At 70.8% G+C, this 56394-nt stretch carries 51 protein-coding genes and 1 tRNA gene (2 of these 52 only partly in view); 24 read left to right on the top strand and 28 right to left on the bottom strand.

The genetic code is table 11. The annotated features are described in order from the left end of the window. Nucleotides 1-384: the start of an MFS transporter gene (locus OG259_RS01050; RefSeq protein WP_328940423.1), read on the bottom strand. Its footprint begins 906 nt before the window's first position; only the first 384 of its 1290 coding nucleotides appear in the window; the start codon lies at nucleotides 382-384; the stop codon falls past the left edge of the window. A 154-nt stretch (nucleotides 385-538) separates the two neighbouring features. Between OG259_RS01050 and OG259_RS01045 the strand changes: the two genes are divergently transcribed. The 7 genes from OG259_RS01045 to OG259_RS01015 all read left to right on the top strand — a co-directional run bounded on the left by OG259_RS01045 (nucleotide 539) and on the right by OG259_RS01015 (nucleotide 7884). Then, nucleotides 539-1612, top strand: coding sequence for an ABC transporter substrate-binding protein (locus OG259_RS01045; protein ID WP_328940422.1), 1074 nt, complete (start codon nucleotides 539-541; stop codon nucleotides 1610-1612). Between the two features lie 172 nt (nucleotides 1613-1784). Next, a complete protein-coding gene (locus tag OG259_RS01040) occupies nucleotides 1785-2759 on the top strand; it encodes a FecCD family ABC transporter permease (RefSeq protein ID WP_328940421.1) in 975 nt (324 codons plus the stop codon). Beyond that, nucleotides 2756-3553: an ABC transporter ATP-binding protein gene (locus tag OG259_RS01035; RefSeq protein WP_328940420.1), complete on the top strand. Its 798-nt coding sequence runs from the start codon at nucleotides 2756-2758 to the stop codon at nucleotides 3551-3553. Before OG259_RS01040 ends, OG259_RS01035 begins: the two co-directional genes overlap by 4 nt. Before the next feature lie 126 nt (nucleotides 3554-3679). Continuing rightward, nucleotides 3680-4483 carry a Rossmann-like domain-containing protein gene (locus OG259_RS01030; protein WP_328946956.1) on the top strand — a complete coding sequence of 268 codons (804 nt, stop codon included), beginning with the start codon at nucleotides 3680-3682 and terminating at the stop codon, nucleotides 4481-4483. Next, nucleotides 4480-5592 (top strand): GHMP family kinase ATP-binding protein, encoded by a 1113-nt coding sequence (locus OG259_RS01025; RefSeq protein ID WP_328940419.1) that lies wholly within the window; start codon nucleotides 4480-4482, stop codon nucleotides 5590-5592. Before OG259_RS01030 ends, OG259_RS01025 begins: the two co-directional genes overlap by 4 nt. Continuing rightward, a complete protein-coding gene (locus OG259_RS01020) occupies nucleotides 5513-6529 on the top strand; it encodes a pyridoxal-phosphate dependent enzyme (protein WP_328940418.1) in 1017 nt (338 codons plus the stop codon). The genes OG259_RS01025 and OG259_RS01020 overlap by 80 nt, the downstream gene beginning before the upstream one ends. A 131-nt stretch (nucleotides 6530-6660) precedes the next feature. Continuing rightward, on the top strand, nucleotides 6661-7884 hold the full coding sequence (locus OG259_RS01015) for a sensor histidine kinase (RefSeq protein ID WP_328940417.1): 1224 nt from the start codon (nucleotides 6661-6663) through the stop codon (nucleotides 7882-7884). 105 nt (nucleotides 7885-7989) lie between these two features. On the opposite strand, the gene OG259_RS01010 is transcribed toward OG259_RS01015, so the two are convergent. From OG259_RS01010 to OG259_RS00985, 6 genes are all read right to left on the bottom strand, one after another. Then, nucleotides 7990-8682 carry a D-Ala-D-Ala carboxypeptidase family metallohydrolase gene (locus tag OG259_RS01010; RefSeq protein WP_328940416.1) on the bottom strand — a complete coding sequence of 231 codons (693 nt, stop codon included), beginning with the start codon at nucleotides 8680-8682 and terminating at the stop codon, nucleotides 7990-7992. A 314-nt stretch (nucleotides 8683-8996) separates the two neighbouring features. Beyond that, a complete protein-coding gene (locus OG259_RS01005) occupies nucleotides 8997-10076 on the bottom strand; it encodes a C40 family peptidase (protein ID WP_328940415.1) in 1080 nt (359 codons plus the stop codon). A 16-nt stretch (nucleotides 10077-10092) separates the two neighbouring features. Further along, nucleotides 10093-10575 (bottom strand): poly-gamma-glutamate biosynthesis protein PgsC/CapC, encoded by a 483-nt coding sequence (locus OG259_RS01000; RefSeq protein ID WP_328940414.1) that lies wholly within the window; start codon nucleotides 10573-10575, stop codon nucleotides 10093-10095. A gap of 75 nt (nucleotides 10576-10650) precedes the next feature. Continuing rightward, a complete protein-coding gene (gene pgsB / locus OG259_RS00995) occupies nucleotides 10651-12156 on the bottom strand; it encodes a poly-gamma-glutamate synthase PgsB (RefSeq protein WP_328940413.1) in 1506 nt (501 codons plus the stop codon). Nucleotides 12157-12163: 7 nt separating this feature from the next. Continuing rightward, nucleotides 12164-14419 carry a HAMP domain-containing protein gene (locus OG259_RS00990; RefSeq protein ID WP_328946955.1) on the bottom strand — a complete coding sequence of 752 codons (2256 nt, stop codon included), beginning with the start codon at nucleotides 14417-14419 and terminating at the stop codon, nucleotides 12164-12166. A 206-nt stretch (nucleotides 14420-14625) separates the two neighbouring features. Then, entirely contained in the window at nucleotides 14626-15804 is a 1179-nt protein-coding gene (locus OG259_RS00985) for a CapA family protein (protein ID WP_328940412.1), read from the bottom strand. A gap of 17 nt (nucleotides 15805-15821) precedes the next feature. Between OG259_RS00985 and OG259_RS00980 the strand changes: the two genes are divergently transcribed. From OG259_RS00980 to OG259_RS00960, 5 genes are all read left to right on the top strand, one after another. Then, the gene (locus OG259_RS00980) at nucleotides 15822-16814 is read left to right on the top strand and encodes a hypothetical protein (protein ID WP_328940411.1); all 993 of its coding nucleotides are present in this window, start codon (nucleotides 15822-15824) and stop codon (nucleotides 16812-16814) included. Nucleotides 16815-17083: 269 nt separating this feature from the next. Next, nucleotides 17084-17159 (top strand) — tRNA-Trp (locus tag OG259_RS00975). A 119-nt stretch (nucleotides 17160-17278) separates the two neighbouring features. Next, entirely contained in the window at nucleotides 17279-17668 is a 390-nt protein-coding gene (locus OG259_RS00970) for a hypothetical protein (RefSeq protein WP_328940410.1), read from the top strand. A gap of 39 nt (nucleotides 17669-17707) precedes the next feature. Continuing rightward, a complete protein-coding gene (ligA, locus tag OG259_RS00965; RefSeq protein ID WP_328940409.1) occupies nucleotides 17708-19786 on the top strand; it encodes an NAD-dependent DNA ligase LigA in 2079 nt (692 codons plus the stop codon). 103 nt (nucleotides 19787-19889) lie between these two features. After that, nucleotides 19890-20489: a TIGR03086 family metal-binding protein gene (locus tag OG259_RS00960; protein WP_328940408.1), complete on the top strand. Its 600-nt coding sequence runs from the start codon at nucleotides 19890-19892 to the stop codon at nucleotides 20487-20489. 100 nt (nucleotides 20490-20589) lie between these two features. On the opposite strand, the gene OG259_RS00955 is transcribed toward OG259_RS00960, so the two are convergent. From OG259_RS00955 to OG259_RS00945, 3 genes are all read right to left on the bottom strand, one after another. Next, nucleotides 20590-21144, bottom strand: coding sequence for an SUKH-4 family immunity protein (locus OG259_RS00955; RefSeq protein ID WP_328940407.1), 555 nt, complete (start codon nucleotides 21142-21144; stop codon nucleotides 20590-20592). A 327-nt stretch (nucleotides 21145-21471) separates the two neighbouring features. Then, nucleotides 21472-21726 (bottom strand): RICIN domain-containing protein, encoded by a 255-nt coding sequence (locus OG259_RS00950; protein ID WP_328940406.1) that lies wholly within the window; start codon nucleotides 21724-21726, stop codon nucleotides 21472-21474. 392 nt (nucleotides 21727-22118) lie between these two features. Continuing rightward, nucleotides 22119-22637 carry a hypothetical protein gene (locus tag OG259_RS00945; protein ID WP_328940405.1) on the bottom strand — a complete coding sequence of 173 codons (519 nt, stop codon included), beginning with the start codon at nucleotides 22635-22637 and terminating at the stop codon, nucleotides 22119-22121. Between the two features lie 195 nt (nucleotides 22638-22832). On the opposite strand from OG259_RS00945, the gene OG259_RS00940 reads away from it, so the two are divergent. The 3 genes from OG259_RS00940 to OG259_RS00930 all read left to right on the top strand — a co-directional run bounded on the left by OG259_RS00940 (nucleotide 22833) and on the right by OG259_RS00930 (nucleotide 26542). After that, complete coding sequence (locus OG259_RS00940) at nucleotides 22833-23369, top strand: hypothetical protein (protein ID WP_328940404.1); 537 nt, start codon at nucleotides 22833-22835, stop codon at nucleotides 23367-23369. A 147-nt stretch (nucleotides 23370-23516) separates the two neighbouring features. Continuing rightward, entirely contained in the window at nucleotides 23517-24767 is a 1251-nt protein-coding gene (locus OG259_RS00935) for an MFS transporter (protein ID WP_328940403.1), read from the top strand. A gap of 959 nt (nucleotides 24768-25726) precedes the next feature. Continuing rightward, nucleotides 25727-26542: an alpha/beta fold hydrolase gene (locus OG259_RS00930; RefSeq protein ID WP_328940402.1), complete on the top strand. Its 816-nt coding sequence runs from the start codon at nucleotides 25727-25729 to the stop codon at nucleotides 26540-26542. Between the two features lie 131 nt (nucleotides 26543-26673). Here OG259_RS00930 and OG259_RS00925 read toward each other — a convergent pair whose 3' ends face one another. The 3 genes from OG259_RS00925 to OG259_RS00915 all read right to left on the bottom strand — a co-directional run bounded on the left by OG259_RS00925 (nucleotide 26674) and on the right by OG259_RS00915 (nucleotide 31378). Beyond that, on the bottom strand, nucleotides 26674-29220 hold the full coding sequence (locus OG259_RS00925) for a DEAD/DEAH box helicase (RefSeq protein ID WP_328940401.1): 2547 nt from the start codon (nucleotides 29218-29220) through the stop codon (nucleotides 26674-26676). Between the two features lie 171 nt (nucleotides 29221-29391). After that, a complete protein-coding gene (locus tag OG259_RS00920; RefSeq protein WP_328940400.1) occupies nucleotides 29392-30420 on the bottom strand; it encodes a tellurite resistance/C4-dicarboxylate transporter family protein in 1029 nt (342 codons plus the stop codon). Between the two features lie 193 nt (nucleotides 30421-30613). Continuing rightward, complete coding sequence (locus tag OG259_RS00915; RefSeq protein WP_328940399.1) at nucleotides 30614-31378, bottom strand: hypothetical protein; 765 nt, start codon at nucleotides 31376-31378, stop codon at nucleotides 30614-30616. A 547-nt stretch (nucleotides 31379-31925) separates the two neighbouring features. On the opposite strand from OG259_RS00915, the gene OG259_RS00910 reads away from it, so the two are divergent. Continuing rightward, the gene (locus OG259_RS00910) at nucleotides 31926-33383 is read left to right on the top strand and encodes a tetratricopeptide repeat protein (RefSeq protein ID WP_328940398.1); all 1458 of its coding nucleotides are present in this window, start codon (nucleotides 31926-31928) and stop codon (nucleotides 33381-33383) included. Nucleotides 33384-33473: 90 nt separating this feature from the next. On the opposite strand, the gene OG259_RS00905 is transcribed toward OG259_RS00910, so the two are convergent. Further along, entirely contained in the window at nucleotides 33474-34601 is a 1128-nt protein-coding gene (locus OG259_RS00905) for an NADH:flavin oxidoreductase (RefSeq protein ID WP_328940397.1), read from the bottom strand. Nucleotides 34602-34719: 118 nt separating this feature from the next. On the opposite strand from OG259_RS00905, the gene OG259_RS00900 reads away from it, so the two are divergent. Next, the gene (locus OG259_RS00900) at nucleotides 34720-35154 is read left to right on the top strand and encodes a MarR family winged helix-turn-helix transcriptional regulator (protein ID WP_328940396.1); all 435 of its coding nucleotides are present in this window, start codon (nucleotides 34720-34722) and stop codon (nucleotides 35152-35154) included. Between the two features lie 21 nt (nucleotides 35155-35175). Here OG259_RS00900 and OG259_RS00895 read toward each other — a convergent pair whose 3' ends face one another. Further along, on the bottom strand, nucleotides 35176-35616 hold the full coding sequence (locus tag OG259_RS00895) for a VOC family protein (protein WP_328940395.1): 441 nt from the start codon (nucleotides 35614-35616) through the stop codon (nucleotides 35176-35178). Nucleotides 35617-35977: 361 nt separating this feature from the next. Continuing rightward, nucleotides 35978-36235 carry a WhiB family transcriptional regulator gene (locus OG259_RS00890; RefSeq protein WP_328940394.1) on the bottom strand — a complete coding sequence of 86 codons (258 nt, stop codon included), beginning with the start codon at nucleotides 36233-36235 and terminating at the stop codon, nucleotides 35978-35980. Nucleotides 36236-36756: 521 nt separating this feature from the next. Here OG259_RS00890 and OG259_RS00885 point away from each other — a divergent pair. Next, nucleotides 36757-37101 (top strand): hypothetical protein, encoded by a 345-nt coding sequence (locus OG259_RS00885; protein WP_328940393.1) that lies wholly within the window; start codon nucleotides 36757-36759, stop codon nucleotides 37099-37101. A gap of 796 nt (nucleotides 37102-37897) precedes the next feature. Here OG259_RS00885 and OG259_RS00880 read toward each other — a convergent pair. Both OG259_RS00880 and OG259_RS00875 read right to left on the bottom strand, forming a co-directional pair. After that, nucleotides 37898-38044 (bottom strand): hypothetical protein, encoded by a 147-nt coding sequence (locus tag OG259_RS00880; protein WP_328940392.1) that lies wholly within the window; start codon nucleotides 38042-38044, stop codon nucleotides 37898-37900. 48 nt (nucleotides 38045-38092) lie between these two features. Further along, nucleotides 38093-38452 (bottom strand): PRC-barrel domain containing protein, encoded by a 360-nt coding sequence (locus OG259_RS00875; protein ID WP_328940391.1) that lies wholly within the window; start codon nucleotides 38450-38452, stop codon nucleotides 38093-38095. A gap of 330 nt (nucleotides 38453-38782) precedes the next feature. On the opposite strand from OG259_RS00875, the gene OG259_RS00870 reads away from it, so the two are divergent. Beyond that, entirely contained in the window at nucleotides 38783-39067 is a 285-nt protein-coding gene (locus OG259_RS00870; RefSeq protein WP_328940390.1) for a hypothetical protein, read from the top strand. Between the two features lie 296 nt (nucleotides 39068-39363). On the opposite strand, the gene OG259_RS00865 is transcribed toward OG259_RS00870, so the two are convergent. Then, a complete protein-coding gene (locus OG259_RS00865; protein ID WP_328940389.1) occupies nucleotides 39364-40050 on the bottom strand; it encodes a hypothetical protein in 687 nt (228 codons plus the stop codon). A 463-nt stretch (nucleotides 40051-40513) separates the two neighbouring features. Here OG259_RS00865 and OG259_RS00860 point away from each other — a divergent pair, with 463 nt between their 5' ends. Both OG259_RS00860 and OG259_RS00855 read left to right on the top strand, forming a co-directional pair. Continuing rightward, nucleotides 40514-40930 carry a hypothetical protein gene (locus tag OG259_RS00860; RefSeq protein WP_328940388.1) on the top strand — a complete coding sequence of 139 codons (417 nt, stop codon included), beginning with the start codon at nucleotides 40514-40516 and terminating at the stop codon, nucleotides 40928-40930. Between the two features lie 119 nt (nucleotides 40931-41049). After that, nucleotides 41050-43956: a helix-turn-helix transcriptional regulator gene (locus OG259_RS00855; RefSeq protein WP_328946954.1), complete on the top strand. Its 2907-nt coding sequence runs from the start codon at nucleotides 41050-41052 to the stop codon at nucleotides 43954-43956. A gap of 77 nt (nucleotides 43957-44033) precedes the next feature. Here OG259_RS00855 and OG259_RS00850 read toward each other — a convergent pair whose 3' ends face one another. The 4 genes from OG259_RS00850 to OG259_RS00835 all read right to left on the bottom strand — a co-directional run bounded on the left by OG259_RS00850 (nucleotide 44034) and on the right by OG259_RS00835 (nucleotide 47774). After that, complete coding sequence (locus tag OG259_RS00850; protein WP_328940387.1) at nucleotides 44034-44840, bottom strand: polysaccharide deacetylase family protein; 807 nt, start codon at nucleotides 44838-44840, stop codon at nucleotides 44034-44036. Between the two features lie 114 nt (nucleotides 44841-44954). Further along, entirely contained in the window at nucleotides 44955-45788 is an 834-nt protein-coding gene (locus tag OG259_RS00845; protein WP_328940386.1) for a pyridoxamine 5'-phosphate oxidase family protein, read from the bottom strand. After that, nucleotides 45785-47119, bottom strand: a complete 1335-nt coding sequence (locus OG259_RS00840) for a globin domain-containing protein (protein WP_328940385.1) — start codon at nucleotides 47117-47119, stop codon at nucleotides 45785-45787. Before OG259_RS00840 ends, OG259_RS00845 begins: the two co-directional genes overlap by 4 nt. 208 nt (nucleotides 47120-47327) lie before the next feature. Further along, the gene (locus OG259_RS00835; protein ID WP_328940384.1) at nucleotides 47328-47774 is read right to left on the bottom strand and encodes a hypothetical protein; all 447 of its coding nucleotides are present in this window, start codon (nucleotides 47772-47774) and stop codon (nucleotides 47328-47330) included. A gap of 1116 nt (nucleotides 47775-48890) precedes the next feature. On the opposite strand from OG259_RS00835, the gene OG259_RS00830 reads away from it, so the two are divergent. Continuing rightward, nucleotides 48891-49724, top strand: a complete 834-nt coding sequence (locus OG259_RS00830) for an extracellular solute-binding protein (protein ID WP_328940383.1) — start codon at nucleotides 48891-48893, stop codon at nucleotides 49722-49724. A 237-nt stretch (nucleotides 49725-49961) separates the two neighbouring features. On the opposite strand, the gene OG259_RS00825 is transcribed toward OG259_RS00830, so the two are convergent. Continuing rightward, complete coding sequence (locus OG259_RS00825) at nucleotides 49962-50534, bottom strand: GNAT family N-acetyltransferase (protein WP_328940382.1); 573 nt, start codon at nucleotides 50532-50534, stop codon at nucleotides 49962-49964. Nucleotides 50535-51081: 547 nt separating this feature from the next. Between OG259_RS00825 and OG259_RS00820 the strand changes: the two genes are divergently transcribed. Then, nucleotides 51082-51783 (top strand): restriction endonuclease, encoded by a 702-nt coding sequence (locus OG259_RS00820; protein ID WP_328940381.1) that lies wholly within the window; start codon nucleotides 51082-51084, stop codon nucleotides 51781-51783. A gap of 61 nt (nucleotides 51784-51844) precedes the next feature. Here OG259_RS00820 and OG259_RS00815 read toward each other — a convergent pair whose 3' ends face one another. Together OG259_RS00815 and OG259_RS00810 are read right to left on the bottom strand one after the other, a co-directional pair. Then, nucleotides 51845-53074 (bottom strand): FUSC family protein, encoded by a 1230-nt coding sequence (locus OG259_RS00815; RefSeq protein WP_328940380.1) that lies wholly within the window; start codon nucleotides 53072-53074, stop codon nucleotides 51845-51847. Between the two features lie 272 nt (nucleotides 53075-53346). After that, nucleotides 53347-53715 (bottom strand): hypothetical protein, encoded by a 369-nt coding sequence (locus OG259_RS00810; RefSeq protein ID WP_328940379.1) that lies wholly within the window; start codon nucleotides 53713-53715, stop codon nucleotides 53347-53349. A gap of 87 nt (nucleotides 53716-53802) precedes the next feature. Between OG259_RS00810 and OG259_RS00805 the strand changes: the two genes are divergently transcribed. Continuing rightward, nucleotides 53803-54459, top strand: coding sequence for a M15 family metallopeptidase (locus OG259_RS00805; RefSeq protein ID WP_328940378.1), 657 nt, complete (start codon nucleotides 53803-53805; stop codon nucleotides 54457-54459). Between the two features lie 145 nt (nucleotides 54460-54604). Here the strand turns inward: OG259_RS00805 and OG259_RS00800 are convergent, their stop codons facing one another. Continuing rightward, the gene (locus tag OG259_RS00800) at nucleotides 54605-55846 is read right to left on the bottom strand and encodes a cytochrome P450 family protein (protein ID WP_328940377.1); all 1242 of its coding nucleotides are present in this window, start codon (nucleotides 55844-55846) and stop codon (nucleotides 54605-54607) included. Continuing rightward, nucleotides 55843-56394: the 3' portion of a cytochrome P450 gene (locus tag OG259_RS00795; RefSeq protein WP_328940376.1), read on the bottom strand. The gene runs 678 nt beyond the window's last position; the window shows 552 of its 1230 coding nt (coding positions 679-1230); its start codon lies beyond the right edge, outside the window — the gene reads right to left on this strand; it ends in the stop codon at nucleotides 55843-55845. Before OG259_RS00795 ends, OG259_RS00800 begins: the two co-directional genes overlap by 4 nt.

The following is a 56394-nucleotide window of genomic DNA, read 5'->3' as shown; positions in this document are numbered from 1 at the left end:
CTGCCCGGCCCCGGCCAGGGCCGCGGCGAACGTCATCAGCGCCAGCGAGCGGCCGAGTCCGGCGGCGAGCAGGGGCGCGGCGGCCCCGGCCGCGAGGGCGGACCAGAGGACGACCGCCCGACGGGAGTGCCGGTCGGCCAGCACGCCGCCGACGGCGACGGCGGCGAGGAAGCCGACCGTGCGGGCGGCGAGCACGAGGCCGAGTCCGGCGGCGCCGAGGTCGCGGTGCAGTACGGCGAGCCCGAGGACGAAGGGGAGGGCCCAGGTCGCGAGGCCGGAGGCGGTGGTGCCCGCCCACAGGCGCAGGAAGGCGGGGTCCCGGAGGACCGAACGCGGGGGCGGGGCAGGGGTCTTGGCGGCTGTCGGTATGGGTGTGTCGGCCACGGTGCGCGTGCTCCTCGGTGGTGGGGGAGCGGTTCGGTGAACCGACCCCGAGGTCGTTAATGAAAATGATTGCCATTACAGTACCCTTCGAACGCGGCACTCCTGCCCGGTGCACGACCACACCCATGCCCGCCCTTCCCAGACCGGAGAACCCATGCGCCACCCCGCCCGCCTCGGCATCGCCCTGACCCTCGCCCTCGCCACCGCGGGCTGCTCCACCGCAGCCGGTGGCGGACCCGAAGCGGACACCAAGCCCGCGACAAGCTCCGCCTCCAAGCCCGCCGCCGGTGCCGCGGGCGTGCCCGGCGCCGCGAAGCCGGCCTCCGTCACCAGCTGCGGCCGCCAGGTGTCACTCGCCGGGCCGCCGCGGCGGGCCGTCGCCCTGGACCAGAGCTCGACCGAGACCCTTCTCGAACTCGGCCTCCAGGACCGGATGGCGGGCACGGCCAACCTCAAGACGAAGATCCCCGCTCCGTACGAGGCCGCGTACGCGAAGATCCCGGTCATCGCCCCGAAGATCGCCACCGGCGAGCAACTGCGCGCCGCGACGCCCGACTTCGTCGTCGCCGGCTCCACGGACCTCTACACCGAGGACCGTGCCGGCACCCGCGAGGAGCTGGACGCCGTCAAGGTCCCCACCTTCGTCAGCGCCGTGGACTGCCCCGAACACAACCCGCCCGGCACGACCCCGTTCGAGCTGCTCTTCTCCGACTACGAGAACCTGGGCAAGCTCTTCGGCGCCGAGGAACGAGCCGGAAGACTCACGGCGAACCAGCGAGCCGCAGTCGCCCGGGCGGGGGAGAGCGCCTCCAAGGCGCCCCAGGGGGCGGACCGGCCCACCGTCGTCTACCTCTACTCCGTCTTCAACGGCATGCCGTACGTGGCGGGGAAGACCGGCCTGCCCAGCGAGATGAGCCGGATCGTGGGCGCGAAGAACGCCTTCGACGACGTCGACGAGGACTGGCCGGAGGTCTCCTGGGAGGAAGTCGCCCGCCGTGACCCGGACTTCATCGTGATCGGCGACCTGTCCGAGCGCGGCCGCCCCGGCGACAGCGCCGAAGAGAAGCGGGCCACGATGACCGAACACCCGGTGATCTCCCGGCTGGCCGCGGTCCGCGACAACAAGATCCTCGAAGTGCCGGGCATCGAACTCGACCCCTCGGTGCGCTCCGTACACGCCCTCGGACTGCTCGCCCAGGGCATGAAGGACCTCGGCCATGTCCGCTGACCCGTCCGTCCCGACAGGCTCGGCAGATCTCCTGCTTCCCGCGGCTCGCGCAGACGGACCGAAGGCGTCCCCCGCCATCCCCCAGCACCGGCAGCCCGGCACGCCGAGCCGTTCCCATCAGCACCCTCACTCCCACAAGCACCAGCGCCCCCTCCTCCTCCTGCTCCTCTCCATGGCAGCCCTCACGGTCTCGATCGCGGCAGCCGTCCGCACCGGCACCGCCGACATCGGCTGGACCGACCTCGTCCGCGCCTTCGGCAGCCACCTCGGCCTGGCCGTCGAGCCGCTGCCCCCACTGGTGGACTCGCTCATCTGGGACCTGCGGTTGCCGCGCGTGCTGATGGCCGCACTCGTCGGCGCCTCGCTCGCCGTGTGCGGCACGGTGCTCCAGGCCGTCACCCGCAACGCGCTCGCCGACCCCTACCTGCTCGGCGTCTCCTCGGGGGCGTCGACCGGAGCCGTCACCGTCGTCGTCCTCGGGATCGGCGCGAGCACACTCGGCGTCACCGGCGGCGCGCTCGCCGGTGCGCTGCTCGCCTTCGGCCTGCTCGTCGTCCTGTTGCGGCGCACGGGCCTCGACTCCGTCCGTATCGTGCTCACCGGAGTCGTCGTCGGTCAGCTCCTCACCGCGCTGACCTCATTGATCCTGATGGCCTCGGCGGACGCGGACACCACACGGGCCGTCACCCACTGGCTGCTGGGTTCGATGGCACCGGCCCGCTGGAGCACCGTCGTGGTCTGCGCGATCGTCACGCCGCTGGGCCTGGCCGCCGCGTGGCTGTGCTCGAACGCCCTCGACGGTCTCGCCTTCGGCGCCGACACCGCAGCCTCCCTCGGCATCGGCGTACGACACACGAGGATGCTCCTGCTGGTGGTGACGGCCGCACTCACCGCGGTCGCGGTCGCCACCGTCGGCGCCATCGGCTTCGTCGGACTGATCGTCCCCCACGGGGTGCGGTTCCTCGTCGGACCGCTGCACCGGGTGCTGTTGCCGTACGCGGCGCTCGCGGGCGCGGTGTTCCTCGTGTGGACGGATGCCCTCGCCCGGGTCGCGTTCGCACCCCGCGAGGTTCCCGTCGGCGTGATCACCGCCCTGCTCGGCGTACCGCTCTTCCTCCTCGTCCTGCGCAGGAGGGGTGAACTGTGAGGATCACCGCCGAGAACCTGAGCTGGTCGGTGGCGGGCACCCCGGTCGTACGAGGGGTCAGCGCCACCATCGCCCCCGGCGAGACGGTCGGCCTGCTCGGCCCCAACGGCTCGGGCAAGTCCTCCCTGCTGCGCTGCCTCGCCGGCCTCCGAGCCCCCGACACGGGCGCGGTCCGTTACGACGGCGCGTCCGTACGGGACTGGAGCGCCCGCCGCCTCGCCCGCCACGTCGCCTTCGTCGCCCAGGACTCGGGCGCCGACAGCGACCTCCGGGTCGCCGACGTCGTAGGCCTGGGGCGCACCCCGTTCCGGGACCGCTGGCGCGGATCCGGCGCCACCGACCGCGCGGTGATCGCCGCCGCCCTGGAGGTCGTCGGCCTCACCGCACTCGCCGACCGCCCCTGGAAGGCGCTGTCGGGCGGCGAACGGCAGCGCGCGCACATCGCCCGCGCGCTCGCCCAGCAGCCGTACGCCCTGCTGCTCGACGAACCGACCAACCACCTCGACGTCAAACACCAGCTGGAACTGATGGAGCTGCTCACCGGCACCGACCGGACCGTCCTGGTCGCCCTGCACGACCTGTCGCTCGCGGCCCGGTACTGCGACCGGCTGCTGCTCCTGCATCACGGCCGCCTGATCGCCTCCGGCACCCCGGGGGCCGTCCTGACGGCCGACCGGCTCGCAGAGGTCTTCGAGGTCGACGCCGAACTGACCACCGACGCCCTTGGACACCCGACCGTCGCCTGTCGCCGCCCTCTCGGCACGCCACTCCCGGCGCCCGAACCCACCCACTGAAAGGACACGACCTTGATCACGCCTGCGATCACCCCCTCCGGCGCCACACCCCTCCCCACAGGCCCCGTTGCCCCCACCGCTGCCCCCACCGTCTCGCTCTCCCTCTCCCTCTCCGTCGACAAGCTCATGGCGGCGGCCCTGGCCGGCGAACACGGCCCGCTCCCCTCCGACCTCATCGCGACGAGCGTGTTCTGGATCCACCACGGAACCCGCCTGGCCGGCGGCGACACCACCTACCTCAACCAGTACGTCCTGGTCCGCCTCGGCGGCTCCTTCGGCGGCTGCGCGTTCGAGGCCGGCGAGCTGGCCCCGGAGGTCTGCCGCGACTACTCCGGGCAGCCGCTCGACGTCCTGCTGCGCGAGGCGCCGCGCCCCCTGCGGATCGCCGCCCTGGACGCGTACCTCGCCCACGCCCGCCCCCACCGGGTGGCCGCCGAGGAGGGCGACGCCGAGCCCGCCACCCTCCCGAGCGGGACGCCGGAGACCCGCGCGAGGGCCCGCGACGCGGCCATCGCCGGGCTGCTCGACGTCGAAGACGGCGCGACCGTGGGACTCATCGGCGTGGTCAACCCGCTGGTCGCGGCGATCCGCGAGCGCGGCGGCGAACCCCTGCCCTGCGACTTCAACCTCAGGCAGACCCAGTGGGGCGATCCCGTCACCGACGACATGCACGACGTCCTCGACCGCGCCGACGCCGTCGTCGCCACGGGAATGACCCTGAGCAACGGCTCGTTCGACACGATCCTGGAGCGCTGCCGCCACCGTGGCATCCCGCTGATCGTGTACGCGCAGAGCGGCAGCGCCGTCGCCCGTGCCTTCCTCGGCTCGGGTGTGACCGCCCTGTCGGCGGAGCCGTTCCCCTTCTCCCAGTTCAGCGCCGAGGAGACGGTCCTGTACCGCTACCGCACGGCGGCCGGCGCCGCCGCATGACCCGCGACACCCACCCGACCCCACCCGCGGCCGAGGCCGACGCCGACGCCGCACGTACCGGCGCACGCGCACGCTTCGGCACGGACGCAGGAGCCGACGTCCTCCCCACCGGCACCGGACACGCCGCCTGCCACCACGGCGAACTCCTCCAGGGCGTCTTCCTGGACGCCGACGGACGCCGGTGCGCAGGCCTGGTCACCCTCCCCATGGCCGGCCCCGGCAGCCGGGCCGAGTTCGTCCGCCGCCCCGGCACACCGCCGGAGACGCTCACCGTCGTCCCCGCCGACCGCGGGAAAGCCGCTCGGGCCGCCGCCTTCGCGGTGGCGGAGTGCGCACGACGGGCCGGACTGCCGCCCAGCGGCGGTCAGTTGAGGCTCACCGCCGACGTGCCGGTGGGTCTGGGCATGGGCAGCTCCACGAGTGACGTGATCGCGACCGTCCGGGCGGTCGCCGACTCGTACGGACTCCGCCTCGCCCCCGACACCGTCGCCCGGCTCGCCGTCCGGGCGGAACGGGCCAGCGATCCGCTGATGCTCGACGCCCGCCCGGTCCTCTTCGCCCAGCGGGAGGGCAGGATCCTGGAGGTCCTGGGGCAGGTCCTCCCGCCCCTGGTCGTCGTGGGCTGCGTACTCGGCGGGGGAGCGCCCGTCGACACCCTGGCCCTGCCCGTACGGGAGGCCACGGACGCCGACATCCAGGAGTACGAACGACTGCGCACCCTGCTGCGCCGTGCGATGGCCACCGGCGACGCACGGCTGGTGGGCCACGTGGCCACGGCGAGTGCGCGACGCGGCCAAGAAGTCCTGAAACACCCGGAGTTCCAGGCGCTGATCGCGATCGCCCGCCGCTCCGGAGCGGCGGGCGTGCAGATCGCGCACAGCGGCGCCGTGGCAGGCGTCCTCTTCGACCCGGCCGCACCGGGGCACCTGCCGTCTCGCGTACGCGGCTGCCGGCACGCCCTGAACACCCACGGCATCCCCACCACTCGCACGTTCACGACCTTCGCCCACGCCTCCAAGGAGTTCCCCGATGGACGAGCACATCGCCGACGCGATCGGCCGGCCCGACCTGATACGCCTCGACGACCGGCTCGTCTGCCTGCGCTTTGAGACGATGAAGGTGGTCTCCGCGCTGGCCGCGGTACGCCACCTCCTCGACACCGGAGCCGTACGGCGCGGGGACACCCTCCTCGACAGCTCCAGCGGCATCTACGCGTACGCCCTGGCCCTGGCCTGCCACCGGCACGGCATGCACTGCCACGTCGTCGGCTCGACGACCGTCGACAAGACCCTGCGCACCCAGCTCTCCGTGCTGGGGGCCACGCTCGAACAGATGGAACCCTGCGACGACCTCAAACTCGACCAGAAGCGACGCGTGGAGCGGATCCACGAGATCCTCACCGCGCACCCCGAGTACCACTGGATGCGGCAGTACCACGACGACATCCACTACCTCGGCTACCGCGCGATCGCCGACCGCATCGGGGAGGAGACCGGCACGGACCGGCTCACCCTCGTCGGCGGAGTCGGCTCGGGGGCCTCCACCGGCGCGCTCACCCGCTACCTGCGCGCGGCGGGCGACGGACCGGCCGACGTCGAACTCGTCGGCGTCCAGCCCTACGGAAGCCTCACGTTCGGAGCCGAGCACACCTCGGACCCCGAGATCATCATCGCCGGGATCGGGAGCTCCATCCCCTTCGGTAACGTCAGCCACGAGCTGTACGACACCCTGCACTGGATCTCCTTCGACGCCGCCCTGTCCGGCGCCGTCGACCTCCTCCGCCGCCACGCGGTCTTCGCGGGTCTGTCCACCGGCGCGGCCTACCTCGCCGCCCGCCACGAACACGACCGCGCTCCCGAACGGACCGTCCTCTTCATCGCCCCCGACACCGGCCACCGCTACGTCGACACCGTCTACAGCCGCCACCGCGAAGCCACGCCCGTCACCCACCTCACCCCCCGGGACATCGTCGACCGGACCGATCTGGCCCTTCCCTGGTCCCGGATGCCCTGGAACCGAACCACGGCCCCGTCACTCGCCTCGTAACACCCCCACACCCCCAACGCCCCAACGCGCTGACACCCCCAAACCCCGGGCCCAGGAGCCGGCTCCGTACGCCACTATGGGATGTTTGCTGTGTTCACCCCCATAGATGCGGAAAATACGGAAAGCAGGGAATGGTGCGGAACGGTGGCAGCTACGGCGAAGACACCACGGAACAGGGCGACGGCTGGCTCCGGATCCTGCTGTACGTGGCGTTTCTCCTGCTTCTGGGCTCCGCCCTCACCCGCTTCCTGATCCGGCACACGGGCGAGAACCTCGCACCCTGGGTCATCTCCCTCTCGGCCGCCCTGGCGGTCCTCTACGTCGTCGAACCGTTCCTGGGCCCTCGCCCGTCGAGGCGCAGATACGTGTGGCTCGGGGCGGTCGTCGCCGTCTGGTTCGCCTTGGTCTGGCTGGCGCCGAGCTTCGGCTGGTGTGCGGTCCCGCTCTTCTTCATCGGCCTGCGCACCCTGCGCCCACCGGCCGCGATCGTGCTCATCGCGCTGGTGACCGCGGCCTCGGTGACCGCACACCTGCGGCTGGCCGGACGCCTGGACGTGGACGTGTTCCTCGCACCGCCGGCGATCGCCGCGATCGCCGTCGCGGTCTTCGTCCAGATGGATCGCCAGGCGCGGCGCCAGCGCGAGCTGATCGACGACCTGATCCGTACCCGCCGCGAACTCGCCGCGACCGAGCGCCGCGAGGGCACTCTCGCCGAGCGTCAGCGCCTGTCCATGGAGATCCACGACAGCCTGGCCCAGGGGCTGTCGAGCCAGCAGATGCTGCTCCAGGCCGCAGACCGGGTCTGGGGCACCGACCCTGCCACCGCCCGCACCCACGTACACACCGCCACCGCGATCGCCGAGCACAACCTCGCCGAGGCCCGCCGCTTCGTCCACGACCTGGCCCCGGCCGACCTCGCCGACGGCAACGGCCTCGACCAGGCCCTGCAGAAACTCGCGGAGCGCGAGACCTCCCACCGCCTCACCGTCCGCTGCCACATCGACGGCACCCCCGCCGAGCCCCTGCCCGAACGAGTCCAGTCCGCGCTGCTCCGCATCGCCCAGGGCGCCCTCGCGAACGTCCGCGAACACTCCGGGGCGACCACCGCGGCGCTCACCCTGACATACCTCGACGACCAGATCGTCCTGGACGTCGCCGACGACGGACACGGCTTCGACCCCGCCCTCGACCCAGCCGACGCGCGGCACGGCGAAGAGGCGGGCACACGCGGCCACGGCCTCCCCGCCATCCTGACCCGCACCCGCCAACTCGGCGGCACCCTCACCATCGAATCCCTCCCGGGCGAGGGCACGGTCCTCTCCGCCGCGGTCCCCGTCCACCCCGCGACAACCTGACCCGGAACGCCCCGCCCCGCACCTGCTTCACGCGAAACGCGGATGCCGGCCCGGGCCGCCCGACGCGTCGGGATGCCCACGGGGCGCCCTCGGGTGTCGGCGTCGTCAGATGCCGCAGCTGGACGCGGACCAGAAGCGGCTGCCCCGGTGGTCGAGGTGGGTGTGGTCGCCGTGTCCGGGGTAGCCCGGGCCGAGGATCCCGTTGAAGCCGTGGTTACGGGCCTGCTGGGCCAGCAGACACAGCGAGTGGGGTCCGGAGCCGAGGTCGGCCGCGTCGCCGTAGAGGTGGCGGCTCGACGCGGCGCCGCCGACGGCGTCGTTGCAGGCATGGCTGCGGAAGCCGCTGGTGACGCGGATGCTCTGGTCGCCGAGGGCGTGCCGCAGGGCCTCCAGCTTCCACATCGTGCGCAGGGCGTTGGACTTGGCGGTGGCCGCGCTCACCGCCCCTCCGGCCCAGGTGGAGTTGCAGTCGTTGAGCTCGGCGTAGGAGAAGTGGACGGGGGTGCAGTCGTCGTCCTGGAGCGCGTAGATCTTGCTGAACGTCGCGGGGCCCGCGACACCGTCGGCGGCCAGCCCGTAGGCGGCCTGGAAGCGCTTGACGGCGGCCGCCGTTCCGGGGCCGTAGGCACCGTCGATCACGAGCACCCCGCCGTAGCCGGGATACCCGGCGACGCGAATCTGCAGCGCCGTGACATCGGCGCCGGAGGCGCCCTCGGAGAGGGTGCGCGACCAGGTGTAGCAGCCGTCGGCCTGGGCGGTGCCGGCGGTGGCGATCACCCCGCCCAGGGAGGCGGTCATGATCATGACAAATGAAAGGAGTAGGCGCAGCGGCAGGGAACGCAGGGGGCGTCGGGACATCGATCCTCCATGGCCTCACGGATCCGAGGTGACCCAGGGGTGAGAGTCCCCCCGAGACTGACGGCCCGGTCGACGCGCGTCAACCACGCCGGAGCGGGCGACATTTGTCGGGCCAATGGCGCCCGGATGAACGAGAGGACCCCCCGGGTCTCCGCGCTGACCCCGTCCGGTCCGTGGGCCTCGCCACTGGGTGAGCGAGGCCCACGGACCGGGAGGCGGAGAAGGTGGACCACACCACCTTCGATCCCCGCGCGTCAGAGGCGCTTCGCGCTGCGCAGGGTCTTGGCGTAGTAGCCGTTCCCGTCGAGCCGGGAGACTCCGCCGACGTCGCCGATCGTCGGACCGTTGACCTCCTCGCGGCTGGAGATGAAGATCAGGTGTCCTTCGGTGTCGTGGCCGAGAACCATGCCGACGTGGTCGAGTCGCTGTCCGGTACGGGTGTCGAGCTTGAAGAAGACGAGATCCCCCGGCTGCAGCTGGTCGATGGCGGAGGGGCGGTCCCCTTCCGAGACGCCGGCGAGCGGCAGGACGTCCACACCCTGGTCGGAGCGCGCCATGCCGTTCGCGGTGCGGGGCAGGCCGTCCCCGGCGGTGTCGGAGGACATCAGCGGGTAGCGCGCGCGGTAGCCGAGCACCATGCGGATGTAGCCCGAACAGTCCAGGGACCGGGCGCGCATGGCCTCCGGCGAGCCGACGGCGCCGTTCCGGAACGAGTACGGGATCCCGAGGTAGTCGTAGAAATCGGACTGTTCGAGACGCAGATCCCCGCCCTCGGCCCCCGAGGTGTTCAGCGGCCCGAAGTTCGCGTCACCCGCGTAGACGACGCCCTTCTCGTCCTTCTGCTGCGGCGCGCCCGCCACGTACTGGTTGGCGAAGGCGAAGATGTCGTCCTCCTCGCTGCCCGCGTACTCCGCGTACCAGTCCTTGAACCACTTCCGCTTCTCCGCGCCCTTGGCCCAGGGTTCGGGCATGAGTCGGACCCAGTCCGTCGTCGAGACCTTGGACGCCGTGGAGGCGGGCTCGGCGAAGGTCCGCGCCGGGCCCGTCAGCTTGGCCGTGCGGGCCCCGTCGGTCAGGACCGCCTTGACCTGGCCGTCGGCACCCCGCAGCACGCTCCGGGCGGGGTTCGCGAGCCGCGTCCACCGCTCCTCGCCCGTCTTCTCGGACGTGCCGGCCTGCCCCCGGACTCCGGTGAGCACCCCGACGTTGCGCACCTCGGTGACGCCTCGCTCCTCCTGCTTGCGCAGTTCGAGGGTGAGGTATCCCGAGGTGGCGACGAGCCCGAGGACCACGAGGCCCGTGAGGAGCGGGCGGGTCTTCTTCTTCCCTGCCATGGTTGGTTCTCGATTCTCAGGCGGCGGGCATGACGCCGAGCAGCAGGCCGGCGGCGATGACGATGTAGGCCATCAGGGAGACGGAGGCCGTCGCCAGAAGCGTGGGCCCCTTGGGCTGGCGGACCAGCTGGTACGCGATGAGGCCGGGGACGATGAACCCGAGGGTCTGGTTGCCGTACAGCAGCGGGAACTCGAGCGAGAGCACGATCATCACCGTGGCCTGCAGCAGGACGCCCAGGAGGACCACCGCGGCGAACAGCCTCTTGCCGTAAAGGATCACGAGCCGCTGCATGACCTTCGTACCCGCGTACGTCAGGGCGGTGACGCCGACGACCATGGCCGCACGCTGCAGGTCCTCGATGAGGGTGAGCGCGAGCCAGCCCGGCGTGATCATTCCGCCGGGGGAGAGGTTGGTGGTGAGGTAGCACAGAAGGGAGAAGAGCAGACCTATGGCGATGCCCAGGGCGGCCATCTCGGGGGTCAGGGCGGCGGTGGTCAACAGGGGGCTCCGGGCGCGGGTACGGGTTCGGGCGGGACGGTCGGCAGGGCCGGCGGCGGTCGGCGGCCGTCGGGGTCAGGAGCGCGGGTGTGGTTGTCCGCCCTCGTCGGAGGGCTGATGGAACCAGCCGAAGGCCTCCTCGGCCGCCATCCCGCTGCGCCCGTCCACGATCCGCACCATGGGGACCTCCTGGGTCCGGGCGGCCTGGTAGGCCTCCTCGTAGGCCCGGGGATACGAGACATAGGGGTCGATCCAGGACGGCTGTGCGGGCACCACAGGCACCGTGCGAGCACCGGCCGTGGGATTGCCGATGCCCGTGTGACCGCCGACGTCCACCTGACCGCCGACGTCCACGTGAGCAGGGGCGTCCGGGTGAGCGCGGTCGTCCGTGGGATCGCTGTCGTCCGCCGGAAGCCCCGCGAGGTACTCCAGCAGCTCCTCGCCCTGGCCGTGGATGTTGCCGATGGCGACGAGCGAAGCGCCGTCGGACATCCGGCCGAGCATCGCGGGCATGAACTCCTCGGCCGGGCGCCGCTCGCCACCCAGATCGACCGCCCGGTCACGCCAGGAGGCCGGAATGGCGTCGACGGCGCTCTTGGCGGGGTGCCCGATGACGAACACGTTGTCCGGGCGCAGGGCGGGGATGATCTCGCCCATCTGGCCGTTGCGTTCGACACGGTCGGGCCGGCAGTTGATCACGACGTTCACCGGACGGCTGATGGCGCCGAGGTCGAGCAGCTGGTTGACGTTCATCAGCGTCGACTCCGGGTCGTTCGCAGCGAAGACGTTCGCGAAGGCGAGCCGCTTGCCCTCGGGCGTCACGTAACGCTCGACGGACAGGACACCGGGGTCCGGAGGGGCGTCGTACATCCCCTGGAGAGCGACCTGCCGGTCGATGCCGAGGAGCTCCGCGACGGCCAGCGCGATCGCGACGTTCTCCTTGAAGGTGAACCAGCTGAAGCCGCGCAGCTCGGCGTCGGTGACCGACTCGGGGTCGGCGTACACCAGACGGCAGTCGCGGGCGTCCGCCTCCTCCTGCAGGATGTGGAAGCGCTCCTTCTCCGCGGTCACGCAGATGCCGTGCTCCGGCATCGAGCGGCACAGGGAGCGGGCCACGTCGTCCAGGGTGGGGCCCATCTCGGCGAGATGGTCCTCGCGCACGTTGCACAGCACGCCGATGGTCGAGCGGATCAGCTTGCTCTGGTTCACCTCCTGCAGGGCCGGCATGACGGCCATGCACTCGATGACGAGGGCGTGGGGCCGGTACGAGGCGGCCCGGCGCACGATGCCGATCTGCTCCACCACATTGGCGATGCCGAATTTGCGGTAGACCGGCTCCTCGGTCGCGTCCGGGTGGATGAACCGCGCGGCCGTCCCCGTCGTCTTCGCGACGGTGACGAGACCACCGCCGCGCAGGGCTCCCGCGCACAGCCGGGTGATGGAGGACTTGCCGCGGATGCCGTTGACGAGCACCCGGGTCGGGATGGTGTGCAGGGCGGCGTAGTGCCTGCGTTGTTCCACGATGCCCGCGATCAGCAGGAACACCCCGCCGGTCAGCAGGACGAAGTAGAGGTAGAGCACGGCCTTGTCACCTTCCGCCGTCGCCGGACCGGGGCGCCGAGCTCCGGCGCGCGTCGCTGGGCCGGTGGGCCTGATGTCTGTGGGCCTGCGCCTGCTGGCGCAGCAGTTCGAGACTGCGGACGACGGCTCCCACCTCGTCCTGGTACCGCGGGTACAGCACGGTCTTCAGGTCGCCGTCCGCGAGCCGCTCCGCCCCGGCTGCCAGCGCCCGCAGCGGCCGGACGATCACGAGGTAGACCCATCCGAGGCAGAGGATGATCGCGGCCAGCCCGAGCATTCCGGCGAGGACGCTGCGGTCCTCGCGCTCGTACGGGGCGATCTGGAAGCGCTCGGCGTCCTGGCTGCTGACGACGGTCCAGCCGATGTCGGCCGTGACGCCGCCACCGGAGAACGGGGCTGCCGCGGCGACGGTGACGCCGTTCCCTTCACGGATGAGCAGGGCGTTCTCGACGGGGCCCGCTCCGACCCGGACACCGGCCGCCCGGACGAGATCGGTCAGCTCGGTCGGCAGTGCCTCGAAGGCCAGGAATCCGCCGCCGGCGGCGATGGTCAGGCCGTCGGAGTCCACCACCCGGACCTCGCCGAGACCGGGCCTGGCGAGCAGCGAATTGAGGAACTCCACCCGGATCTCGCCGACCAGGGTGCGGCCCTTGTGCCCCGGTACGGGAGCCCCGGCCTGGATGACCGGCTCCTTGCCGCCCTTCCCGGACACGCGTACCAGCGGCAGCTCCTCGCCCTGACTCCAGGCATGCGGGTCCGAGCCCGCACGGGCACCCACCGAGCCGTCCACGTCCACGACGTACAGGGCCCGATAGCGGGAGTGCTTGGCGAGGGTGTCCTCCAGCAGGCGGGTGGCGTCCTCGCTGTCGTCCGCCGCGATCAGACGGGAGGTGGAGACGAGGTCGGCCTGCGCCTCGTTGAGGGCCCGGCGGAGCCGGTCGGCGATCAGATCCGTACGGTCGCGCTGGTCGTTGACCATGGTCGTCGGCACGCTGACCGACTCGTCCGTACGGTTGAGCAGCAGCCCGACGGGCACGCACCACACGAGCAGCAGCGCGGCCGTCAGCGCGAGCGGCCCGCGTCCGCCGATCCGGATCCGCCTGCGCGGGGTGGCGTCCGGCCCGTCGTCGTCATCGTTCAGCCGACGGCGCAGACGCTCCAGAGCGGCGCCGATGCGGGCGGCCTCCCCCCAGCGGGGAACCGTGACCGGCCGGGTCAGATCGCCGCGTGCGAGCCGGCGGGACTCGAGGAACAGCCGCAGGAGGGGTCGCTGCACGGTCGCCCACAGCACGCCCGCCGCGAGGAGCCCGAGCAGGACGAGGATGCCGGCCGCCACGAGGCCGTACAGCTCACGCCCCTGCTCGCCGGTCTGCTGCTGGACGACGGGCAGCAGTGCCACGACCGTCAGCCCGAGTCCGGCGGCCACGCTCTCCTTCTCCTCGGGATCGGAGGAGGCGAGCGACGCGTAGCCGGCGGTGGCCACCCGGCCGTTGTACGCGCCGCCGACGAGGGTGCCGCTGACGCCGGGGTAGCCGCGCGAGCCCGGCTCCTTGGCACGGACGGGATGCTGCTCGGTCCGTTCGGCCGCCTGGTCGGACAGCCGGCTCATCTGCTTGTGGAGGAAGGAGAGCTCCTGGCGTTCCTGGTCGGAGTTGAGCGCCTCGGCGCGCTCGAAGCCGGCCGTGCCGAGGATCTCGCCGCCCCGTGCCACGACCGCCATGGTCCGGAACGGGCCGAGGTTGATCGCGGGCACGGAGAGGCTGCTGGACGCGATCAGAAGCTGCTGCGGCCGGTCCTTCCAGTCGAGTACGGCCATCGTCATCAGACGAACGTCACCGGTCTCCAGCCGCACCATGCGGGGCGTCAGAGCCTTGTCGCCGGTGAGGACGTCCTTGTCCAGCCAGGCGAGGGGAATCGTCTCTCCCCGGGTGGCGAGCACCTCCGCGCTCTCCAGGTCCAGCACGGTGGTGCCGGTCCACTTCTGGTACGTCCGGCCCAGGTCCGAGAGGATGCGCTCGGGCTCGACCGGGCTGCCCGCGCTCAGTGCCGTGGCGGTGCGCTGCAGGTCCGTGACCCGCTCGTCGATCGAGGCGCGCAGGGCGATGGCGCCGTCCTCCGCGAAGTACTGCTGGGAGGACAGCACCGCCTTGGGCGCGACCGTCTCCTTGCCGGGGCCGAGCACCCTGGCCGTCAGACCCGCCAGAGCGAGGACCAGGACGCACAGGAGCGCGATCGGCGGACGGATGCCGCCGAGGAGCGGCATGTCCGCGCGCCTGCGGATCCGCCGCCGCCCTCCCCGTACGGAGTACGCGGCACTGCTCGATGTCACGACTGCTCTTTCCTGAAGTCCTGCGGCCGCGGCACACGAAGGGGCGGTGCCGAGGCGGGCACCGGGACGCCGGTGCCGAGAATGATCGGGGAGATCGCCGGGCGGTTCGCCCGGCGGCGGTACGCGGTCGGGGCCGGCGCTCAGTCCTCCGGGGAGAGCTCGGCCAGACCGTCGCCTCCCGGAGCCCCCCGGTTGAACAGGAAGCCACGCGTACGTTCGGCGGCGAGGCGGTAGCGGGCGAGCCTGTCGGCGGACAGATCACCCGGATCGGCGAGCACCCGCCCGACATCGACGAGCCGGTGGTCCTCGACGGCGCCCCGGGGGAGCTCCTCCCCGGGCTCCGCCTCGGGTGGGATGTCCACCAGAGTGGTGCGGTAACGGGCGGCGACGTCCCACCCGGAGGCGGTCTCCCGGAACTCGAACCAGCCGATCGCGCCCTCTTCGGTCAGCCCCGTGGGCGTCGAGTGCCGGGCCACCTGGTTGCCCAGGCTGTAGGCCACCCAGGTGCCGTTCAGCTTCTGGATCGGCTGCACCACGTGCGCGTGGTGCCCGATCACGAGATCGATCCCGGTTTCCTTCGTGATGCGATCGGCGAGCTGCAGCTGGGGGACGCTCGGCTCGTTGTAGTGCTCCAGGCCCCAGTGGAGCGAGAGGATGACGACCTCGGCGCCCTGCTTCCGGGCCCGGGCCTCGGCCTTCTTGATCTCGTCCGTGCCGATCCGGTTGAAGGCCCAGCGCTCCTTCTGGGGCGTGGGATTGAGGAACGACTCCCACGAGTACGCGAGGTGCGCCACCTTGACGCCCTTGACGTCGCGGATGTTGATCTTCTCTGCTTCCTCGGGCGTACGCGCCGAGCCGGCATGGCCGAGCCCCACCCGGTCCATGGTGTCCAGGGTGCGGGTGACGGCCTTCAGACCGTGGTCGTAGGTGTGGTTCGACGCGGTCGAGCAGGTGTCGTACCCGACGTCCTTGAGCGTCGTCAGGATCTGCGGCGGCACCAGGAACTCCGGGTACCCCTCGAAGGGCCCCCGTGGTGTGCCGACGGGCGTCTCCATGTGACAGATGGCCAGGTCCGCCTTGCTGATCACCGGCCGCACGCCGGACATCAGCGGGTCGAAGTCCAGCCCGGCCTCCCCCTTGCCCGACCTCTTCGCGTCCTTGGCGGCCTGCTGCACCAGCTCGGGGTGGATGAGAACATCTCCCGCGGCGGCGACGGTGAAAACGCGACCGCCCGGCCTGCTCTGCGACTCATCGGGGGACGCCGCGCAGCCGGCGGTGAGAACGGCGAATACCGCCACCCCTGCCAGTGCACGACCCATGCGGAGAGAATCACAGAATGTCACCGGCCGATTTTCACACGACTCACAAGATCGACTATTCCTGGGGCGTCACGAGATCATCACTTTCTCTCCGCATTCTCGCTTCTTTTGGTATCGCGACGATGTTGATCGCCTGCCAGGCGACACCGAGTAGCGAATCGGAAGCAGAACGTCCGAATCGGCGCGAACTCGTGAACATCGAAGACCGGATCCTCGACTACGCCGAGCGGGCGAAAGCTCGCATGCCGTACACGCCCCCCGATGAAGCCCACCGCGAACACCTCGTTCAAGGTGTGGGTCACCTCCTGGACGGCGATACGCGAAAGGCCGAAGAGCTCCTCCGTGACGTCGGCCTGAAGGTGACCGGTCTCACGGATGCGACGACCGGTCGACGCTACGACGAGGTGGCTGCCCGAAATGTCAGGGGAGTCGAGGCGGGATGGGGGAGGCTGTACGTGAACGCCGACACCGGCGTCCGCTGGAGCGTGCAAGTGCCGCACCCGGTGGCCGACAGTGACACCGAAACCCTGGCGGCGCGGCTTCTGGAGGACACGCCGGGCGGCGCACTGGTTCTGGCCGGCGCGCACCGCACGGCCGGCCGCGGAGACGGGGCGGACGTCGCGCACCGCACCGACAGTGCTTTTCACGCGATCGTCGCGGAACTCCAGAAAAGGGGCATTCCGGGCGCGCAGTTGCACGGCTTCGCCCGAGCCGCCGACCGCCCGTACGACGCCGTCATCTCCACGGGCGCCACTCGGACGGCACCCGCCGAGGCGACGGCGCTGGCCGATCGCATGCAGGGCGACGGCCTCAGGGTCTGCAGGGGATGGTCCGACCGCTGCCCCCTGGAAGGAACGACGAACGTCCAAGGGAAATCAGCGAAACGCCACGACGCGACATTCCTCCACGTCGAACTCGCCCCACGAACGCGCGGCAATGGCAGCCAGGCGGAAAAGGCGAGGACCGCCCTCTCGGGCCTCCTGGCGACGTGGTCCGAAGCGGGACAGTAGCGATCTCACGCCCTCACGCCCTCATGACTTTCAAGCTCCGAGGGAACGCGAATGAATTCTGATTCCCCATCAGTCGCAAGCTCGTCATCATGGCGCGAGAAACCCGTGAACAGAGGATCGCTACGAGGCTGCGAACGGCGGGAGTGTCGGTCCATCGGTCCATGGGTCCATCGGTCGGTCTGTCGGTCCGTCAGGCCGACGGCGACGTCGTGAACGCCGAAAACCGGTGGCGAGCCCGGCGCGACGGATGTGAAGCTGACGCCAGTTGAAGGGGTGTAGCTCAGAGGCCAGAGCGCCGGTCTCCAAAACCGGATGCCGCAGGTTCGACTCCTGCCACCCCTGCCACCGAGTCGGCAGTTCCCTCACCGCCGACCGACCCACTGGACGCGAGGGGCGTTCCGGGACGTGAGGACCCCGTGCGGAGGTCTGCCGTCCTCGGGGGATACGGGGAAGAGGACAGCCCGATGACGGGACGTGAGATCGCGGCTAGCGAACTGCTGGCCGCGGACGAGATCACACTCCTGCGGCGAGCGCTGCTGGAGTGGGGCGGTCCGGCCAGGTGCAGTGATCCCATGGCCGTCGCCATGGGATTCGCGGACAGCCGGGACCTGCTCGACCAGTGCGGGCGGCTGAGGAGTGCGCTCCACGACGACGAACCGCTGGCTCCGGTGGACTGGGCCCGGACTCTCCTGGCGGTGGAGATCGTGTTCGTCAGCGATCTCGCGGGTTCCGGCGTCGAGTGGCAGACGACCACAGGACGCTCCGACGAGTCGACGATCCGCTCCCTGCGGTCGATCCAGCGCAAGCTGTCCAGAACCGTGAGCGCCTACTACGGCAGATGCCCGCGGGCGTGACCAACGGCCATTGTCAGACCCGCGCGAGAGGATCACCTCATGACGATTCTTCCCGCCGAAGAGGCGCTGTCCGGCCTGCCCACCCCGTCCGACCTGTCCGGCCGTGCCGAGTACGAGGCCGCGCTCCAGCGCCTCCGCGAGGCCTCGCAGTCCTACTACGGGGACGGCGACAGCACCATGGACGACACCTCGTACGACCGACTTCGGCAAGCCGTCCTGGCCTGGGAGGAGGAGAACCCGGACGAGGTCTCCCCGGACACTCCCACCGGCCTGGTCGCCGACGGCGCCGCCCCCGTCGGCGACATAGCGCACACCACCCAACTGCTGAGTCTGGACAACGTCTTCGACGTCGAGGGCCTGATCGCCTGGGGCGCCTCCGTCGAGCGTCGTCTGGGCCGTGCCCCGGCCGGCGGCTTCACCGTCGAGCCGAAGATCGACGGCGCCGCCGTGGCCGCGCGCTACCGCGAGGGCCGCCTGGTGGAGGTCATCACCCGCGGCGACGGCAGGCACGGCGAGGACGTCAGCCATGTGATCGGCCAGATCGACGGCCTGCCGGAGCAGCTCGCCCAACCGGTCACCGTGGAGGTCCGCGGCGAGGTCGCCTTCACCCAGGAGCAGTTCGAGACGGCGAACGAGGTCCGCACCGCCCACGGCGCGCAGGTCTTCGTCAATCCCCGCAACGGCACGGCGGGCACGCTGAGGGCGAAGGGCCGCCCCTACCGGCTCCGGATGACGTTCTGGGCGTACGGCGTCGTCGAGCTGGACGACGTGCCGTTCCTGCCCGAAGGAGCGACCCACGCCGAGGCACTGGCCGCGGTGGCCGGCGCCGGAGTGCAGACGACCGCTGCCTCCCCGGCGGGCCTGCTCGTCGTCTCCGACCTGGCCGAAGCTCAGACACAGGTCGACGCGATCGCCGCGATGCGCGCGGAACTGCCCGTGGGAATCGACGGCCTGGTCGTCAAGCTGAACGAGGCCGCCGAGCAGGAGGCGGCCGGATACGGCTCCCGGTTCCCGCACTGGGCCATCGCGGTCAAGTTGCCCGCGGTCGAGCGGCAGACGGTGCTTCAGGACGTCGTGTGGGAGGTCGGCCGCACCGGGGTCCTGGCTCCCACAGCCATCCTCGCGGCGGTCGAGATCGACGGGTCCACGGTCACCAGGGCCACCCTGCACAACCCCGCGGACATCCGCCGTCGCGACCTCCACCTCGGCGACACCGTCACGGTGTACAAGGCCGGCGACATCATCCCCCGAGTCCAGGCGGCCGTCGTCCAGCTCCGCCCGGCGGGAGCGAAGCCGGTGCCGCTGCCCGAGATGTGCCCGCGCTGCGGTGGCGAGATCAACACGACCCAGGAGCGGTGGCGTTGCGCACAGGGCACGGCGTGCGCGCTCCCGGCACTGATCGAGTACGCCGCCGGGCGCGAGATGCTCGACATAGACGGCCTCGGCAAGACGTACGTGGCGGCTCTGGTCACGTCCGGCGATGTCCGCGATGTCGCCGACCTTTTCACCCTGAACATCGAGCAGCTCACCGCCGCCTCCGGCAGCTCCAAGCGCGCTGCGAAGCTCGCCGAGCAGATCGCGGCCGCCAAGGACCGCCCCCTCAACCGTGTCTTCTGCGCGCTGGGAGTGCTCGGCACGGGGCGCAGCATGTCGCGTCGCATCGCCCGGCACTTCGGCACGATGGAAGCGATCCGACAGGCGGACGCGTCCGACATGCAGGACGTGGAGGGGATCGGCCCGGAGAAGGCCCCGGTCATCGTCGAACAGGTCGCCGCGCTGGCCCCCGTCATCGACAAGCTGATGGCGGCGGGTGTCAACATGAGCGAGCCCGAGGACCCGTCGGCGGCCCAGGGCGGACCGCTGGAGGGCAAGGTCGTCGTGGTCACCGGCAAGATGACCGGGCCACTGGACGGCTTCGGCCGGTCCGAGATGAACGCGCTGATCGAGAAGGCCGGCGGGCGGGCGGGCAGCAGCGTCAGTGCCAAGACGTCCATACTCGTCGCGGCGCCGTCCGCGAACGGCAAGCCGAGCTCGAAGGCGGTCAAGGCCGCCGAACTCGGCGTCGAGGTCCTCACCCCGGAATCCTTCGCGGAGCGGGTGGCCGACCACCTGACCTGACGCCCCGCCACGCCGGGAATCCGTACCACCACCGATCCGACCGATGAGTTTGTGCTCCGTGCCCGGTCTACCTTTCAGAGCCACCACCCCCAAGGAGCGGCAGATGACTGATCGGACGACCCTCGACCTCGGACCACAGGCCGGCATCGTGGCCCGCGTCGCGGCGGGTGTCCCCGACGCGCGGCTCGCCGACCGCACGCCGTGCCCCGACTACACGGTCGGCGACCTGCTCGGCCACCTCACCGGCCTCGCCGTCGCCTTCCGTGACGCCGCACGCAAGGATCTGGGCCCGACGACGGACACGGCCCCCGACTCGGCGGCACCGTCCCTCCCCGCCGACTGGCGCCAGGTGCTGCCCCAGGTGCTCGACGACCTGGCCGAGGCCTGGAGGGAACCGGGCGCGTGGACGGGCATGACCCGCGCGGGTGGCGTGGACCTTCCCGGCGAGATCGCGGGTGTGGTCGCCCTCGACGAACTGGTGATCCACGGCTGGGACCTGGCCCGGGCCACAGGCCAGGACTACACCCCTGATCAGCCCGCACTGCTCGCCTCGCACGCGTTCCTGCTGGCGGCCGCCGAGGAAGGGGACCGCGGCGGTGGCATCTTCGGAGCCGTAGTGCCCGCGCCGGACGATGCTCCGCTGCTGGACCGTGCGGTCGGTCTGAGCGGGCGAGACCCGAACTGGACGGCAGGTACGAGCTAAGGCCTGCGGGCGGCCGGTCCGTCGGCTCAGGCCCCGGGTGCAGCCGACGGGCCCGGGCAGAAGGCCCACAGGCCGTCACCGCCCGAAGTCCCCGAAGCCGCTACCAGATCCCGTGCTCGAGCTCCTCAAGGGTGAGGTTCCACTGAGAGTCTTCACTTTCGAACGGCGTGGGATCGAAGGCTTTCACCGTGTCGTGGAACCGAGCGGAGAGTTCCTCCGGCTCGACGCCGTTCTCGTGGTCGTTCTCGACCTTGCGGAACTCGACGAGAGCGAAGACGAGCGACTCGACATCGCGGTGGAGCTTGACGTAGCCGAGCGCGCCTTCGGGGAAGGCGTAGATCGTGCCTGACGCGGGGTCGAGGGCGAGCAACGAGGTGAACAGGTACCCGAGGGGCCACCACGCGCGGCTCTCCGCAGGGCAGTGCAGGCCGCAGTGGTCGAATCGGTCTCCGATGGTGGAGACGTCGGCGTCGGGACCGTAAGGGTCCTCGACATTCATGCGCGAGGTGAACACATCGGAGGACGGAAGCCCGACGGTGCTGAGAAAGCTGGCCGTACGGGCATCGAGTTCGCCGCCGTCACGGTGAGGGAAGTAGGTGACGCAGCGCAACCCGTAGACGCCGGTCACGATGTGCGGGGTTACGGCGAAGGTCACGTGAGCTGCCCCGTCGTCGATGATGCGGAGTGGTGCCGCAGCGGAGCTTCCGCAGGAGGCGCCGGCTTTGGCCGGGGACGGGGCGACGCAAGCATGCGAAGCTCCTGGCAGACACGGGTGATCTTGGTCGAGAACCCGCCTACCAGGAGCTTCGCCGTTGCGCAGGCATGTCCGACTCGCGGTCCGCAGATGCCCGCAACACGCTGAACCGGCCAAACGGAAGGGCGGCCTCGGGTAGCCGGGGCCCTCCCCTTCATTCGCCGACCGCACCCGCCTCGCGCGCTTCGCCCTTCTGCACAGGCCGGAGCAGGCCGAAGAGAGCCCGCACTACCACTGCTGGTTCGGCTGGCCGGTGCAGTCCCACTGGCGGACCGGGGCGCCGTTGTCCGTCCGCCAGTCCGCGACCTCAAGGCACTTGCCACTGTGCTTGTTCACGACGACGACCCCGTGGGTCGAAACGCGGACCATCCACCGCTGGTTCGGCTGGCCGGTGCAGTCCCACTGGCGGACCGGGGCACCGTTGTCCGTCCGCCAGTCCGCGACCTCAAGACACTTGCCGCTGTACGCGTTGACGTACTTCATCGGCGCCACTGCGGATGCGGGCGAGGATGCCAGACACAGCGCTATGGAAGCGCCCGCCGTCGCTACGCCAACGGCTCTGCGAACCGTACGGCTGATGCCGTTTCTCATGAAGATCCCCCTAGACACGGCCGGCGGTCCCGGCCGAGACGTTTCTGCGTGGACCCTATCTTGATCTTGCGTGTCACGGGCGTCATATCTGCGGGCAGGACCGGCCGCGGCCACCGGTGGATCCTCCCGTGGAGATGCCCGGCAGCGGGCTGAGGGAAGGAGGTGACACCGGACAGCCCGAACGTGCGCAGTAGCTCGTCGGCCGGAATGCTGAACGGCACGTCTCAGCCTTCCTCGCGGATGCGCCTGGCCTTGGCGCCAGGGCCGTCCGGTCGTAGGTCACCTCACGGTTCGATGTCGATGACGGCCATCAATTCCGTCCGGTATTCATCGAGTTCAGGGTGGTTCCAGTATTCACCCGGGCGGATCTTGTGGAACCTGAAGGTCGCGTTGGTCTCGTTCGTGGCGACGATGCAGCGCACCGGGCAGGGCCGGTCAAGCCCGTAGACGAGTCGGCCGAACTCCAGGGCGAAGGCGATGCCATGGAGAAGCAGGATCCGCTGGTCGTCGTCCGTGATGCGTGGAACGCTGTCGACGAGTTCGACCTGAACCGGGACACAGTCCTCCAGGTGGAAGGAGCTGTCGGAGCATTCCCAGGCGGTGAGGTCGTTGAAGAACGAGGGGGCGCCACCAGCATCGCCTGCGGAGTCGGCCCACGTGAGTACGTCTCCTCGGTGGCTGATTCCAGTAGAAAGCTCGTCGCGCAGACCTGGTGCGAGCCCGCCGGGCGGTGCCGCGGCATCCAGTCCGGCAAGCACTCCCACCGCCCGCACCGCGGCGTCGTTCAACTTCAGCGACAACATGATGAGCATGATCGCAGCCGCTGCCTGCCCCCACGAAACGAAATATCACCCATCACACATGGGCACACGGCAGGAGGCCCACGTGCGGCGAGTGGGGTGCTGCGTTTGCCCGTTCGGGTGACTGTGGGTCCGCGTCGCCGGTCTACCGTACGGACGCGCCGTGCTGTCTGCCGCGGTCGCCCGAGGAGGAATCCTGTGTCATCGCCCTGCGACCCCCAGCATGCTCCCGCCGGTGATGTGGGTGCGGCACTCATGGTGATCGATTCTCGGCTCAAGGCCATCTATGACGGCAGGACCGAAACGGACCCCGAACAGCGGCAGTTGATCGACCAGTTCACCGCGTCACTGGGTCCCAGGGAAGCTCGTGATCTGCTGGACGGCGCATGCACGCTCATCTTCATGTTCATGAAGTGGCTACGGATGGCCTGTGAGGATCACGACAAGGACGTCATCGAGTACGTGGTGCCGAGTTTCGTGGCCACGATGCGCATGATGCCCAAGAGCGTGCCTCCCGAGGCCATCCCGACCATGGCCGGCTTGCTGGTCGCGGCGGGCACCGGTCTGAGCCCCAGCCTGTGGCGCCGGCAGTACGGGGATTGGACCAGGGAGGAGATGAATCCTCTGGAGGCCACGGCTTTCCTGCTGGCGGAGCACATCAACCGGATCACCGACGACCGTGACTTCGCGACCCGCCTGATCACCGAAGCCCTGTCCAGGGCGGACCAGGATTGATTTCCCGAGCCCTGTGCAGCGCGGACCAGGGCTGACTTCGCGGGCCACCGGGCAACCCGGGGCCTTGTAGGGGTCCGCGTCGCCATCAGGGCACGCGCTCTTCGTGCAGCCGCGGCGGTGTCTACGACCGCTGTTAGCCTGCTGCTCATGATCAAGCGCAGCCACTTCGACCGAATAGCCCGCGTGGCGGGGGACAGCAGGCCTGAGCGTGTGCTGGTCGCCGCCAGTTTCGTCAACCGGGTCGGCAATGGTCTGTTCAACGCGGCGTCGGCCCTCTATTTCACTTTCGTCGTGGGACTGCCGGCCATGCAAGTCGGCGCGGCGCTCACCATCGCGGGATTGATCGGCCTGTTCGCGGGGATACCGGGGGGACATCTCGCCGATCGGCGCGGGGCGCGCACGATCATGATGCTGGCCCTCGCCGTCCAGGCGGTGTCGATGGCGGCTCTCGTCCTCGTCGACAGCTGGGCCGCGCTCACGGCCATCGCGACCGTCGACCAGATCGCCGCGTCGGCCGGCGGGGCGGCCTGGGGCGCTCTGGTGGTCCGGGTCGGGGGTGATCGCCCGGCCATGTTCCGGGCGAAGCTGCGCACCTTCGTCAACCTGGGCGTCGTCCTGGGAACGGTGGGCGCCGGGCTGGCGCTGGCCGCGAACACCCGCGGCGCCTATGTCACGCTGATCCTCGGCAACGCGGCGAGCTTCGCCCTGTGCGCGGTGCTTCTGCTCCTGCTGCCCCGCTATCCGGTACTGGCAGCACCGCCGCAACAGCGGCGCTGGCTCGCTTTCGCGGACCGTCCGTTCTTGGCGTTCACCGCCCTCTACGGGGCCATGGGACTGCAATACCCGGTGGTTTCCCTGCTCCTGCCGATCTGGATCTCCGAGCACACCGAAGCGCCGCGCTGGACTGTGGCCGCGCTGTTCGCCGTCAATTCCGCCTTCTGCGTGCTGATGCAGACCAGGATCGGCTCGCGTATCGAGACCCTGCACGACGGCGGCAGGGCGTTTCGCACTGCGGGGCTGCTCTTCCTCGTCAGCTGCCCGATGATGGCGGTGGCGGCGTACACCCCGGTCTGGGCCGCGGCGGGACTGGTCCTGGCAGCGATCTTCGTCCACAGCCTGGGAGAGGTCTGGGAGTCATCGGCGTGCTTCGCCCTGGGCTTCGGTCTTGCCCCCGACCACGCCCAGGGCCAGTACCAAGGTGTCCTCGGTCTCGGCTTCAGCGCGGGCCAGGCCCTTGCCCCCGCGATCCTCACCACTGTGGTGCTCGGCCTCGGGACGAAAGGCTGGTTGCTGCTGGCGGTGTTCTTCGCGGCGCTGGGTGCTGCCGGCCCGTCTCTCGCCCGCTGGGGCGAACGGACCCGGCCGAAGCCGGGTGTTGCTGCGGAAGTGGCGGGATAGCCAGAGGGCAGGCGTCAGGAGCCCCCCCGCCCGGCGTGGAGATTCGGCGAGGACTGAACCGCCTCCGGAGCCGGGCGGACGACCGCGGCCACCTCGCGGATTGCTCCGGGGTCGTGGTGCGGTCGTCCGCTCTGGTGGTCAGGAACCGTAGATGTTTCGGCAGAGGTCTCCGGCTCCCATGGGCGTGTGGATGCGCTGGGCCTGTCGGCAGAGCTGGCGCATTTCGGGCACCTGGCCGGCTGCCGGGAGCTGCCGGGGAGCGGGCGCCCGCTGCTTTTCAGGCGGCTGCGGTGCCGGGTCGTCGCCGGTCTTCCGGACAGACGGGCGAGACGGCTTCCGCGTCGCCGTCTTCGGCCGGTGTTTCTTCGGCGCGGCTTCCCGTACGGGCTTGGCGTCGTCCGACTGCCTCGGCTGCCCTGCGACATGACGGGCCGCTGGAACAGCAGGCGGGGGCGCGGGCGCGGTCTTGGGCGCGGTCCGGGGCTGGGATCGGGGTTGGGGAGGGGTGGTGGCCAAGTCTTCGCGGGGCGCCGCCGGGGTGGCGTCGGGCCATGCCGGGATGGCGGTGGGGGGCCGCTCGGCCGCAGGCGCGAGCTCTGCGGGCCGGACCGGCGGACGTGAGGCCGGGGAGTCGGGGATGGCGACGCATCCGCTGGTGAGGAGCGCGGCGAGGATGAGGGACGTCGTACGGCGGGGCTGCATGACGATCACGCTGCCCGAGCGGTCCGGGGCCTGACCACGGCATCACCCCGCGCCACTGGGAAGAGTGAACAGCCCTTGCCGGTGGACATGGTCGGGCCCGCACGGGGGCGGGGCGCGTGGCAGGCGGGGCCGCGCTCCGAGGACGGACAAGAGCGGAAGTTCGGTCGTGGGCATGGGCATGGGCACGCTGTGGACCGACTGGAGGCGGGGCGCCTGGCAGCCCTCTCCGTGTTCGAGCGTTCTGAGATGATCACGTCATGAGATCGAACACCGAAAGGCCGACGCCCTTAGGGGCAGCCGAAGTCGACATTCCCGCCCCGGGCGGCGGCCGGCTGTGGGCCGAACGCCGCGGCATCGGCAGCCCGGTCGTCCTGCTGCACGGCGCGGGCATGGATGCCCGCCTGTGGGATGCGGTTGTTCCGGAACTGGCCCGTCACCACGACGTCGTCCGCTACGACGCCCGCGGTCTGGGGCGCTCCAGCCTGCCGGACCGGCCCTTCGACGACGTCGAGGACCTGGGCGCCGTCCTCGACCACTTCGGCCTGGATCGCGCCGCGCTGGTCGGGCTGAGCATGGGAGGGGAGACGGCGCTGGACTTCGCGCTGGCCCACCCCGCCCGGGTCAGCTCACTGGTCCTGGTCGGTGCGTCGGTCAGCGGACACGTCTGGCCGCAGGACCCGCACTCCTCGGCCTACGCCGCCGCCCGCCGACAGCGGGACGCGGCGGCCCTCGCCGCGCTGGAACTGTCGGTCTGGGCTTCGCTGGGCCGCACGGCGGCCGGCGGAGAGCTCATCGAGGCGATGGTGGCGGACAACGCCGAACGCCGAGTCGCCGGCGAACCGTTCTTCGCACGCTTCCCGGACCGCAACGCCGAATCGCGACTGTGCGACATCGCCGCGCCGGCCCTGGTCGTCCACGGCGAGCAGGACCACCCGGAGATCGCAGCGATCGCCGACCGGCTGGTCGCCGACATACCCGTTGCCCGCGGCGTGGTCGTCCGCGACGCCGACCACTACCTGCCGCTCCGCAGTCCCGAACGACTCCTCGAACTGTTGCTTGCGCATCTGGCCTGACCGAACGACTGCAATCGATCAACCACCATGGACGATCACACCCGTCCTCGGACGGCCTTCCGTAGCTGGACGGGCCGGGCTGTGGGGCTCTCTGCGGGCCGGTGTGAGGTCCGACGTCGAGCTGCCAACGGCTACGGCCATCGCATGTCGATGGCGGACAGCCGCTCGGTCCGCTCCCGGGTCAGGGACGCGGCTCGGGTGCGCTGGTTGTTGATCCAGGCTCCGAGCTTGATCTCGCGTTCTTCTCGGCCGTCCCCGTCCCCGTCCTCGTCCCCGCCCCCGTACCTGCTCAGGGTGATGGTCTCGATGTGTTTGCGGGGTACGTCCAGGTGTCCTTCGCGTGTGTGGAACTGTCGGGCCGCGGCGTAGTGGACGGCCCACTTCTCCGCCTGGCTCGTCCGCGGCTTGGGCTTCTCGTCCTCGCCGGCGGGCCTGATGCCGAGGACCTGCTCGCACATCCACTGCTGCACGCTCGTGAGCTTGTCCCAGCCGAGGCGCTGCGCGCGGACCCAGCGTCCGAGATCTTCGCCCTGGTGCATGACGACGCCCGGGCGGGTGGGCAGTTCGCTGCCGATCTCCTCGAGGTGGAGGCGGGTGAGGTGGAAGGCGCGCTGCCATTCCACCGGCCAGGCCGGGCACCAGGAGGGGTCGATCGTTTCGAGTTGCTCACGTCGTTCCGGCGGCAGGGTCCGGGTCCATGACTCGACGGGGAGTCCCTGGGCCTGGCGTTGTTCGAGGTCCTGGGCTCGCCGGTTGGCGGCGCGGGCGTTCTTCAGCCAGATGCCGACCTTGTAGCCCTGGTGGGCGGCGTCGAGCGGGGCCAGGAGGTGGCCGTGCTCGGCGGCCCACCCGCGCGCCGCCGACAGACCCTCCTCCCAGGCGACGTCGAAGTGCGACCAGACCATGCCGAGTGTCTCCAGCCGGGCGATACGGCCTTGGTCCATGTCGCCGCGCGCGTACAACCGGCGCGCGTCGGCGGTCCACTGCCCGAGGGGGAAGCCTGCGAGCGAGGTCGGCCACCCGACTCCTTCCGCCTCTTCACCCTCTGGGACGCGGTACGTGAAGGGCACGCGGAGGTCGCCGTGCTCGCGGGCGTAGATGACGGCGGCTTCCACTCCGCGCCGCCAGTGCTCGTGCTCGGGGTCGAGGACACGCAGGCTGATGAACGCGGCGAGGACGGCCGGGTCGCGCGGCGTGGAGAACTTCAACAGGGCCTTGGCGGGGGCACTGACGCCCCCTGAGCTCCCTTCCGGCCTCCTGCCTTCCTCGTCTGTCACGACGGGCTTGGAGTGGCTGGGGGCCTGCTGCTCGGCGAGGGCTTCCACGACCCGAGCGTCGTGGGCCCGCAGCGCCTCCAGGAGCTTGGCGAGCCCGCCGTAGGCCCGGGAGGTGAGCATGGTGTCGGCCGTTTCGCCCGGTCCGAGGAGGATCGGTACCACGAGCGACGCCGTCTTCCCTTCGCCCGGCTGCATCCGCAGCGCCCGCCCTACTGCCTGGACCAGGTCGGGCATGGAGCCGCGTACGTCGGCCCAGTAGACGGAGTCGCAGTTCTTGGTGTCCACGCCTTCCCCGAGGACTCTCACGGACCCCAGATAGCTCTTCTCCACCACGGTGCCGTCCGAGGCGATCCCGTCGGCGAACTCGCCGAGCACGCGGCGCCGGTGAAGCGGCTTGTGCTCGCCGCACAGCCAGTCGGCCCGGATCGTCTCGGGGTACAGCTCGGGGTCGGCGGCGTGCAGCTGTGCGGCGACGGCCGCAAGGCCGGCGGCGAACGCCTCGGCCTCCTTCACGACGTGGTGGAAGACGAGCGTCCTGCGGAAGCCCTCCTCGGAGGACGCCTTCACCAGGGCGGTCTGCAGGGCGGCGAGCCGGGCCCCGCGGACCTCCTCGGAGCGCCCTTCCGTGCCCAGGAGCTGCGCGGCTTGGAGCTGGGTGTCGGCGACGTCGACGCACACGACCTGGTAGGGGGCGCAGATTCCCCGGTCGATCGCCGCGGAGAGCGTCAAGGTGTAGCAGCGGCTGCCGAAGGCCCCGCCGGGGTCGTCGTCCATGCTCGCGACCAGGTCACCGGGCGCGCTCGCCCCGTCCTCGTCCCCGTGCTGCCACAGTCGGGGCGTGGCCGTCATGTAGAGGCGGCGCAGCGAGGGAATTCTCTGGTTGTCGTGGACGACCGCCCAGGGTTTCCCGATCCGGCCCGAGGTCCGGTGCGCCTCGTCGACCACGATCAGGTCCCAGGCGGAAAGCCCGGCGGCATGCGCCCGCTCCAGCGTGCCGAGACCCAGGCTGGCGTAGGTGGCGTAGACGGTGACTTTGTCCAGGCCGCGGGTCCACTCCACCAGCTCGTCGACGTCCGTGGTGTTGGGGAAGGACGCCTCCTCGCCCCGTAGGGAGGAGACCCCGATCATCGGGCCACGACGGCCCCCCGCACGCCATGCGGCCTCGGTCTGGGAGAGCAGGTCCAGTGAGGGCACGAGTACCAGGACACGGCCGGCATGGAGCTCCTCCGCGCTGCGGACCGCCACCCGGGTCTTCCCGGATCCTGTCGCCATGATGACCTGGGTCCGGAGCCCTCGCTCGGGCACAAGTGATCGTGCGGGCAGTTCGAGGGCCCGCAGGACCGCGTCGACGGCTTCACGCTGAGCGGCTTCGCGCTGATCGACGCGGCTTGTGGTCGACATGTCCCGCCTGCCTTGTCCTGGGCGCCGTCCGGTCGGTTCGGGCGGCGATAAATGGTAAACCCGCACGCGGAAGAGCCGTAAAGGTTGTGGCTCGGCTGGTGTGGTGGAGCGCTCTCCCGGCTTCCTGGAGGTTCCGGGGCGCGCGGTCACGCCACGCAGCGGATGGTCACGCTACCGGGGATGCCGATCCCCTGGAGTACGTCGGATCCGGGGCGGTCGCCGGTCGCCGACAGCGGGTGAGGAGCGGTCACGGGCGTGCCCCATGAGCGAGCGGGCGAAACAGTAGGAGGTCGGAAGCCACACGGCGACGGCGATCCACAGCAGTACGCGCCCCAACGCTTCCAGCCACGCGACTCCGGTGGCGGCCGCGACCGAAAGGGAGGCCACCGCCGTCATGCCGAGCGGGAAGACCGTCGCCCAACGACGGACGTCGTAGCCGAGGCGCGGGCGGGCGAACTCGGCGCACAGCAGCACTGCGTACCAGGCCAGATCAAGCGCCACCAGGACAAGGGTGGTCGTGCGCAGCGTGGTGGCCGCGCCGCCCGACCAGATGCCCGAGGCAAGGAGCTTCGATCCGGTGAGCGCCGAGATCGCCAGGGCCCCGCCCGCGATCCATTGGTCGCCCGCGCCCGTCACCACCTGGCGAACATCGAATCTGGCCAGGGCGTCGACGTACAACACGAGTCCCAGCAGGAACAGGCCGAGGGCCACCCGAGCAAGCCAGTCGCCGGCTTCCGGCGCGAGGACGGCACACAGCACCGCGAGCCCTTGGGTGGCCACACAGATCAGGAACACGGCGCCCGGTGCCCGCCGGGGCAGGTGCCGGAGGACGGCGACCAGCATCACGGGCCACACCACCGCGGCGAGCACCAGGAGTGACACGGCCACCGGAGTGAGGCCGAGGCCCTCGAAGCGGACGCCGAGCACCGTCGTGGCAGCCACCGCGGTCAGGGCCGGAGGGGTGTCGGCGGTCACCGCCCAGCGGCGCCGGTCCCCGAGGAGCAGGGCCGTGAAGCCGAACGCCAGCAGCAGCCACAGCGCCGTGGCCAGGCACAGCGCCACCACGGAGACCACCTCGAAGCCGGCCAGGCTCAGACCGACCGACAGGATGCCGGTGGCCATGACCGCGGCACCGGTCACCGGCGGCCACGCGGCCCAGTGCCCGGCGTACCGGTTCATGACATGCTCGCGCTCCTGCATGTCCCCATCGCATCGCTGCTCCTGGCGCCCCGCCAGTCGTCGGGGCGGAGGAACGGGTGGAAACGGGTGGAGGGGCACTCTCTCGGCTCTACGGGGAATCCGGTACGACGGTTCGCGGAACTGGAGACCGCGGTCGAAGGGGCGCTGCTGAACGACCGGACGGCGGGGACGGACGGCGCACCGCGAGAGCGGGTCAGCGTCGCAGGGCCGTGCGCAGTGTGAGTCCGTGGTGGCGCCGTAGCCGGTACAGCTCCCAGCACGACAAGGCCGTCACCGTGACGGGGGCGCCGAGGATGAAGATCACCCGGGCTCCCGTCGGGACCTGGTCGTAGGCTCCGGTGATCACATCCAGCAGGGCCATCTCCCACACCAGGACGCCGGCGAGGATCGGCGGCAGCACTTCGTGGATGTCGGCGGTGCGGAACACGTGCACCAACGACAGTCCGATGCCGTAGAGCGCGAAGCCGATCGACCACAGGCACAGCACGACGATGAGGATCCTCCCGGGAAGCCCCACGGCGTCGCGCAGGCCCGCCAACTCCGGGGCCATGGCGAGGGCGGAGGTGCCCATGGACCCCATGATGGCGAAGACCGAGCCGAGGGGACGCAGGGCCCGGCGCAGGTACACCCGGCGCAAGCCGTCCCTGGCGGCTGCCACGAAGGCGCCGACCACTACGGGGAAGGTGCAGACGAGTACCAGCACGCTGGACCAGCTCTGGTCGAGGCGCTCGCTCGCCACGCCCTGGACGTCGTCGGCGGTCGCGATGGCCTTGTAGGTGAGCATCAGACCCACCCAGGCGACGAGTCCCAGCCCGGTCCGCCACAACTGGAGCCTGCGGACCTCCCGATCGTCGACGATCCCGGGGCGCGAAGGGCGGAAGGTCCGCTGGGCGGCGTACAGGGGGTTGTAGAGGCCGCGGAGGATCTTCCGGGCCCGCGAGGGCTCTGCGCGCGGCATCGGGACCGGTGCGTATCCCGGCGCGTACGGGTATCCCGGCGGAGGGCCGGATTGTGTGTACGGGTATCCCGGCGGAGGGCCGGACTGCGCGTACGGATATCCCTGCGGCGGACCGAAGGGGGCGTTCGGGTGCCCCCGCGGGGGCACTGGAGGCGCATAGGGGCGTCTCTGCGGTGGGTTCGCGCCGCTGCTCGCCGCCGGGTCGCCGTACCCACCGCTGCCGTAACCGCTCATGCCACGTACCCCCGATGCCCCGCACGTTCGAACCCGGGCATCCTAGGCCCTGGACGTCCGGCGGCGGGTCTCCGGCCAGGGATCGTTCCACGGAGGCGGGCGGTTTCATGCGAGAACGCACCACCGGTGGAACGGTGAGGCAGATCATGGCACTTCGCCGGATCGCGCATGTCCGGGTGGCGCCGGCCGTGCCGGTGGTGGCTTCATGAGGGGTGCGGTGGTGTTCCCGCTGCCCTGCTTCTCGTAACCACGCCGTGGACACGTCGAGGTGATCTCTGATGGTGACAGACCGGTACGGCAATCCCTTGCACGAGTGCACCCAGGAGACGGCAGCACACTGGACCGGGCCGTCGACTCCCTGCTCCACTTCGACCCCGAGGTGGAGCAGGCGGTCGGTGACGCTCTCGAAAGCGCGCCGACCTCACCTCTTGTCCAGTCCTTCGCCGCCTATCTCGGGGCGTTGGGCACGGAGCCCGGCGACGCCCTCGCCGCGCGGCAGCGGTTCGGCCGGTACGCGGCCGGCGTGGACGGCTCGTCCCTGCCCGTGCGGGAGCGCCTGCACGTCGCCGCGGCCGAGGCATGGCTGGCCGGAGATCTGCACCGTGCCGGCGGGCTGCTGGAGGAGTTGTCCCTGGTGTGCCCGAGGGACGCGCTCGCGCTGGCCGTGGGGCACCAGCTGGACTTCTTCACCGGCGACTCGGTCCGCCTGCGTGATCGCATCGGGGGAGCCCTCTCGGCCTGGGACGCCGCCGACCCCCACCGCGGCCTGGTGTTGGGCATGTACGCGTTCGGGTTGGAGGAGTCGGGTCACTACCGCTTGGCCGAGGAGGCGGGACTCGCCGCGGTCGAGCAGAACCCTCGCGACGTCTGGGCGATCCACGCCGTGGTGCACACCTACGAGATGCAGGGACGGGTGTCGGAAGGCATCGGCTACCTCGATGCCCGCCGCGAGGACTGGGCGCAGGGCAATTACCTGAACGTGCACAACTGGTGGCACTACTCCCTGTACGCCTTGGAGGCGGGGGACACCGACACCGCCTTGAGCATCTACGACGCCGCCCTGCACAACGACGGGTCGGCCGGCGTGGCCATGGAACTGCTGGATGCCGCAGCGCTGCTGTGGCGGATCCGACTCGCGGGACGGGAGTCCGGCCCGCGCTTCGTGGCGCTGGCCGATGCGTGGGCTGCGCGAGCCGATCCACCGTTCTACGCGTTCAACGACGTGCACGCCGTCATGTCCTATGTGGGCGCCGGGCGACTCGCGGAGGCGGCGCGGCTCATCGCCGACCGACGGCGATGGCTTGCCCAGGGGGGTCCGGACAGCGTCACCAACAGACGGATGACCGCGGACATCGGTCTGCCCGTGTGCGAAGCGCTGGTGGCCCACGGGCAGGGGAAGCACGCCACCGTCGTAGAGCTCCTGTGGCCGCTGCGCCGTAGGCTGCACGAGTTCGGGGGCAGTCATGCGCAGCGCGACGCGCTCCAGAAGACCCTGATCGACTCCGCCCTCGGCTCCGGACGGCATGAACTGGCCCGCGTGCTCATCAGCGAGCGGATCGGGCTTCGGCCCGACAGCTCGTACAACTGGGCGGCTCGGGCTCGTCTCGCCGATTCGCTGGGCGACGCCACCCTGGCCACCGCCGCTCGCGGCCATGCGAGGGACGCGGCTGCGGCAGCCGCCGAAACACTCCTGCCCCTGTCCCTTCGTCCGGACGTCCACGCACCGTCCGGCGAAAGTGCTGCGCCTGGAGGCGGTCCCGTATCTCGGTGAATCCCGGAGTGGCAAGGGTCTCCGTCTTCCGTCGTCTCCGCCTTCCGTCAGCGGCCGGAAGGCGGAGACCACCGCCACGAGGGTTCGGAGCTAGCTGAGCGTCTTCACCGCGGCCGCGTCGTACGGCTTGAGCTCGTCGGTCCGCCCCGCCAGGACCTTCGCCGCCCACTCCGGGTCCTGGAGCAGCGCGCGGCCGACGGCGACCATGTCGAACTCGTCCCGCTCCAGGCGGTCGAGGAGGTCGTCGATGCCCTGGACCGGGGCGCCTTCGCCCGCGAAGGCGTGGATGAAGTCGCCGTCCAGTCCGACCGAGCCGACCGTGATGGTGGGCCTGCCCGTGAGCTTCTTGGTCCAGCCCGCCAGGTTCAGGTCCGAGCCTTCGAACTCGGGAATCCAGTGGCGGCGGGTGGAGGCATGGAAGGCGTCGACGCCGGCCGCGGCGAGCGGGGCCAGAATCGCCTCCAGCTCCTGCGGGGACTGGGCGAGCCGCGCGTCGTAGGCGTCCTGCTTCCACTGCGAGTAGCGGAAGATCACCGGGAAGTCGGGCGAGACAGCCGCGCGGACCGCGCTCACGACCTCGGCCACGAACTTCGTACGGGCCACGGGGTCGCCGCCGTAGGCGTCGGTACGGCGGTTCGTCCCCGCCCACAGGAACTGGTCCAGGAGGTAGCCGTGGGCGCCGTGCAGCTCGACGCCGTCGAAGCCGATGCGCTCGGCGGCCGCGGCGGCCTCGGCGAAGGCGCCGATGACGTCGTCCAGGTCGCTCCGGGTCATCGCCTTGCCCGTGCCCTCGGTGCCGTCGGTGCGGATTCCGGAGGGGCCCACCGCCGGGGCGTCGGCGTAGGGAGCCTGGCCCTGCTGGCGCACCATGCCGATGTGCCACAGCTGCGGGACGATCGTGCCGCCCGCCGCGTGCACGGCCTCGGCGACCTTCGCCCATCCCGCCAGCTGCTCCTCGCCGTGGAACCGCGGCACACGGTCGCTCTGCCCGGCCGAATCGTGTCCGACGTAGGTCCCCTCGGTGACGATCAGGCCCACGCCGGCGGCGGCGCGTCGGGCGTAGTACGACCGCACGTCCTCGCCGGGGACTCCGCCGGGGGAGAACATGCGCGTCATCGGCGCCATCGCGATGCGGTTCGGGACGGTCAGGCCGTTCAGCGAGACGGGCCGGGACAGGATCTCTGCAGCGCGGGAGGTGGGGGACGCGGTGACGGTCACAGGGGCGCTCCTCGTGGCGATTACTTGACAACCTTGATGCTTGAGAACTTCATGCAACGAAGGGACGGTAGAGGCCAATGCTTGAGATAGTCAAGCATCTCCGGTTAGAGTGACCCTCATGACAGAAGCTCCCGGCGTCGACACGGCCCAGCTCATGGAGCTGCTCTCCGTGTCGCTCGGCGTCTACTACGGCGACTTCACCGTCGCCGCGGCGAGCGAGAACCTCACGGCGAGCCAAGGCAAGGCTCTGACCGTGCTGCGCCGGGGACCCGCCGCGATGCGCTCCCTGGCCGAGACCATGACCTGCGACGCGTCCAACATGACCGGGATCATCGACCGGCTGGAGAAGCGGGGCCTGGTGCGCCGCGAGGCCAGCGCCTCCGACCGGCGCGTCAAGAACGTCATCCTCACAGCCGAGGGCGAGCGCGTCACCGACGCGATCCGCGCGAAAATGCGCACCACGCAGGAAGGCCTGGACAGGCTCACCGGTCAGGACCGGGACTCCCTGTACACCCTGCTGGATCGGGTCTTCGTCTCCCCGCCCGACGCCTGACCTCCGTGGCCCTACCCGTCCTCAGCGAAGCTGTTCGGCCAGTCCGACGATGATGCCCTCCGGGCCGCGGACGTAGCAGAGCAGATAGCTGTCCTCGAACCGCGCGATCTCGCCGACGAGTGTGGCGCCGTGAGGGCGCAGGCGGGCAACGGTGTCCTCGATGTCGTCGACGGCGAACATGACGCGGTGCGTGCCCAGAACGTTGTGCGGCCGATCGCGGGGGCCGCCGCTGATCACCGCGGGACTGCGGTACTTCGCCAGCTCGAGCCGACTGTGGCCGTCGGGGGTCCGGATCATCGCGATGTCACAGTGGACGCCTTCGAGTCCGGTGCACTGGTCGGCGAAGAGGCCCTCGACCTCCCCCCTGCCCTCCAGCTCCATACCGAGTTCCACGAAGAACGCGATGGCGGCATCCATGTCGTCGACGACGATGCCGACGTTGTCCATCCGCTGAATCGCCATGCTGGCTTCTCCTTCTTCCTCGTGCGGCCGGTGGTGGCCGCTGATGACCCAGGGACGGAGCCGGTGGCGCGTTCTCGACATCCTCGGACCGCCGATCTCCGAAGAATCTGGGTCGTGTCTCGGCACCGATACAGCAACCGGCGAGCCAAGGGTGAGTGCGGGGGCCGGCGCGGTCTCAGCTGCAACAACACCGGGGATGGCATGCGTGCCGTCCAGCGGGGACCCGCCGGCCGAACGTGTCGTCTGTTCGTGACACCTGCCCGAGCGACGCGACCCGGAGGCGGTCCGGCTCGGGAACCCGTGACGGCGTCACGGGTTCCCGCGGTGCGTACACGAGCCGGGATCGCCCGGGGCCGGGTCCTCACCGCGCCTTCACCGCGCGGTGGTGCAACCGCCGCTTCAGGCAACGGCGTTCGTTCTCGTCGAGACCGCCCCACACTCCTGTCACCTGACGGGAGTCGTCCATGGCCCAGCGAAGACAGGCCTCCTGAACGGGGCAGCCCCGGCAGATGTGCTTGGCCTCTTCGGCCTGGACCAGAGCGGGGGCGCCGGTCCCCACGGGGAAGAAGAGGTCGGGGTCGACGTTCTGGCAGGCGGCGGATGCGCGCCAGTTGTCCATGTCATTCCTCCTGTCTACGGGTGCGGGGGTCGTTCCATTCGGCTGACCGGTCGATGGCACTTGAAACGCTGCCAGCCTCGCGAGTACGCCCCTATTCCGGCGCGCCGAAGGGCGACCACCTCGGCAACCGGGCTCGGTACGGTTGCCGGTTCGCGTGTTCCGCTGGACGCTAGGGCCTGGAAGGTCAACGCCGAACTCCCCGGCCCCGCAGGCTTCGACCAGGCCTCGCAGGCTTCGACCAGACCTCGCAGCACACCAGGCCCGAAGACGTCGCGGATGCCGTCCGCTGCGGCGACGACGTCAAAGTTCACCGCTGTCCGGACCCGCCTCGCTGAACGCGCGCGTGCCGGGGGCTGCCGGGTCGAACCGTCGTCGGCGGCGATGCCGGCATCCGTTGGCTCATCTCACTTGTGACGAGATGCCATAGGGGACATCCGGGTGGCTTTCTCCCTGGTTCGCAACGGGTCGCAGTACCCACGTCGTCATCATCTGCACGTTGCACGACGACTGAGGAGACGCTCATGACCGAGTTCCAGGCGCTCACCACGACTCCGCGCGCACTGTTGGATCTCGACCCGTACCGCTTCCCTGCCATGTACGTCGACGACCGGCCCGGGGAGGCATCGGAGGCCTTCGGCGTCATGGAGTACGACGACTACCCCGAGCCGGAACCTGCGCCTTCCAGCAGCCTGTCCGACCGTCTCCAGCCGGCCGACCGCCGCCGGCTGGAGCTGCACGCCGCCCTCACCACGGCGGGTATCGCACCCCTGCCGGGCGATCTCGACGTCATCGAGGTGCTGAGCGCTCTGGACGACACCACCCACCGTGCGCTCCGTCGATGGCTCAGCCGGTCTGGCACCCACTGACACATCACAAGAGTCGGCCGGGTGAATTCGCCATGCCTCGCCTCCCTGCCGATGCCGCTCCTGGTCCGGGATAGTCAGCCACTTCGTCGGCTGATCCAAGGAACGAGGTAGGAAGAGATGTATTCCTCTTTGCGGTCGGTGCGGTGGCTGGCTTCCGTCTGCGACGACCCCAACACGTGCCTGAGCGAGTGGGGGCTGAGCGATCGGGGTGTGGCGCTCTTGCCGGTGGGGCGGCTCTGGGACGCCCTTGCGGTGCCGGAGGCGCTGGGACACGGCCTACTGAACGCTGTCGCCCGCCACGGGCGTTCGACGACCGGCCCGGTGCTCCGCAACAGCAGGCGTCAGGAGCTCGTGCTGCTGATGGCTCCAGGCGGCCCCGCCACGAAGCTGGGGAGGGTCGCTCGGTACCTGACGACGGGAACCTGGCTGGCCGTCCCCGACCCCGGCCGGAAGGTGACCGGCCTTTCGTGGCTCGTCCCGCCCGACGGGCGGGGAGCGCTCTTCTCCCCACGCGAGGTCTATGCCGCACTTGAGCCACGGGCCGGAAGATGAACGAAGGAGCGAGGAGCGGGAGCCGCCGCGCGAGGCCGGGATGCGTACGCCACCGGCCCGCCCGGCCCGCCCGGTCGGCCGCACGGCCGCGTCAGGCCGAGGAGATCGTCCCGCAGCCGCGGCACAAGACCGAGTCTTGTGCTGGTGGGTTCATCGGTGCAGAGGGTGCCATTCGGTGAGGAGAAGGGTGCCGTGCACCGCGCGGGGCGTCGCCGCACCGGCCCGCTGGCGGGGTGAGCAGCCGTCAGCGGTGGCCGCGCACCTTGGCGAGGAGGCGCCGCACCTGGGTTCGCCTGCCGGGGTCGGCGGCGGCCCGGCGTACGGACGCCGCCGCCCTACGGCCCTGAGGGCTGTGGGCCAATCGCTTGATACGGGTCAGCAGTGCGCTCATGGGATTCTCCTTGGATCGGAAGGGCGGGACGTTCCCGCGGGGGATCGCCTATCGGAAGAACGCCAGGTAGTAGTCGACGAACCCCATCCGGTGCGGCTGCTCGTCGTCCCGGTCGTGGTGGGGGCCGGGTTCGAACGGCGGGGCCTCCTCGATCTGTTGCTTGGAACAGCCGATGCGGATCCTCTCCGTGTCGGGGTCGACCGCGGTCACGACCCCCGCCGGGACGATGACGCGTCTGCCGGGGATCCAGGGAGCCGTGTCCACCACGACATGGGCACGGCTGGCCGTGGGCTCGTGCGTGTCGACCGTGCCCGCGTAGCCGTCCGTGGCCTCGACCCTGTATCCGGTCAGGTCGAGACGTGATGCGTGGGCCGCGGTCTCCCTGTAGGTCCAGATGTCGTGCGCCATGGCGTCCTTCGTTCCGTCGAGGGCGAGTACCAACGGGCTTGGTGTTCTGTCACTCCGTGTTGCCCGTGGCAGCCGTCCCACACCCTCCGGAGCTGCCGGATCGCGAAGCTCGACGGGCGCGTCGGCGAGGACGCGGGCGCGGCCGGCCGCGCGCCACCACACCGGACACGAGGCGCCGGTTCGGTACGACGCACCAGGTTTACGCCAGGCGCATTCGGTGAGACGGCCCTCATGAGTGCTTCGGAGAAGAGTGGACAGAGCCTGTTCCCCTGGACCGGACCGTATGCCGTGCCGGACTACCCCGACATGACGGAGAGGTACGACCCCGACATGACGGATCGGTACGACCCCGACACGGCGGAGGCGTACGGCCCCGACACGGCGGAGATCCACGCGGACATGGCGGCCCCGTTGCCCGAGAGGGCTCGTTCAGCCGCGCAGGCGGCCCGGGGCGCCGCGAACACGCTGTGGACCGCCGTGCGCGCACACAAGGCGGTGACGGCGGGTGCCGTCGCAGGCACGGCGGCCGCGCTCACCCTTGCGTACGCGCTGGACCGCCGTGCGCGGCGACGCGGCCTCGTACCGGCGGCCCTGCTCTTCGAACGCCGCTTCTGAGGGGGCGAGGTTCCCGGCCCTTCCCGGCGTCGCCTACTGACCGAACCCCGTCCATCCGTCTCCTTCACCACCCGTCCTCGGGGAGGTGGACGCGCATGGTCCCGCTGCTTCTCGTCCTGCCGCTCTTCGGCGCCGGCTTCTCGGCCAAAGCGCATTGATGGATCGCCGTCCCCGGTCGTCCACCGGTGGAGGACGGTCGAGTTCCCGGTGACCTCGCCGGGCCGCGGACGCCGCCGGGGAGCGTGTACCGGCGAGGCGCCTGCGCCGGGCGACGGCCGCGCGAGCCGGTCGGGGAATCAGTCGATGGGGAGCCCCTGCATCTGCGCGTAGGTACGGGCTCCCCAGCCGTGGAGCAGGGCGCCGTCACAGGCGGGCAGTTCGGCCCGCACCTTCTCCAGTCGCGCGGCGTCCACATAACCCACGGGGATGTCGCCCTTGTCGGTGAAGTCCTTGGTGTAGCCGCGGTCGTTGTCCGTCCCCATGGCCAGCAGGCGCTTGCTGTCGAGGAGCACGCCGTAGTACAGCCTGTCGGAGTTCAGCTTGTCCACGGAGGAACAGAGGACGGGTACTTCCTCGCCGCGCCGCGGGTGGCAGTTCGGCTTCGCCTGATTGCACAGTGCGCTGCCACTGACCTTGATCACCTTGCAGCTGTCCTCGGACTCGCCCGTGCAGGAGACCGGCATCATGTTGAGGGGCGGGCTCACGGTGGGCCTGGTGTAGACGCTGGCCCAGGCCGCCTTGACGGCTGTCCGGTGCACTTCGGGACGCGCACACAGGTCGATGTCCGCCGTCCCTCCGAACTTGTCGTCCTGCACGGTCGCCGCGTGCTTGTCGGGGCAATCCCCTGACGCGCCTTCGTCGACGGCGCTCCCGTCGGCCACACTGCCCGCGGCCGTCGAGCCCGGGACGGCCGGGTCCTTGTCCGCCGTGGATCCGCAGGCGGCGAGGGACAGCGTCAGGACCACTCCGAGGATGGTGGACACGAGAACGCGGTGTGACACGGAAGACCTCTTGTTCGACGGGGGAATCATCCGGCTGCCGGCAGCGACGGGCACGTGGCCGTGCTGCGACACGGGGGCCGATGCTCGCAGGATCCGCCGGCGAGGGCGTCGGTGGAACCACGTACTTCGCTACGTAGTCGGCCGGCCGGCCGGCTGCACGCACCCTGGATTACGTAGGGCATGTCAGGGAAACCACGGACTCGCGGCCACGCATCGGGTGGGAGAGTCGTGGCCGGTTCGGTGAGCCGTACACATCACAGGCGGTCGGCGCGACGGCCGCCTTCCAGGGGGGGCGGGCGGTGTGGCGCGAACGTCAGAGGTGTGGGCGCGGAGGGTGGGCCGGACCGGAGCGGTGGCCAGTCTCGCGGTCGCCGGGTGGCTGATATGGCTGCTCCCGGGCCCCCACCTGGCGGCCGTCCTGGGATTTGGCCCAGTGGACGGCGTCATGACGATCAGCTCGTGCTACGAAGCCACCGACCTGGAGGGGAATTCGGACGGCACCGACTGCAGCGGCACGTACACACCGCGTGCGGCGGGCGAGCCCCGACGTCAGGTCACGCTGGACAAGGCTGCCACCCTGCACAAGCCCGGCAGCACCTTGGAGGTGCGGATGGCGAGGGGCAGAGCCCACGAGCTGTCGGGCTATGCGCTGGGTACGTGGCTCACCGTCACCGGGCTCATCCTCGCACCGTTCCTGGCCCTGTCGCTGTCGTTCCGTGCCAGCGCGCGGGACGGCACGTTCAGCCACAACGGCGACTACGTCCTGCTCTTCATCGCCGCCGAGTTCGCCGCACTCGTCCTCGGAGTACTGGTGGGCGTCGTCGTCTCGATAGCCATCGCCTTGTTCGCCTTGTTCGGCTGAGGAGACGGCGGGCCGCAAGGCCCCGGATCCTCGGCGCAGGTACCGGACGCGGTGTGGGTCGACTCTCGAACGGTCTTCCGTTCGACGTGATAGACAATGCCGTGGAGTTCGGTAGAGAGATCACACGCGTCGGAACCTCGCAAGACGGGGCCACGCAGCACGGCAGCGGGAGCCCTCTCGTCGGCCGCACGGCCGAACTGCGGCTTCTCGACACGGTGATCGACCGGCTGGGCCACGGCGCCCCGTCCTTCGTCGACATCACCGGCGCGGCGGGGATCGGCAAGAGCCGGCTGATGTCCGAGTTCTGCCTCCACGCACGGCGACGCGGGTTGACGGTGCTGCGCGGCCGGGCGGCGGAGTACGAGCGGCACCTCCCGTTCCATCCCTTCGCCGACGCGTTCGCCGATCTCGACCACCGTCCGTCGCACGCCCCCGACCTGCTGGACGCGGTCTCCCACGTCCTGGGCGGCCGTGGCGGCGGGCCGTCCCCCGCGCCGGCGCCCGCCACCGGCGACCGCTTCGGTCTCCACCGGTCGGTGGCACGGCTGATGGCACAACTCGGCCGGTCCGGCGGCCTGGTGGTGGCGCTGGACGACGTGCACTGGGCGGACCCGGCCTCCCTGGAGCTCCTGGACCATCTGGTCCGGCATCCCGTACCCGGCCCGGTCGTCCTCGTCGTCGCCCGCCGCGACCGGCAGACACCGACAGCGCTCACCGCGGCGCTCACGCGCGAAGCCGACACCGGGGCGGTCCTCCGGATCGGTCTGGCGCCGCTCGCGGAACAGGAATGCGTCGAAGGGCTCGCGCCCGATCTGCCGCGCGACCGGGCCGCGGAACTGTACGCGGCAGGAGAGGGCAACCCGCTCTACTTCCTCTCCCTCCTGCACGCGTACCGCGAGGATGCCACGCGTCGCCGTACGTCCTCCTCGGCCTCCGCCGAGATCGGCCTCGGCGAACTGCCTACCGGTCTCGGAGCGCTGCTGCTGAAGGAGCTGGCCCCGCTGACCCCGGCGCAGCGCCGGACCCTGGAGGTGATCGCCGTGCTCGGCGATCACGCCGTGCCCCCGGTGATGCGCACGGTGACCGGCCGCACCGACGCCGATCTCGACGACGATCTGGAGACGCTGGCGCGACGTGACCTCGTGCGGCCGGGCCCAGGCGGTCGAACAGTGCTGCGCCACCCGGTGATCCGGACCCTGGTCCACGAGTCCACCGCGGTCCGGCGGCGCGTCGAGATCCATCACGCCGCCGCCGCCGAGCTGGCCCGCACCGGCGCACCGGCCGTCGAGCGGGCCCGGCACGTCGAACGGTCGGTGACCGCATGGGACCCGCAGGCGTACGCCGTACTGAGGCAGGCGGCCGACCAGACCGCTTCGACGGCTCCCACGAGCTGCGCACACTGGCTCCGGGCCGCACTCCGACTGCTGCCCGACACGGCTGAACACGCCGCCGAGCGACGCGACCTCATGCTGCGGCGCGCCCGAGCACTCGGTGTGTCCGGCGGTCTGCGGGAGAGCCGCGACCTGTTGCACAAGGTGATCAGCACGGCCGGCCCCGACGAGACCGGCGTCAGGACGTCCGCCGTCGTGCTGTGCGCCTCGACGGAACGGCACCTCGGAAGATATCCCGAGGCCATCGCGCTGCTGCGCCGCGAGTTGCGCAGGCAGCCGGAGCTGTCGCCGTCCGACCGGGTGTCGATCGGCCTCGAACTGAGCTCGTCCGCACCGCACAACGCCTCGTACCCGCAGATGCGGGGCGAAGTCGCACGGACCCTCGCGGACGCCCGCCTCCTGGGCAACGAACTCGGCGAGGCGGGGGCACTGGCCGTCGCCGCGTTCGGCGAGGCCTACGAGGGCGACGTGCCCGCGGCGAGCGCGTACGCGGCGCAGGCGGCCGGGCTGCTGGACGGCCTGCCCGACGACGACCTCACGGCGCTGTGCGAACCACTGGGCAGACTGGGATGGGCGGAGGCCTTCCTCGGCCGCTTCACCGACGCGGAACGCCACGCCGACCGGGGCCTCGGCATCGCCCGGCGCAGCGGCCAGATCTACCTCCTGCCGCTCCTGCTGCTGTGCAAGGCACACGTACGGATCCAGACCTGCCGACTGCAGTCGGCCTGCGAACTCGCGGACGAGGCCGAGGACATCGCCCGCGGGATCGGCAGCGGTGAACTGCTCGCCTTCGTCCTCGCCAACAAGGCCCAGGTGCGCGTCGCGGCGTCCCAACCCGGCGACCCGGAGGCACTGGCGGCCGCGGAGGAGGCCGTGGCGACCATGGGACCGAGCGACAACTGGCGGGCCTCCATGGCCTGGTGCATGCTCGGCTACGCGGCGCTCACCGGCGGCGATCCGCATCGCGCCCGGGACGCCCTCCTCAGGGCCGGGGGAGACGACCTGCGTGGCCTGCAACCCTCGATGCGCCCCCTCCTGACGGAACTCCTCGTCACGGCGGCCCTCTTGACCGGGGACGTCCCCTCCGCGTCCGCATGGTCCGAGCGGGCACGCAGGGAAGCGGAACAGCTCGGCCTGCCCGTGCAACGCGCCTCAGCGATGCGGAGCGCGGCACAGCTCGCCCTGCACCAGGGCGACGCCGACAGGGCGGCAACGCTGCTCTCCGAGGCAGCGGCGGAATGTGCGCGGTCCGGTGCGGTGTTCTGGGAGGCGCGGTCACTGCTGCTCGCGGCCCCGGCGATGACGGCCGCCGGGTTCGGAGCGCGCGGGGAGGCCATGTGGCGGCAGGGGCACCGGCTCGCCACAGGCGGTGGCGCGGGTCTGCTGGTCGGTCTGGCGGAGATGACACGGCCGTCCGCACCCCGCACGTCCTCCACCACCCCGCCGCGGCTGGCCTCCTTGACGGCACGCGAACGGGAGATCGCCGAGCTGGTGGCCGAGGGCCTCACCAACCAGGCGATCGCCACCAGGCTCTACCTCAGTCCGCGTACCGTCGAGACCCACCTCTCCCGGGTGTTCCGCAAGACCGACGTCGCCACACGGGCCGGCCTCGCCGCCCTCATGGCCCGCTTCTGACGCCGGGACACCTCATGGTCGCGGACCCGGCGGCGGGTGACCGGCGGCAGGTCGCCCACCGCCGGTCCGGCACGTCCTCAGGGCGTGGTGCGCACGGGGAAGCTGAAGGTGCGTCCCTGCTCCTTGAGCCACGGCAGAACCTGCTTGAGGGCCTCGACGGTCTGACCGCGGTCGCCGCCGCCGTCATGGAAGAGGATCGTCGGCCCGTTGGACAGCTCGTTCTTGACCGTGCTGACGATGGCGCCCGTGCCGGGCTTCTCGAAGTCCTTGGTGTCCACGTTCCACCCCAGCGGCCGCATCCCCGCCTCGGCGGCGATGCGTCGGCTGTCGGGGGTGAACGCACCGCCCGGCGCCCGGTAGTACTCCACCTCGGCGCCCCCGGCGGCGTCCTCGATCATCTTCTTCGCGTCCAGGATCTGCTGCCGCTGGTACGCGACGGACTTCTTGTCCATCGCGGTGTCGTGGGACGTGGTGTGGTCGCAGAGACGGTGCCCGTCCGCGACGATCCGCCTGACCAGGTCGGGGAACTCCTTCGCCCGCGGCCCGACCATGCAGAAGACCGCTTTGACGTCGTGCTGCTTGAGGACCTCCAGCACCTTGGGCGTCCACTGCGGGTCGGGCCCGTCGTCGATGGTGATGTTCACGGCCTTCCCGCCCGCCTCGGCGGCATGCGCGATCCCCTGAGGCATCCTCACCTTCGCCACCGGCGGCGGTCCCTGCGCCGGCTCCTTCGTCCGTCCCTCGGGCGTGCCCTGCGCGCCCGCCCCCGTCCGGGCGGCGGCCTCGGTGTCCGTCAGCGTGGTGGCGCCCCACGCCGCCAGGCTGATCGCGACCGCCGAGGCCGCCACGGCTATGTGCGCGGTGTACTTGCTCTTCAGCCCCATGTCCTGCTGCTCCTCGCCCGTTCTCTACGCTCTCCCGGAGAAGGGGACGGAAGAGACGACCGAAAGGTTTCACCCGACCCGGCCCCAAGAGCGTAAACGTGCGGAGTGAGGAGCTCAGACCGAGGTGCCCCTGCTGAACCAGCCGCTGAACGGCGGCGCTCCCGCGGTGGATTCCGCCCCGGCGTCGGCGCCTTCGCCGAGGGCGTGCCGCTCGGCTCTCGCCAGTACCCTCTCCGCCTCCGCACGCCAGGTCGCCGCATCCGCGTCCGGACGGGGCGGCGGCAGGTACGGGCCGCGGTCCGGTGCTTCGGAGGCCGCTCCGAAGAAGTCACCGCCCTTGCGCTTGAAATCGTCCGTGCCCCACGGCCGGCCGTGGCCGCGCGCGGGGACCTTCTGGAAGTGGGGGATGTGCTTGGCGCAGTGGATGTACGCCTCCTCGACCGTGATCACCACCCACACCAGCGCCCGTCGGCCGGGCACTTGGTCGGCCGGGAGCCAGGGGTGGGCGCGGCGCATCTCGTCGTCGGCCACGCTCCTGGCCCTGCCGTTGACATGGAGCCCGATGCGGTCCCGGAGGAAGTCGACCATGAGGATGCCGACCTGCGGGTTCTCCTCGATGTTGCCGAGGCTGGCGTGGACGCCGTTGCCCCGGTACTCGGGGTAGGTGAGCGTCGCGTCGTCCAGGACGTGGAGGAAGCCGGGCGGGCCGGCGCGGAAGGTGTTGTCGCACGCACCGTGCCGGTCGGCGGTGGCCAGGAAGAACATCTCCTGCCGGTTCACGAACTCGCGCATCCGGGGGTTCAGTCGGTCCAGGACCTGATCGGCGTAGAAGCGGTCCGCGCGGTCCGTGGTGCCCATGCGCTGCTGGACGAGGTGTTCGCCGTCACTGCCCGGGCGGGTGGTGCGCAGGGTCGTCGCCTGCTGTCCGGCGTGTTCGAAAGTACTCACGTCGTTGCCCCGACCAGTTCTTCGATGGAGTCGTGCCGTATGCGGTGGGTGGGTATGCCGATGCCCACGAGGGTGTCGACGCTGCACCGGATCATTCCGGGCGGGCCGGACAGGTACGCGTCGTGGGTGTGCCACGGGCCGAACTCGCGTACGGCCTCCGGGATACCGCCGGACAGCAGGCCGACGGGACCGTCGTCGAGGACCGGGCGCACCGAGAGCCAGGGGTGCGCCTGCTGCAGCCGGAGCATCGTGTCGATGTCGTACAGGCCCTGGTTCCGGCGAGCGCCGTAGAACACGTCGACGGAGCGGCGCCGACCGTGCTGGGCGACATCCTCCACCAGGGCCTTGATGGGCGCGATGCCGGTGCCGCCGCCGAGACACAGCAGCCCGTTGTCGCTGGTGTGGTCCACGGTCATGGAACCGGCGGGAGGACCGAGCCGGATGACGTCTCCGGTGCGGGCACGGTGGACGAGGGCGTTGGAGACCCAGCCCGCCGGTACGGCCTTGACGTGGAAGGAGAGGAGTCCGTCGGAGCGGGGCGCCGAGGCGAAGGAGTAGTGCCGCCAGATCCGCGGCCACCAGGGGGTCTCCAGGGCCGTGTACTGCCCGGCGAGGAAGGGGTACGGCCCGTCGGGCCGGACCGTGACGACCGCGACGTCCTTCGTCCGCATGACATGGGCGACCACCTCCGCCTGCCACCAAGCGGGCGCCCGGAGCTCGTCCTCGGTCGCCGCGTCGATCATGATCTGGGAGATCGTGGTGTAGGCGCCCACCCAGGCGGCCTCGGTCCGTGGCCCCCAGGTCTCCGGGGCGTGGCTGGCGAGGGCGCCGATCAGGGCCTCGCCGACGGCCGGGTAGTGCTCGGGGAGCGTGCCGTACTTCCGGTGCCCGCGGCCGAGGTGGGTCAGATACGTGGTCAGGGTGACGGGGTCGTCCGCGTGGGTCGCGGCGGTGAGCAGGGCCTTGAACAGCCGGTCGCGCTGGGTGTCCATCGCGGCGGGGAAGAGGTCCCGCAAACCGGGGTGGCGGAGGAAGAGCAGCGCGTAGAAGTACGAGGTGACCCGGTCGGCGATCGGCTCGATCTCGGCCATCGTGCGGCGCAACAGCTCTGTGGCGGACGGGACCGCTGCCGGTGCCGGGGTCGGGGTCGGCCGGCGTTCCGCCGGGCGCGCGGATTCCGGGGCCGCCCTGACGGTCTCCGGATGCCCGGACCGCCGAGGCCCCTGCGCTCCCTTCGGACCTCGCGCGAACCAGCCCCCGTCCTGACCGCCGGCAGTGGCGGCGGCACCGGAGCCGTAGCCGTCGGCCGACGGGGTGGTCGGAGCTTCCATCGGTCTGCCTCGCCTCGAACGTCTTTGGTCGGTCTTCGCCCACGGGGTCTGCATGTGCCCCGTTTTCCTCGTTTTCCTTGTGGCCCACGGCGTTCGACGAATACTCGGACGGGTGAGCGGGCCCGACCATACCTCGCCCGTCGGAATTCCGGGGATTCCCGTGACCGCCCCCTCGGAGAGGGCGTTTTGGCTGTTCAGAGGCTGGTTACTAATGAGTTGGAAGGGTCCGAAACTGTTTCCGGTGAAGCATGGTTGAGGAATTCGCCGACCGAAAACTCACGCGGTGACCCGAACTTCTCCACATCTGCGTCGACCAGATCAGCGAGCCGCCGGCAGCGGAGGTGTCGGTGAAGCATCGGTGAAGCCGGACCAACCCGAGTGTTTTTGAGGCCGCGATCTTCGCGGGGTGTGGCGTACCCCGCCACGCCATCGCCCGGATGGCCACCGACAATTCCCGCAGAGACCAGACGAAGAGTGGGAATACGGCCGGCATGTAGGGCGTGTATTCCGTCTCCTGGAACCAGAGGGAGACGAGCGTGGTGGTGGTAGCGGCCGGTGCGGTGAGGATTCCGATGAGGACGATTGCCCCGGAGATGCTCAGGCCTCGTCTGCCCCACTGGTCGAAGACCGCCACGGCTGCCGCGGCCTCGGCCACGCCACGCCACGCACCATGAAGACGAATCCCATGATCCGCCCCGCGAACGTCAGTGGTTCGAAGGCGCCCGGGATGCCGATGGCGGTCAACTGGACCCAACCGCCCAACCGCCCAACCGCCCAACCGCCCCGCCACCATCGACACGATCGTCGCGCGTCTGCGCCGGGTGTGGTCGGGCCAGGTGTCGCTGCCGACCCCTTGCCGTCAAACGGAGGACGGGTCCTCCAGATCCAGGTCCTCCGGGTAGCCGCGGCGGTGGGGAATGCGCCGCAGTCCTTGAGGGGGCCAGGCGCCGCCCACCGTCTCCGCACCTCCGCCGTTCCCGCTCCCCACGGCGCCCCTGTCGATGGCCGGAGCCGCCCCAGCTCCCACGCCGACCGTTCCCTGACGGTGTGTCCGCGTGCACCCGATGAAACACATCGGTCCGACCCTGTGTGACCCCTTGATCGCCGGGAGTTGGACGGACATACTCTGGCCACCGTTTGAGAGCGCTCGCAAAGAGTCGGGGTACGGCACCTTTCCGGCGATCCCGGCCGCGCTGCCCTCCTCCCCTCCTCCCGTCCTCGCGGAGTGAGCCCCTGCTCGGCATCCTCCCGATCCCGCCCAGTACCAAGGAAGCGTCATGGCCTCATCGCGTGTTCGTACCTCCGCTCGTACCCGCACCCGGCCCGTCGAGCTCGTGGCGACCGGGATGGTCGCCGCACTCGTCATCACCGGCTGCTCCTCCGCCGCCAGCGGCTCCCGCGGCCCCGCTGCAGGAGAGCGGGTCACCCTGACCATCGGCACCTTCGGGACCTTCGGTTACAAGGAGGCCGGCCTTTTCGACGACTACATGAAGCTGCACCCCGAGATCACGATCAAGGAGCATCAGAACGCACAGGAACCCGACTACTGGGACGCGCTGCAGCCGCGGTTGTCAGGGGGCGGAACGCTGTACGACGTTCAGGCGCTCGAAGCCGGCCGCATCTCCCTGGCCACTTCCGACAAGCACGCCGGAGCCTTCGCCGACCTGTCCGACGCGCCCGGTGTGAAGTACAGGGACCACCTGCCGTGGAAGTGGGACCAGGCCACGGCCTCCGACGGCCGGACGATCGGGCTGGGCACCGATGTCGGCCCATGGCCGTCTGCTACCGGCAGGACCTCTTCGAGGCCGCCGGTCTGCCCTCCGACCCGGATGAGGTCGCGGCGCTGTGGGAGGGCGACTGGGCCGAGTTCGTCCAGGTCGGGAAGACCTACCAGGCCAAGGCGCCGAAGGGGACCTACTTCATGGACACGGCGGCAGGCCTGTACAACGCCGTGGTCTCCAGCAGCACCCAGCAGTACTACGAGGACGGCAAGCTGATCTACAAGGATTCCCCGAGCGTCAGGAAGGGCTGGGGCCTGGCCGTCGAGGCCGTCCGGGCCGGCAGCAGCCAGGGCCTCAAGGAATTCGATCCGCCCTGGCAGAGAGCCTTCGCGAAGTCCACCTTCGCCACGACCATCTGCCCCTCCTGGCAGCAGGCCAACATCGAGAAGTTCTCCGGCGCCGCCAACAGGGGCAAGTGGAACATCGCCCAGGCGCCGGCCGCGGGTAACTGGGGCGGCTCCTTCCTCACGGTGCCCTCCTCCGGAAAACACGTCGAGCAGGCGAAGCAGCTGGTCGCCTGGCTCACGAGCCCCGAGCAGCAGGTGAAGGTCTTCCAGAAGGTCGGCAACTTCCCCGCGAACCGAGCCGCCTACCCCCTGCCAGGCGTCGTGACGTACACGAACCCCTACATAGGCCCCGAGGCCCGCAGCGGAATGATCTTTGCCATGGCGGCCATGGCCATCCAGCCCGCCGAGACCGGACCGCGCGCGGGCGAGCTGAACAACGCCATCGGCGACGGCATTCTCCTCATGGAGCAAGACGGCAAGACATCGGACGAAGCCTGGAACGCCACCGTCCGCCAGATCGACGGCAACACCCGCTAGGGTCCGTCCGTTCGATCGCGTTCGGAGCCCGCTGGTGAGAGCTGCGCCCCCAGCACGTGGCGAATCGGCCGGCCTTCGTCGCTGACATCGTGCCGACGGAGGACGAGACGCCGACACCGTCCGAACCGGACCGCGCGGCCTCGGCGTCTGCGCCGCGCCCGCCTTCCTGCCGCGGCCCGACCACTCGCCGCCCGGCGCTCACCACCGGCCTGCCGGCCGTAGCGGCCCCAGGGGCTGTCAGCGCAGGTCGAGCCGCATCAGGACCCGGGGATGACCGGCCAGTACCGAAGTGGTGTCGGCGGCGTGGGTGAACCCGGCGCGTTCGAAGTTCTTCCGGATCCCGGCGTACGCCATCGTCGCGTCGACTGTGGCGCTGCCGTTGTCGAGTGGGTACGCCTCGATCGCCGGTGCGCCATGGGCGCGGGCGAACTCGACCGCACCGGCAATGAGGGCGTGCGAGATCCCCTTCTTGCGATGACCGGGGCGTACGCGAATGCACCACAGCGACCAGACCGGCAGGTCGTCGACGTGCGGGATCTTACGGCTGTGCGCGAACGAGGTGTCCGAGCGCGGTGCCACGGCGGCCCATCCGACCGGCTCGTCACCTTCGTAGGCGAGCACCCCCGGAGGGGGCGCCGTCCGGCACAGCTCGGCGACGTACTCACCGCGGGCCGGCCCACGGAGCTCGTTGTTGAGCTTGGACGGGATCCGGTAGCTCAGGCACCAGCAGACGTTGGCCCCAGGGGACTTCGGGCCGACGAGGGTCCGGACATCCTCGAAGACTGCAGCCGGGCGAACCATGATGGTCATGGCACCACGATGTCACGCGTACAGGGCGGGCCCCGCTCGATCTCCGATGCCGTGCACCACCACATTCGTCGGCGCGATCCGCACGTACGTTCCGGCCCCTCGGGCGGCCCACCTCGGCACGCGTGCGGAGCTCGTGGCGCAAAATGATCACGAGTGGTGATCTTCATGTGACACGTTGTCAGTGGTGGGTGCTTTCATGAGCCGGTCGCGCAGGGAGGCGTGACTCGACTGATGAGGGGGCCACAGCTGTGCCTGTGATCGAGCAGTATGTGAAGTCCGACGGAACCGTGGTCACGAGACACACACGCCTCCCGGCAGGCGCCCGTCGGCAGACGGCGATCGCGGGGGTGATCGTGGCTGGGGTGCTCGTCTTCGGTGGTGGAAACACGACCACCGGGGCGAGTGAACAGCCGGGGCAACACCGGTTACCCGGGCCGCAGTCGACGGTCGTCTATCCGATCAAGTGGCCCGGATGGGACAGGCCGGTGGTCCGCTCGACACCGACCGTCTCGTATCCGATCGTCTTCCCCGGCTCAGGGAGCAGCCGATGAGTCGCCGTCCCACCCGCCGTCGGCCCGCCCGGCGCGGGCCGCGTCGTCGCAAGAGCCCGGTTCCGGTCAACATGTGGGTGCTCGGACTGAGCGGGATGGTGGCCGTGAGTCTGGTCATGGCCGTGGTGTCGTGGCTGGCCGCGCATCCGTGGGTGGTCCTTCTGGCGCTCCTGCTCGCGGCAGGTGCTGGAGCGCTCTGGACGCACCGACGGCAGGAGGCCGCGCGGTGGAGCCGCGTCAGGGCTCAGGGCCTGCGGTATGCCGTCGAGCACCTGGACGGCCTGCACTACACCCAGTTCGAGTACGCCGTCCGCGACCTGATGCGCCGAGACGGCTGCCAGGACGCCCGACAGGTCGGCGGACGCGGCGACAACGGAGCGGACGTGAAGGCCACCGACCCGTTCGGAAGACGCTGGGTGATCCAGTGCAAGCACCGCAAGGCGGGCTGGTCGGGTTCCGCCGTCGGCACCCCGGACCTCCATGTCCTCAACGGCACCGGTCGACAGATCCACGGCGGCGACGTCCTCGTCATGCTCACCAACGGCCGCTTCTCCGCCCCCGCTCTCGACTTCGCCTCGTCCCAGCGCCTCCATCTGGTCGACCGCCACCTCCTCGCTCAGTGGGCCGCCGGATCGACGCCCCTGTGGGAGTTGCTGCGGGCCGTGCCGCCGCCGCGTAGGCCCACCGCACTCTCTTGACGTGGGCAGCGGAGCACGATGGAGCCGAGGGGCCGTCAGCGAGTACCCCCGTCGCGAGCGGTCATTCGTCCGCGCGGCCGGGCCGGCGCATGGCCCACCGGTCACGGAGGGCGAGACGGCGTCGGCGGTCACTGCGCTCGCGGACCCGTCGGTCCAGCTCCTCCATCAGTCGATGGCCCCGGTGCTCGGGGTCGAGTTCGTCGAGGATCCGGTCGACCTCGGTGAGCAGTGCCCCGTACAGCTGCCAGCGGCCGGGATCCGCGAGGGCGAGGGCGAGGAGCCGGTCGGCGGCGTGGTCCCTGCAGGCCCTGGCCGCCCGCAGCTCGCCCGCGAGCCGGGTCTCCGCGGCCTCGGCGCCCTCGCTGCCCTGGGTGGTGACCAGGACGGCGAAGCTGACAAGGGCGTCGGCCGTGTACTGGGCGGTCTCACGGATGGCCAGGGCGGCCGGCTCGGGCAGCAGCTGGTGCCCATCACGATGCTTCGCCAGGTCGGTGAGGGTACGGGCGAGGACCCGCAGGACGACGGCGCAGATCTCCAGGGTGTCGAGGCCGGTACGCAACACCACCCGGTGCAGGAGGCCTTCCTTGACGCGGGGGTTGAGCCGCAGGCTGTCCTCGGCGGTGCGCAGGGCCCCGTCGACGTCGGCGACGTCGTTGTCGAGACGGCGGGCCTCGTGGAGCCGGATGGCGGCCTGTTCGACGGGGGGTGCCCCGGTGAACTCGTCCGCCACGTCGAGGAGGAGCAGCCGCATCCGTCGGGCGAGGTCCTCGATGGAGTCGCCTGCGGTGTCGACCCAGACGGGCGGGGCGAGAAGCAGGTTGAAGAGCATGCCCACGGCGGCGCCGATGAGGGTCTCCAGGACGCGGTCCCAGGCGGTGTCGGAGACCTGCGTGACGCCGAGGACGAGCATGGCGCTGATGGCGACCTCGGGGATGAACTCCTCGACCTTCACAAGCCGGCCGACGAGCAGCGAGGCCAGGATGACGAGGGCGAGACTCCACCAGGAGAGGCCGACGACGGCGCTGAACGCGATGGCGATGAGGACGCCGACGACGACCGAGTTCACCCGGCGCAGGCTGGTGGTCACGGTGGAGTAGAGCGTGACCTGGACGACGAGGAGGGCGGTGAGGGGTGCGGTGAGGGGCACCGGTTCGCTGCTGAGCCGAAGGGCCACGACGTAGCTGAGGGTGGCCGCCGCCGTGGACCGTACGGTCTGGACGGCGAAGGGGTCGCGCCGGAGGCGCGCGAGCAGCCCCTGGCCCCGGTCGTGCTGTCCTTTGCCGAGTGCCACGCCCCACCTCGTCCGTCGCCGCCCCGCAGGGGCCGTCTGGACGACCGCCTGCCCGGACGACCCCGGGTTCATACGTGGGTACGCCCGGGCGGACGAGGGATCACCCCCGCTTCGGGGACGGCAGCTCCGGAAGGGAAGGCGTTGATTCCGGAGCAGGCCATCGGAGACCCGCCGCCCTCCTCGCCGTGCGAGCTCGCTGGAGGCTCGATGGCGCCTGGCCTTCGGCGAGGGCATCGGTCACGGTCGGCGGCAGGGGTCTCGGTCTCCGGCCCTCACTGGTCTTCCTCCATTCGGATCGCTCGCCGTAGCTCGTCGGCCGCTGTGTGGCTGGTGCCTTCGCGTTGCTCCAGCAGGGCTGCTGCGATGGCGTCCAGCTTGCGCTGAACGGCGTGCGCGTCACGCCGTTCGGTGTTCTTCAGCAGGGCGAGCAGGAGGAGGTTGACGGCCGTCATGACGTCCCCGGCGAAGATCAGCCAGGACAGCGGTGGGTGCATGAAGTGCAGGACGACCGTGCCGAGGACCAGGAGTACACACAGGACGTAGAACAGCGGGGAGCTGGAGATGTTCGACGCCCGATCGGAGAACGCGGCGAACCGGTCGCGCCCGGAGCCGCCGCGCGAGGCGGGATGATCAGTGGTCATGCCGCCATGCTCGCTGTCCTCTTCCCATCGGTTCGGGACCATGGAACGGCGCGGCGGGACGGGCTCGGGAAAGGAGATGATCACTTCATGACTGAGATCGTTCTGATGTCCGACCCGAAGGTCGCAGCCGTGCCCGTCCGGGAGTGCGGCGAACGGCTCGTGGATGTGCGACGAGGCGTTCCCCTGCTGGTCGACGAGCGCAAGCGGCAAGGCTCCGCCGGTGCCTTCGCGCACCTGCGGGAAGGAGTGCTCGATCGACTCCTCAAGGCGCAGACGCAGCTGCCTGAGGGGCTGCGGTTGCTGTTCGTCGAGGGGTATCGCCCGCCGTCCCTGCAACGCCACTACTTCGACGAGTACGCGGCCCAACTGCGTGCCGAGCATCCGGATTGGGCCGCTGAGCAAGTCCGGTCGGCAGCCAGCCGCTACGTGTCCCCGCCCGAGATCGCACCGCACAGCGCGGGCGCGGCTGTCGACCTGATGCTCGCGGACGACGAGGGGCGCGAGCTCGACATGGGCACGCGTATGAACGCCTCCCCCGAGGAGAGCGCGGGCGCTTGTTACACGCAGGCCGACAACATCAGCGCCGAGGCTCGCTCCCATCGGGACGTCCTGAGCGCTGCGCTGACCGCGGCCGGCCTGGTCAACTACCCCACGGAGTGGTGGCACTGGTCGTACGGAGACCGCTACTGGGCTTTGGGTACCGGAGCAGCCGTCGCCCACTACGGGCCCAGGGAGCTCGACTGACCGCAGACCTCACGACGGCCCCGCACCATGGCCGGCCGTCCTGGTGCGGGCCGGAGACCTCGGCCCGCACCTGAGGACGTGAGACGTTGTTCCGCGCGGAGGGGAGGCGACCCCACTGCGGGGTTCCCTCCCCTCCGCGCGGCCGTCAGGCCAGTACGACCGGGAGGTCGAACAGATCGTTCTGCGTGACGACCGGCTTGTTCCGGAGCTTCTCGGGCGCGACCGCGAGACGCAGCCCCGGGAAGCGCTCGTACAGGGCGGGCAGGGCCACCGACGCCTCCAGACGGGAGAGAGCGGCGCCCGGGCAGACGTGCGGGCCGTGACCGAAGGAGATGTGACGGTTCGGCGTACGGGTCACGTCGAACGAGCCCGCCGTCGGGCCGTGCTGCTCCTCGTCCCGACCGATCGCGCCGAACGAGACGATCAGGGCCTCGCCCTTGGGCAGGACCCGGTCGCCCACCTCGATGTCCTCGGTGGCGAAGCGGATCAGCACGTGCGAGGTCGGCGTCGACCAGCGCAGGGTCTCCTCGATCACGTTCGCCCACGGCACCTCCCCGGAGAGGACGAGGGCACGCTGCTCGGGGTGGGTCTCCAGCGCCACGACGGCGTTCACGATGAGGCTGATCGTCGTCTCGTGCCCGGCCGCCACCATCAGCTGGAGGGTGTTGGTGATCTCCTCCGTGGTGAGCCGGTCGCCGCCCTCCGACGCCTCGATCAGCGCGCTGGTCAGGTCGTCACCGGGCTTCTCGACCTTGCCCGCAACGATCCCCGCGAACAGCGTGCCCAGGTCCGCCATCATCTGCGGCACCTCCTCGGGCGGCGTCTGCGTCGAGAAGAACTTCTCGAACAGGGCCTTCATCCGCGGGTGGTCGACCGGGTCGACGCCCATCAGGTCGCTGACCACGTTCATCGGCAGCGGGTAGGCGAACTCCGCCTTCAGGTCGACGGTCTCACCCGCCGGACGCTCCGCCAGCCGGTCCAGCATGCCCGTGGTCAGGGCCTCGATGCCCTCGCGCAGCCGCTCCACCCGGCGTGCGGTCAGCGCCTGCGCGACCAGTGTGCGCAGCCGCCGGTGCTCGTCGCCGTCGACCGTCAGCATCGACCTGCCGGGGTTGGCGAGGCCGATCAGCGGCCAGTCCATGGGTATCTCGCCGCGCGTCCAGGCCCCCCAGACGTCGATGTCCTTGACCAGGCGGGCGTCGGTGAGGAGCCGCCGCGCCTCGGCGTGGTGGGTGACGGCCCAGCAGGCCACCCCGCCGGGCAGGACGACACGGGCCAGCGGGCCCGCGGCCCGCAGTCGGGCGCTCTCGCCGTCGAGGTCGGTGACGAACGGGTCCAGGACGATGGCGTCGGCGGCGGACGCGGCGTGGGCGTGCGGGCAGGTCATCCGAGGGCTCCAAGGGCGGGGGTCGGGGTGTAGGTCACGGGGAGCGCGGTGAGTCCGCGCAGCCAGGGCGAGGGGCGCCGGGCGAGGTCGGCCGCGGGGACCGCGAGGTCGACGTCCGGCAGCCGGTCGAGCAGTACCTCGATCCCGGTGCGGGCGATGGTCTCGGCGACCTCCTGCGCGGGGAAGGGGCAGCGGTGCTCGCCGTGGCCGAAGGAGAGGTAGGCGTTGTTGCCGCCGGTGAGGCGGCCCGCGTCGGCGCGCACGTGCGGGTCGGAGTTGGCGGCGGCCAGGCCGAGCAGCAGCAGGTCGCCGCTGCCGATCCGGCGACCGCCCAGGTGGGTGTCGCGCGAGGCCCAGCGGCCGGCGACGTTCTGGGTGGGGGTGTCCTCCCACAGCACCTCGTTCATCGCCTCGCCGACGCTGTGCCGGCCGCCGGACAGCGAGGCGGCGAACCGGTCGTCGGTGAGCATCAGCCGCAGCGAGTTGCCGATCCAGTCGGCGGTGGGCTGATGGCCGGCGGCCAGCATCACCATGAGGTCCTGGGCGAC

The sequence above is a fragment of the Streptomyces sp. NBC_00250 genome (genome assembly GCF_036192275.1).
GTDB lineage: Bacteria > Actinomycetota > Actinomycetes > Streptomycetales > Streptomycetaceae > Streptomyces.
This window is presented reverse-complemented; position numbering and strand designations above follow the sequence as displayed.

What these genes read in the sequence shown, in the direction of transcription:
- OG259_RS01045 (WP_328940422.1), top strand. Translation starts at nt 539, where the DNA reads ATGCGCCACCCCGCCCGCCTCGGCATCGCCCTGACCCTCGCCCTCGCC.
- OG259_RS01040 (WP_328940421.1), top strand. Translation starts at nt 1,785, where the DNA reads ATGGCAGCCCTCACGGTCTCGATCGCGGCAGCCGTCCGCACCGGCACC.
- OG259_RS01030 (WP_328946956.1), top strand. Translation starts at nt 3,680, where the DNA reads ATGGCGGCGGCCCTGGCCGGCGAACACGGCCCGCTCCCCTCCGACCTC.
- OG259_RS01025 (WP_328940419.1), top strand. Translation starts at nt 4,480, where the DNA reads ATGACCCGCGACACCCACCCGACCCCACCCGCGGCCGAGGCCGACGCC.
- OG259_RS01020 (WP_328940418.1), top strand. Translation starts at nt 5,513, where the DNA reads ATGGACGAGCACATCGCCGACGCGATCGGCCGGCCCGACCTGATACGC.
- OG259_RS01015 (WP_328940417.1), top strand. Translation starts at nt 6,661, where the DNA reads ATGGTGCGGAACGGTGGCAGCTACGGCGAAGACACCACGGAACAGGGC.
- OG259_RS01010 (WP_328940416.1), bottom strand. Translation starts at nt 8,682, where the DNA reads ATGACCGCCTCCCTGGGCGGGGTGATCGCCACCGCCGGCACCGCCCAG.
- OG259_RS01005 (WP_328940415.1), bottom strand. Translation starts at nt 10,076, where the DNA reads ATGGCAGGGAAGAAGAAGACCCGCCCGCTCCTCACGGGCCTCGTGGTC.
- OG259_RS00990 (WP_328946955.1), bottom strand. Translation starts at nt 14,419, where the DNA reads ATGCCGCTCCTCGGCGGCATCCGTCCGCCGATCGCGCTCCTGTGCGTC.
- OG259_RS00985 (WP_328940412.1), bottom strand. Translation starts at nt 15,804, where the DNA reads ATGGGTCGTGCACTGGCAGGGGTGGCGGTATTCGCCGTTCTCACCGCC.
- OG259_RS00980 (WP_328940411.1), top strand. Translation starts at nt 15,822, where the DNA reads ATGTCACCGGCCGATTTTCACACGACTCACAAGATCGACTATTCCTGG.
- OG259_RS00970 (WP_328940410.1), top strand. Translation starts at nt 17,279, where the DNA reads ATGACGGGACGTGAGATCGCGGCTAGCGAACTGCTGGCCGCGGACGAG.
- ligA (WP_328940409.1), top strand. Translation starts at nt 17,708, where the DNA reads ATGACGATTCTTCCCGCCGAAGAGGCGCTGTCCGGCCTGCCCACCCCG.
- OG259_RS00960 (WP_328940408.1), top strand. Translation starts at nt 19,890, where the DNA reads ATGACTGATCGGACGACCCTCGACCTCGGACCACAGGCCGGCATCGTG.
- OG259_RS00950 (WP_328940406.1), bottom strand. Translation starts at nt 21,726, where the DNA reads ATGAAGTACGTCAACGCGTACAGCGGCAAGTGTCTTGAGGTCGCGGAC.
- OG259_RS00945 (WP_328940405.1), bottom strand. Translation starts at nt 22,637, where the DNA reads ATGTTGTCGCTGAAGTTGAACGACGCCGCGGTGCGGGCGGTGGGAGTG.
- OG259_RS00935 (WP_328940403.1), top strand. Translation starts at nt 23,517, where the DNA reads ATGATCAAGCGCAGCCACTTCGACCGAATAGCCCGCGTGGCGGGGGAC.
- OG259_RS00930 (WP_328940402.1), top strand. Translation starts at nt 25,727, where the DNA reads ATGAGATCGAACACCGAAAGGCCGACGCCCTTAGGGGCAGCCGAAGTC.
- OG259_RS00925 (WP_328940401.1), bottom strand. Translation starts at nt 29,220, where the DNA reads ATGTCGACCACAAGCCGCGTCGATCAGCGCGAAGCCGCTCAGCGTGAA.
- OG259_RS00920 (WP_328940400.1), bottom strand. Translation starts at nt 30,420, where the DNA reads ATGCAGGAGCGCGAGCATGTCATGAACCGGTACGCCGGGCACTGGGCC.
- OG259_RS00915 (WP_328940399.1), bottom strand. Translation starts at nt 31,378, where the DNA reads ATGCCGCGCGCAGAGCCCTCGCGGGCCCGGAAGATCCTCCGCGGCCTC.
- OG259_RS00900 (WP_328940396.1), top strand. Translation starts at nt 34,720, where the DNA reads ATGACAGAAGCTCCCGGCGTCGACACGGCCCAGCTCATGGAGCTGCTC.
- OG259_RS00895 (WP_328940395.1), bottom strand. Translation starts at nt 35,616, where the DNA reads ATGGCGATTCAGCGGATGGACAACGTCGGCATCGTCGTCGACGACATG.
- OG259_RS00890 (WP_328940394.1), bottom strand. Translation starts at nt 36,235, where the DNA reads ATGGACAACTGGCGCGCATCCGCCGCCTGCCAGAACGTCGACCCCGAC.
- OG259_RS00885 (WP_328940393.1), top strand. Translation starts at nt 36,757, where the DNA reads ATGACCGAGTTCCAGGCGCTCACCACGACTCCGCGCGCACTGTTGGAT.
- OG259_RS00880 (WP_328940392.1), bottom strand. Translation starts at nt 38,044, where the DNA reads ATGAGCGCACTGCTGACCCGTATCAAGCGATTGGCCCACAGCCCTCAG.
- OG259_RS00875 (WP_328940391.1), bottom strand. Translation starts at nt 38,452, where the DNA reads ATGGCGCACGACATCTGGACCTACAGGGAGACCGCGGCCCACGCATCA.
- OG259_RS00870 (WP_328940390.1), top strand. Translation starts at nt 38,783, where the DNA reads ATGACGGATCGGTACGACCCCGACACGGCGGAGGCGTACGGCCCCGAC.
- OG259_RS00860 (WP_328940388.1), top strand. Translation starts at nt 40,514, where the DNA reads ATGACGATCAGCTCGTGCTACGAAGCCACCGACCTGGAGGGGAATTCG.
- OG259_RS00850 (WP_328940387.1), bottom strand. Translation starts at nt 44,840, where the DNA reads ATGGGGCTGAAGAGCAAGTACACCGCGCACATAGCCGTGGCGGCCTCG.
- OG259_RS00840 (WP_328940385.1), bottom strand. Translation starts at nt 47,119, where the DNA reads ATGGAAGCTCCGACCACCCCGTCGGCCGACGGCTACGGCTCCGGTGCC.
- OG259_RS00830 (WP_328940383.1), top strand. Translation starts at nt 48,891, where the DNA reads ATGGCCGTCTGCTACCGGCAGGACCTCTTCGAGGCCGCCGGTCTGCCC.
- OG259_RS00825 (WP_328940382.1), bottom strand. Translation starts at nt 50,534, where the DNA reads ATGACCATCATGGTTCGCCCGGCTGCAGTCTTCGAGGATGTCCGGACC.
- OG259_RS00820 (WP_328940381.1), top strand. Translation starts at nt 51,082, where the DNA reads ATGAGTCGCCGTCCCACCCGCCGTCGGCCCGCCCGGCGCGGGCCGCGT.
- OG259_RS00810 (WP_328940379.1), bottom strand. Translation starts at nt 53,715, where the DNA reads ATGACCACTGATCATCCCGCCTCGCGCGGCGGCTCCGGGCGCGACCGG.
- OG259_RS00805 (WP_328940378.1), top strand. Translation starts at nt 53,803, where the DNA reads ATGACTGAGATCGTTCTGATGTCCGACCCGAAGGTCGCAGCCGTGCCC.
- OG259_RS00800 (WP_328940377.1), bottom strand. Translation starts at nt 55,846, where the DNA reads ATGACCTGCCCGCACGCCCACGCCGCGTCCGCCGCCGACGCCATCGTC.